This window comes from Streptomyces sp. 35G-GA-8 (assembly GCF_023534745.1).
GTDB lineage: Bacteria > Actinomycetota > Actinomycetes > Streptomycetales > Streptomycetaceae > Streptomyces.
In genome coordinates this window covers 1-56,276 of the sequence record NZ_JAMHJQ010000022.1, presented here as the reverse complement: position 1 = coordinate 56,276, position 56,276 = coordinate 1, and the positions used below count along the sequence as shown (strand labels likewise).

Below are 56,276 nucleotides of genomic sequence, written 5' to 3'. Positions count from 1 at the left end.
GGGCGCCATTCCCTTCGTCGCCGTCACGCTCTACGCGGCGCTCACCCAGGTCCCCCGGGAGCTGGAGGAGGCCGCGGCCCTCGACGGCGCGGGCGTCGCCGGGGTCTTCCGCTTCGTCACCTGGCCGGTCATCAAGCCGGTGTTCCAGATGGTGGCCACCCTGTCCGTCCTGTGGGACTTCAATATCTTCGGCCAGATCTTCCTGATCCGCGGCAACAAGCCGGAGCCGGAGTACTCCGTCCTCGGGATCTACTCGTTCGAGAAGGCCTTCGAGTCCAACTCGTTCAGCCAGGGTGCGGCCATCTCCCTCATCACGGTCCTGCTGCTCTCCGGTGTCGCCGTGTACTACCTGCGTCAGCTGCTCAAGATCGGAGAGGTCGAATGAGCGCCTCCACCGCCACCACCGGGGCCCGCCGCCCGGACACCGAGCGGGACACCGGGCCGGGCGGCCGGCAGGTCCTGCGCCAGGACCGCAAGAAGAACCGGCTCGTCTACAACATCGCGGGCCTGGCCGTGTTCGTCCTCATGGCCTTCCCGGTGTACTGGCTGATCATCAGCGCCCTGCGGCCGAACCACGAGATCCGCAGTTACGACCAGACCCTCTGGCCCTCGTCGATCTCCTGGGACAACTTCCAGCGGGCCATCGACCAGCCGAACTTCGGCACGGCCATCCAGTCCAGCCTGATCATCTGCGGAGTCGCGGTCATCGGCGGCATGCTGCTCGCCACCATCGCCGCCTTCGCCATCGGCCGCTTCCGTTTCCGCGGCCGCAAGTTCTTCATGATCGTGCTGCTCGTCGTGCAGCTGCTGCCGCCGACCGCGATGCTGATCCCCATCTACATCCAGCTCAACGACCTGGGCGGGCTGAACGAGTACTGGGGCGTCATCGTCATCTACCTGGTCTCGACGCTGCCCTTCGCGACCTGGATGATCCGCGGCTTCATCGTCAACATCCCGCCGGAGCTGGAGGAGTCCGCGATGGTGGACGGCTGCAGCCGGATGGGCGCCTTCTGGCGGGTGACCTTCCCGCTGCTCGCCCCCGGTCTCGCCGCGGCGGCGATCTTCTCCCTGATCACGGCGTGGAACGAGTACCTCCTCGCCTACGTCGTCCTCCAGGACAACGACAAGTACACGCTGAACGTGTGGCTGATGAACTTCACCACCTCGCGCGGTATCGACTACGGAGCCCTGATGGCCGCATCGACCCTGATCGCCATCCCGGTCGTGGCCTTCTTCCTCCTGGTGCAGAAGTACATGGCAACAGGCCTCACCTCCGGCGCAGTGAAGGGCTAGGACCGCCGATGACCACCCTCGTAAGCAGTACGGACACCCTCACCCGCGACGCACTCGCCGTGCTCCAGCCCGGATTCCTCGGCACCACCGCCCCCGACTGGCTGCTGCGGCGCCTCGGCGAGGGCCTGTCCTCCGTCGGGCTCTTCGGCCGCAACGTCGCCTCGCCCGAGCAGCTCGCGGCGCTCACCGAGCGGCTGCGTGCGGAACGGGACGACGTCCTCGTCGCGATCGACGAGGAGGGCGGCGATGTCACCCGTCTGGAGGTCAGGCACGGCTCCTCCTTCCCCGGCAACTACGCCCTGGGCGCCGTCGACGACGTGGACCTCACCCGGGCCGTCGCCCGCGAGCTGGGCCGGCGGCTCGCCGAGTGCGGGGTGAACCTCAACTGGGCCCCCTCGGCCGATGTGAACTCCAATCAGAACAACCCCGTCATCGGCGTACGGTCCTTCGGCGCCGACACGGCGCTGGTGGCCCGGCACACCGCCGCGTATGTGGAGGGTCTGCAGAGCGCCGGGGTCGCTGCCTGTACCAAGCACTTCCCCGGCCATGGCGACACCTCCGTCGACTCGCACCACGCGATGCCCCGTATCGACGTGGACCTGGCCACCGTGCACGCCCGCGACCTGCTGCCTTTCCGCGCGGCCATCGCGGCGGGTTCCAAATCGGTCATGAGTGCGCATATCCTGCTTCCCGCGCTCGACCCGGACCACCCGGCGACCCTCAGCCCGCAGATCCTCATCGGTCTGCTCCGTGAGGAGCTGGGCTTCCAGGGCCCGATCGTCACCGATGGCATAGAGATGCAGGCCATCGTCTCGACATACGGGATCGAGCGTGGCTCCGTCCTCGCGATCGCCGCGGGCGCCGACGCCATCTGCGTCGGCGGCGGCCTGGCGGACGAGGAGACCGTGCTGCGGCTGCGCGACGCGCTGGTGGCGGCGGTACGGAACGGCGAACTGCCCGAGGAGCGACTGGCCGACGCGGCCGCGCGGGTGCGCGGACTCGCCGACTGGACGCTGCGGGTCAGGGGGGCTTCGGAGCCGGGCGCGGATTCGCAGGAGGGGACCGCGCCCGGCACCGCGTCGGGCGTGTCCGGCGGCGGGACCGGCGTCGCGTCCCGCACGGAGATCGGCCTGGTCGCGGCCCGTCGCGCCGTGCGGGTGACCGGCGGCGCGGAGCCCCTCACGGAAGCGCCCTACGTCGCCGCGTTCACCCCCGTCGCGAACATCGCCGTCGGGGACGAGACCCCGTGGGGCGTCGCGGCGGAGCTGGGGCGGCTGCTGCCCGGTACGGAGACGGGCTCGTACAGCGGCGCCGAAGCGGCCGGTACGGACCCGGCCGCGCTGGCCGGCGATCTGCTCGCCGCGGCCGGCGACCGTACGATCGTCGCCGTCGTGCGCGACGCGCACCGCCACCGCTGGATGTCCGACGCGCTGGACGCCGTGCTGGCCGCCCGGCCGGAGACGATCGTGGTGGAGATGGGCGTGAACGAGGCGGCGCCCAGGGGAGCGCTGCACATCGCGACCCATGGTGCCGCGCGGGTCTGCGGACGGGCCGCCGCGGAGGTCATCACGGGCCGCCGGGAGTGAGCGCCCGGGAGTGACTGCCCGGGAGTGAGCGCCCGGGAAAGCCGCTGAAACGACGGTGCCGGGCCACCCCTTCGCGGGGGCGGCCCGGCACCGTCGTGTTGTCGCGGGTGACCCGGGGCTCAGATGCCCTGCCAGTCCGGCTTGGACGCGAACGTGGCGCGGAAATAGTCGGCGAGCTTCAGCCGGGACGCCGCCGCCTCGTCCACCACGACCGTCGCGTGCGGGTGGAGCTGGAGCGCCGAGGCCGGTACGAGCGCGGCGACCGGGCCCTCGACGGCCTGCGCGACCGCCTCCGCCTTGCCCTCGCCGGTGGCGAGCAGCACCAGATGGCGGGCCTCCAGGATGGTGCCGATGCCCTGCGTGATGACGTGGTGCGGCACCTCCTCCGGGCTGTCGAAGAAGCGCGCGTTGTCCTCGCGGGTCTGCCTGGTCAGCGTCTTGATGCGGGTGCGCGAGGCGAGCGAGGAGCAGGGCTCGTTGAAGCCGATGTGCCCGTCCGTACCGATGCCGAGCAGCTGGAGGTCCACCCCGCCGGCCTCGGTCAGCGCACGGTCGTACGCCTCGCACGCCGCCTGGACGTCCTCGGCGGCGCCGTCCGGTCCCATGAAGGCGCTCTCGCTCAGCCCCAGCGGCTCGACGACCTCGCGCAGGACCACCGAACGGTACGACTCGGGGTGGCCCGCGGGCAGCCCCACGTACTCGTCCAGCTGGGCTATCCGCGCGCGCGACGCGTCCACCTCGCCGGAGCGCACCTTGGCCGTCAGCGCCTGGTAGATGGGCAGGGGGGTCGAGCCGGTGGCCACACCGACCAGAGCGTCGGGCTTGCGGCGCAGCAGTCCGGCGATGCTGTCCGCGATGAGCTCGCCACCTGCCGCGGCGTTCTGGACGATGACAACTTCCACGCTGGACCCTGCCAATCTGGAAATGAGACTTTTGTGGTATAGACCAATTCTAGCAGAGGGTGCCGGATCGTCCCCCAACGTGGAGGAAAGGGCCGGATACGGGCGGGGGACGGGCGGGGAACGGTCCGGTGGCGGCCCGGTGGCGGGGGCACGGCGGGCCATGGTCGACTGGGAGTGCCGAGGGGCACGACCGACTTTGGAGGGCACCGGGCATGTCTGCCGCGTCGTCGGGCGAGTCGTGCGAGCGGGCCGGCGCCCTCATGTACGCCGAGGTCGCGGAGCAGCCGACCGTACTGCGGCGGATCCTGAGGGACGGCGCGCCCGGCGTCCGCGAAGTGGCGGCGGCCATCGCCGCGCGCGAGCCGCGCTTCGTCCTGCTCACCGCCCGCGGTACGTCCGACCACGCCGCGCTCTACGCGAAGTATCTGCTGGAGATCCTGTGCGGACTGCCCTGCGGACTGGCGTCCATGTCCACCACGACGGCGTACGGCGCGAAGCCCGACCTCACCGATGTGCTGGTCATCGGGGTCAGCCAGTGGGGCGGCTCACCCGACCTGGTGGGCTCCACCTGGGCCGCGCGGGAGGCCGGCGCGACGACGCTCGCGGTGACCAACAACCCCGACTCGGCGCTGACCGCCGTGGCGGAGTTCCATCTCGACGTCCTGGCGGGCCCGGAGCGTGCGCTGCCCGCCACCAAGTCGTACACCGCCTCGCTGCTCACGCTCTATCTCTTCGCCGAAGCGCTCGGCGGCCGTGACGGCGCGGCGGCCGGCCGTCTGCCGGACCTCGCGGACCGGGTGCTGGCGCGCACGGACGAGGTGCGGACGCTCGCCTCGCGCTACCGCTTCGCCGAGCGGATGGTGATCATCTCCCGGGGCTACGGCTATCCGACGGCGAAGGAGGCGGCGCTCAAGCTCATGGAGACCTGCTACATCCCCGCGCTCTCCTACTCCGGCGCGGATCTGCTGCACGGCCCGCTCGCGATGGTCGACAACATCTCGCCGGTGATCGCGATCGTCCCCGAGGGCAAGGGCGGTGAGGCCCTTCAGCCGGTCCTCACCCGGCTGCGGGCGCGGGGGGCCGATCTGTTCGTCGTGGGGTCCCGGCCGGAGGTCGAGGCGGCGTCCTCAGGGTTCGTACTGCCGACGGACGGGGTTCCCGAGGAGCTTCAGCCGATCCTTCAGATCATGCCGCTCCAGCTGCTGGCCCATGAGGTCGCCATCGCCAGGGGCCAGGATCCGGACGCGCCGCGGACGATGGCGAAGACGCCGGAGACCGGCTGACCGCGCTCCTGGATGGGTTCCGTACCCGCGGGCCGCGGCGCCGCGACGGGACCCTCAACCCGTCCGGCACCGCAGCCCGGAGTTGCTACGGCCGACGGGTGTGCGGTCCCGCACGGCCGTTGGGAGAGGTCCCGTCGCAGTCAGGGCAGAGAGCGCCGGTCCCTCGGTCCACCCTCCTGTGCGGGGAGGGCGGAGGCTCATACACCATTGTGGACTAGACCATTCTGGCTGTCCATGCGTGTACCGAGCCTATTTCCCCAAAACCCTCCAGTACAGACCACGGTTCGCCCGGGTTCACGCCGCGAGTACGCTCGCTTGTGTGCCCTCCATGAACGACCTCGTACGCCAGCACACCGCCCTCAGCGAGTCCGACCTCGAATGGCTCCATCTGCTGGTCTCGGAGTGGCAGCTGCTCTCCGACCTCTCCTTCGCGGATCTCGTGCTCTGGGTCCCCACCCGCGACGGCACGCGCTATGTGTCCGTCGCCCAGATGCGTCCCAACACCGGACCCACCTCCTACCAGGACGACATGGTCGGCCATCTCGTCCCGCGGGGCCGCCGGCCGCTGCTGGACGCGGCGCTCGACGAGGGGCGGATCGTCCGGGAGGGCGACCCCGAGTGGCGTGAGGAGGTGCCGGTACGGGTCGAGTCCATCCCCGTACGGCGCGACGGCCGCGTCCTCGGGGTCATCGCGCGCAACACCAATCTGCTCACGGTCCGCACCCCCAGCCGGCTGGAGCTCACCTATCTCCAGTCCGCCTCCGATCTGGCCCAGATGATCGCCGCAGGATCCTTTCCCTTCCCCGGCCAGCAGGTCGACATGGACGCCTCCCCGCGCGTCGGAGACGGGCTGATCCGGCTGGACGCGGACGGAGTCGTCCAGTACGCGAGCCCCAACGCCCTCTCCGCGTATCACCGGTTGGGACTCGCGTCCGACCTGGTGGGACACCATCTCGGCCGCACCACCGACGAACTGGCCCCCGCGCGCGGCCCGGTGGACGAGGCCATGGTCAAACTGGCCAGCGGCTACGCGCCCCGTGAGACCGAGGTGGAGGGCAGCGGCGGGGTCATCCAGCTGCGCGCCATCCCCCTCAAGCCCAAGGGCACCCGGATCGGCTCGCTGGTGCTGCTCCGCGATGTGACGGAACTACGGCGCCGCGAGCGCGAGTTGATCACCAAGGACGCCACCATCCGGGAGATCCACCACCGGGTGAAGAACAACCTCCAGACGGTCGCCGCGCTGCTCAGACTCCAGTCCAGGCGGATGGAGTCCGCGCAGGGCAGGGAAGCCCTCGACGAGGCCGTACGGCGCGTCGGATCGATCGCGATCGTCCACGAGACGCTGTCTCAGAATCTGGACGAGCGCGTCGAGTTCGACGAGATCGCCGACCGGGTGCTGGCGATGGTCGCCGAGATCTCGCCCGGCAAGGTCGTCTGCCGCCGTACGGGGAAGTTCGGCGTGCTCGACGCCGAAGTGGCCACGCCCCTCTCGATGGTGCTCACCGAAATTCTCCAGAACGCGCTGGAGCACGCCTTCGCGCCGGGGGAGGAGGGCCGGGTCGATGTCTCGGCGGTGCGCAGCGGCGACTCGCCCGGGGCCAAGCGCGGCGAGGGGGCCCGCTCGGACGCGCGCCTCATGATCACCGTCCAGGACGACGGGCGCGGGCTGCCCGAGGGGTTCGATCCGCAGCGCGCCGGGAATCTGGGGCTCCAGATCGTACGGACCCTGGTGGAAGGGGAGTTGGGCGGCGGGTTCGACATGGTGCCGGCGCCGGTGCGCGGTACGCGCGTCATGCTGGACATCCCGGTGGAGCCCCAGAAGTAACCGTCGCGGGGGAGGCGGGGGCATATTTTCGTACCGCCCGGCACAGCAGCGAGCCCCGGACCGTGGTGACGGTCCGGGGCTCGGCTCGAAGCTCACTTTGCGATGCGCATCGGGGGGTACTGCGCGCTGCGTTTCGGGGGCGGGGCTATGCGTACACGCTGTACGCTCCGCCGGCCAGGGCTTGTGGCGGGGTGCTTCAGGCGGTCGCGTTACGCGCCCGGTTACGAGCGGCGCGGCGCTTCATAGCGCGGCGCTCGTCCTCGCTGAGGCCACCCCAGACACCCGAGTCCTGGCCGGACTCAAGTGCCCACTGCAGGCACTGCTCCATGACGGGGCAGCGACGGCAGACGGCCTTGGCTTCCTCGATCTGCAGCAGCGCAGGACCGGTGTTGCCGATGGGGAAGAACAGCTCGGGGTCTTCCTCGCGGCAAACGGCGTTGTGACGCCAGTCCATGGCTGCTACCTCTCTTGGTATTACATGCAGATTGCTTGTGAATGTGAACGCTTTCACGAATCCCCCGACAAGGGAAGGGCCGACCGCCAGCAGAAACTGGTGGGGTCCTTGGTTTGAGGAGGGGTTCTGGCTCTCAGGGAGGCCGATGTTGCGGGCCGTCCCGAGCGCCATGTAGAGATTCGCAAACCTCGGCGGCGGATACAACCCCTTCTGGAAAGTTTTTTTTGATTCCTCGGTGTCGACTAGGTCACAGCCGTACTTCCATGGGGTGGATGCCAGCCTAAACGTTCGAGTGAAAGGACTTTGGCCCCTTCCACTCACACAATCACACGCAGTGCACGGCGTACGCCTGTGAACGTCACGCTCGTGCGCAGTCCAAGGTGGTCGCCGTCCATCTGGAAGGGGAGGGGTGCCTTGGAATGCAAGGTGAAGTCGGTCAGGTCATGAAGTGACACCGCATGGCGTCCGCGGGGGCCCCGATCAGGGGTAGAAGTGAGCAATTGGGTCGCATATCTCGCCACCGCGGGAGTCGACATTCTGGTCAACCCGAGGACATCGAGAGCCAGATCGAAAGAGGCCGCGGGAGACGCGTACACCGGACGATTGCCCAGGTAGGTCCAGGGGGCGGTGTTGCAGATTATGGAGAGAACAAGATCTTTCACCGGATCCTCACCGGGGCGTTCCAGTGTGATCAGCCCGCCTCGCCGATGCGGCTCCTCCAGGAACTGCCGTACCACCTGGCGCACATAGAGGGCGTGCGTCGAACGTTTCCCGCGCTCCCGTTGTTGTTCGACCCGCCCGATCACCCCCGCGTCGAAGCCGAAGCCGGCGCAGAAGGTGAACCAGCGCGGGGGCACGGACTCGTCCTCGGTTCCCGGTGTCCCGGCCGCCAGTCCCAGACCGACCGTACGTTCGCTCCGCAGAGCGAGCGCGTCCAGGATCGCGCCGGTCGCCTCGACCGCGTCATTGGGCAGTCCGAGCGCACGGGCGAAGACATTGGTCGAACCGCCGGGGACCACCGCGAGACGCGGCAGCCGCTCGGGATCGGGGCCGTTGTGCAGCAGTCCGTTGACGACCTCGTTGACGGTGCCGTCACCCCCGAGGGCGACGACCAACTCGATATCGTCCGAGTCGGCGGCGCGTCTTCCCAGGTCGCGGGCGTGTCCGCGGTACTCGGTGGTCACCGCTTCGAGCTTCATCTCGCTGGCGAGCGCGTGGATCAGTACGTCTCGTGTGCGGGCACTGGTGGTGGTTGCTGCCGGATTGACCACAAGAAGTGCGCGCATGCCGAGCAGATTACCGGCCGGGCGCCGGGGGCCCGCCCCCGGGAGCCCGCGGCGGCGGGGCCTGTCGGGGGGTGAGGGGCGGCCGGGTGGTTACCCTGCAAGGGTGAGCAGCAGCAGCGAGCAGACCTCCCCCGTGTCCTCCCCGCGCCCCACGCGCCTGACCGCGGCGGCCGGCGCCTGTGGGCTCGAAGCCCTGGCGCTGCTCGTCGGCGGTGTGTATCTGCTGGTGATGGGGTTGCTCGGGAAACCCGACAGCCCGGAGCAGGCGGAGATGGGCGGGGTCACCCTGATCGCGCTCGGTGTCATCCCGCTGATCGCCGCGCGCGGGCTGCTGCTGCGGCGCGCCTGGAGCCGGGGGCCCGCGCTGATCACCCAGATCATGGCGCTGCCCGTCGCCTATACGCTGCTGACCTCCACCGGCGGCATGATCCCGGCCGGAATCGCGCTCGCGGTGGTCGCGGTGACGGGGCTGGTCCTGCTGGTCAACCCGACCACCACGGAAGCCCTCGGCATCCGGGGCCCGGCGGACTCCCAGCGGTAGCGCCGGCCCGTAGCTCGTAGCCGCTTCCCGCCGGCCCGCGGGCAGGCAGTCCGTGGCCGGTGGCGGGTAGCCCTTGGCCGTGGAGCGAGACCCGGCGCGGCGGGCCCCCGCGCCCGCCCCTGCCGTTCCGCTCCTCCGTGCTGCCGCTCTACTCCTCGACCAACAGCCGCTCGCGCAGCTGCGCGAGCGTGCGGGCCAGCAGTCGCGAGACATGCATCTGCGAGATGCCGACCTCCTGCGCGATCTGCGACTGCGTCATATTGCCGAAGAAACGGAGCAGAAGAATCCGCTTCTCCCGTGGCGGCAGATCCTCCAGCAGCGGCTTCAGCGACTCGCGGTACTCGACGCCCTCCAGCGCCTCGTCCTCCGCGCCCAGTGTGTCCGCGACCGCCGGGGACTCGTCGTCCGTGTCCGGGACGTCCAGCGACAGTGTGGAGTACGCGTTGGCGGACTCCAGACCCTCCAGGACCTCTTCCTCCGAGATGCCCAGCCGCTCCGCCAGTTCATGGACCGTGGGCGAACGGCCGTGCTGCTGGGAGAGTTCGGCGGTGGCCGTCGTCAGGGCGAGCCGCAGTTCCTGGAGGCGGCGCGGCACCCGGACCGCCCAGCCCTTGTCCCGGAAGTGCCGCTTGATCTCCCCGACGACCGTCGGCGTCGCATAGGTCGAGAACTCGACACCACGCTCCGGATCGAACCGGTCGACGGACTTGATCAGACCGATGGTGGCGACCTGGGTCAGATCGTCCAGCGGCTCGCCGCGATTGCGGAACCGTCTCGCCAGATGCTCGACCAGCGGCAGATGCATCCGCACCAGCTGATTGCGGAGGTCCGCCTTCTCGGGCGAGCCGTCAGGCAGCTTGCGCAGCTCGATGAACATCGCCCGCGCCCCGCTGCGGTCATGTGGATCGTGGTGCTTGTCGTTGTGCTGCTCGCTCATAGTGGCCGCCCGCTCTGCCTGCGCCTGCTCCGCCGCGGCCGTCTGGCCGTCAAGTCCGTCCTCCGGGTGGGGTCGGGCCTGCTGCTCCGGGATGCCCGCGGGGGCGGGCACCGGCTCCGACGGAGCTTCGTGCCCTTCCCGCGGCTCCCGTGGGATGCGCCCCTCGTCACGCACCGGACCGTCCCCGTTCCTCACGCCGGCCCGGGTCCCGCGCCGCGCTGTTTGTAGAGGCTGATCGTGACCGTACGGTCCTCCGCGACCGTCGAGTCGACCTTGCCGGCCAGCGCGGAGAGCACTGTCCAGGCGAAGGTGTCGCGCTCCGGCGCGCGCCCGTCGGTGGTGGGCGCCGACACGGTCACTTCGAGCGCGTCCTCGATGAGCCGGAAGACGCAGCTGAGTACGGAGCCCGGTACGGCCTGCTGGAGCAGGATCGCGCAGGCCTCGTCCACCGCGATGCGGAGGTCCTCGATCTCGTCGAGGGTGAAGTCCAAGCGCGCCGCGAGGCCGGCTGTGGCCGTACGCAGCACGGACAGGTAGGCACCCGCAGCGGGCAGCCGGACTTCCACGAAGTCCTCGGTCCCGGGCTCGCCTGCGATCTGGGACACCCTCACCTCCAAGGTGGCACAAGCTCTTCTGGGCTCAGGGACAAGGGGTGTCCAGGAGCCTTGCGGTACGTAGTCGGTACGTAGCCGGTCGGTACGTAGCCGCTCTGGAGTGGCGACGCTATCGCGATCCATGGTGCTGTGTCGCCGGGACCCCCACCCAGCGACTGTCACCCATGGTAACCATATGAACACGGAAAGTGGCTAGAGGTTCCTGACGTTCAATTACGAAGAACCGGCGGAGGGTTGACGTACCCAGTCGTCAGACGATCGAACCGTCCACGTAGCACCACCGCCAGCTCTCCCCGGGCTCGAAACTCCGCATCACGGCATGACCCGTGTCCTTGAAGTGTTGTGTCGCGTGTTGGTAGGGCGAGGAGTCACAGCAGCCGATCTCGCCGCAGACGAGACAGATCCGCAGCTGTACGGGGTGGCTGCCGGCCGTGACGCACTCGCGGCAGGTGTCGGTGCGTGGCGCGGGCTCGGGGCGCGGCAGTTCCGCAACGTGGGGGCACTCGCTCATGATGACCAGGTTACGACGGGTGCAGAGGACGTGGAATGGACGTATTGCCGCTGATCGCGCTGGTGGCGGGGAGCGCGGCCATCGCAGGCGCGGCGCGCAGGACACCGGTGGCCGCGCCGCTGCTGTTGGTCGCCGTGGGGCTGGGCGCCTCGTATGTTCCGGGCGTACCGGACTACACACTGAATCCGCATATCGTGCTGCCGCTGGTGCTGCCGCCGCTGTTGTACACGGCCGCGGTGGACAGTTCGTATCTCGATCTGCGGGCGAACATCAGGCCGGTCGCGCTGCTCTCGGTGGGGTATGTCCTCTTCGCGACGGTCGCGGTGGGCTGGCTGGTGTTCCTGCTGGTGCCCGATCTCCCGTTGACCGCCGCGCTGGTGCTGGGCGCGGTGATCGCGCCCCCCGACGCGGTCGCGGCCACGGCCATCGCGCGCAAACTGGGGCTGCCGAACCGGATCACCACCATCCTCCAGGGCGAGTCCCTGGTGAACGACGCGACCGCCATCACCGCGTTCAAGGTGGCGCTGGCCGCCGCGGTCGGCGCGGGCGCGAGCTGGGCCGGCGGGATCGGGGAGTTCGCTCTGGCGTCGCTCGGCGGCATCGGGGTGGGGCTGGTCCTCATGGTGCCCCTGCACTGGCTGCGTACCCATCTGACCGAGGCGCTGCTCCAAAACACCCTCTCGCTGCTCATCCCGTTCCTCGCCTACGCGCTGGCCGAACACGTGGGCGCGTCCGGGGTGCTGGCCGTCGTCGTGGTGGCGCTGTATCTCGGACACCGTTCCTGGCAGGTGGACTTCGAGACCCGGCTCCAGGAAGCGGCGGTGTGGAAGATGATCGCGTTCGTCCTGGAGTCGGCGGTGTTCGCGCTGATCGGGCTCCAACTGCCCCATGTGCTCAAGGGGCTGGGGGAGTACGGGGTCGGGGAATCGCTGCTGTACGCGGTGGGCGTCTTCGTGGTGGTGGTGGCGATCAGATTCGTCTGGGTCTATCCGGCGACCTTCCTGCCGCGCGCGCTGTCCCGGAGGATCAGGGAACGCGAACCGGACACCAATTGGACCGCGCCGCTGATCGTCGGCTGGGCCGGGATGCGCGGAGTGGTGTCGCTGGCGATCGCGTTCTCGATCCCGCTGACGCTGGACGACGGACAGCCGTTCCCCGGGCGAAATCTCGTCCTGTTCCTGACGTTCACGACCGTGATCGGCACCCTGGTCGTGCAGGGCCTCACGCTGCCTCCGCTGATCCGGCTGCTGAAGATCCCGGGGCGCGACCGGCAGGCCGAGACCCTTGCCGAGGCGCAGGCGCAGAGCGAGGCCTCGGGGGCGGCGGAACGGCGGCTGGACGCCCTGCTGGCCGACGAGCGCAACGCGCTGCCACCACCGCTGGCCGAACGGCTCCGGCACGTCCTGGAGCGCCGCCGCAACGCCGTCTGGGAGCGGCTCGGGTCGGTCAACGAGGTGACCGGGGAGTCGGCGGACGACACCTACCGGCGGCTGTCGCGGGAGATGATCGAGGCGGAGCGCGCGGTGTTCGTGGAGCTGCGCGACCGGCGGCGGATCGACGACGAGATGATGCGGACGCTGCTGCGCAGACTGGACCTGGAGGAGGCGGCGGCCTATCGCGAGGAGGACTGAGACGGCTCCGGCCGCTCCGGACACGCCCTAGGACGGCTCGGCACCGGATGGCTCCGGTTGGCCCGTGATGACGGCGGCGACGGTCGTGCCCGGCCGAAGGGCGCCCTCCTCGGCCAGTGCGGTCAGGCCGTACAGCATTTTGGCGACATAGAGACGTTCCACCCGCAGCCCGTGCCGCTCCCCGAACTCCTCGGCGAACGCGTCGAGCGCGGGGGTGGTACGGGCGAAGCCGCCGAAGTGGAAGCGTCCGTCGAGCCGCCAGTCGCCGACAGGGCCGCCGAACGCCGCCTGTTGGAGCTCCCGTATCCCCCGCTCCAGGAAGTCGCCCCTGAGCACCGGGAATCCCAGGGCCCGCTGACCGCTCCCGAGCCCGGCGGCGAGCCCCGCGAGCGTCCCGCCGGTGCCGCAGGCCACGGCGACGATGTCGGCCACGCCGCGCAGCTCCCGGCCCAGCTCGGCGCAGCCTTGGGCCGCGAGCGCGTTGCTGCCGCCTTCCGGTACGACGTACACGCCCTCGCGCTCCAGTCCCGCCCGGCCGAGGACGGCTGCCACCATCTCGGGCTCTGTCTTGCGCCGGTAGGCCGCGCGGTCCACGAAACACAGCCGCATCCCGTCGGCGGCGCACCGGGCGAGCGACGGATTGAGCGGCTGTCCCGCCAGCTCCTCGCCCCGTACGACACCGACGGTGGTGAAGCCGAGGAGCCGGCCCGCGGCGGCGGTCGCCCGCAGATGGTTGGAGTACGCGCCACCGAAGGTCAGCAGGGTCCGCCGGCCGCTCGCGGCCGCGGCCCGCAGATTGGGCGCGAGTTTCCGCCACTTGTTGCCGGGCAGTTCGGGGTGGATCAGATCGTCACGTTTGAGCAGCAGCCGTACGCCGTGGCGCGCGAAGCGCTCGTCGTCGGCGGGCACCAGCGGCGAGGGCAGCCGGGGCCGCAGATCGGCGAGGTCGGGCGCGTGGTGGCTGGGCACCCCTTCATTGTGGCGCCACCCCGGGTGCGCGGTGTTCCCGGGCGTGAGGTGTTCCTGGGCGTGAGGTGTTCCCGGGCGTGCGGTGTCCCGGGCGTGAGGTGTCCGGGCGTGAGGTGTCCCGGATATGACAAATGTGCGCGCGTAATTCCCCGTTCTGGGTGATCCAGTCCCACTCATATGTGTAATGGCGATTGCACGCCACGTGATGGAACCATTCTTCTCGCAGATCGGTACATGATCGAAGGGGAGAGTTCATGTCGGTTGGTAACGAGGTTCTGGCAGCGCAGCCGCCGTCCCAGCAGAGTCTGGGGACGGCCGCCGCCCGGAACCTGGCGACCACCACCAAGTCGGTACCGCAGATGCAGGAGATCACCTCGCGGTGGCTGCTGCGGATGCTGCCTTGGGTGCAGATTCAGGGCGGTACGTACCGGGTGAACCGCAGGCTCAGCTACGCGGTCGGCGACGGACGTGTGACGTTCGTGCAGACGGGGGACCGGGTGACGGTCGTCCCCGCCGAGCTCGGCGAGCTGCCGGCGCTGCGCGCGTACGGCGACGACGGTGTGCTGTCCGAGCTGGCACGCCGCTGCGAGCAGCGGGAGTTCGCGGCGGGCCAGGTCCTGGTGGCCTCCGGCGACGCGGCGGACGAGGTCTTCCTCCTAGCGCACGGCCGGGTCGAGAAGGTGGGCTCGGGTCCCTACGGGGGCGACGCGGTGCTCGAAGTGCTCGCCGACGGGGCGTACTTCGGCGATCAGGCCCTGGTGGACGGGGAGGCCACCTGGAACTACACCGCGAAGGCGGCCACGGCCTGCACCGTGCTGGTGCTGAGCCGGCGGGACGTGCTCAGCCTCGCGGAGCGCGAGGAGTCGCTGCGGGACCATCTGGCCGCGGTGGTGTCCGTACCGCATCAGCGCACCAACAAGTACGGCGAGGCCGAGATCGATCTCTCCGCCGGTCATGTCGGCGAGAGCGTCGTGCCCCATACGTTCGTCGACTACGAGGTGGCGCCGCGCGAGTACGAACTGAGCGTCGCGCAGACCGTGCTGAAGGTGCACAGCCGGGTCGCCGACCTCTACAACCAGCCCATGAACCAGACCGAGCAGCAGTTGCGGCTCACGGTCGAGGCGTTGCGTGAACGCCAGGAGCATGAGCTGATCAACAACCGTGAGTTCGGTCTGCTCAACAACTGCGACTACGGACAGCGGCTCCAGCCGCACGACGGCGGGCCGAGCCCGGACGACATGGACGAGCTGCTCTCGCGCCGCCGCGGCTCGAAGATGTTCCTCGCGCATCCGCGGGCCATCGCCGCGTTCGGACGTGAGTGCAACAAGCGGGGGCTCTATCCGGCCAGTGTGGAGGTGGCGGGCGAGCATGTGCCCGCCTGGCGCGGGGTGCCGATCTTCCCGTGCAACAAGATCCCGGTCTCGGACGCCCGGACGACGTCGATCATCTGTATGCGTACGGGCGAGTCCGAGCAGGGTGTGATCGGCCTCCAGCAGAGCGGGATCCCGGACGAGATCGAGCCGGGCCTGTCGGTCCGCTTCATGGGCATCGACGAGCAGGCGATCATCTCGTACCTGGTCACGGCGTACTACTCGGCGGCCATTCTGGTGCCGGACGCCGTCGGTGTGCTGGAGAACGTGGAAGTGGGCCGCTGGGGGTGAGGTGACCGGCCCGGGCGGGCGGGCCGGCCGTGCTTGTCCGTACGGCCGCCCCTCCGGGCACCCGGGCACCGGCATCCGGTGCCCGTCAGCCGGTCTCCACCGCAGAGGAAGTGACCGTGACCATGACCAGCACGGATACCGCCCCCGGGGGCCACGAGGCCGTGGCACTTCTGGAGCGCACCCGCACCACCGTCCATCCCGAACTCCGCTCCAGCGTCGAGTCGTTGCCCGGCTCCCTGCGCCGGGTCGCGATGTACCACTTCGGCTGGGAGCACGCCGACGGCACCCCGGCCTCGGGCCGGACGGGCAAGGCGATCAGACCCGCGCTCGTCCTCGCCGCGGCGCGCTCGCTCGGCGGGGACCCGCACCACGCCGTACGGGCCGCCGTCGCCGTCGAGCTGGCCCACAACTTCACACTGCTCCACGACGACGTGATCGACGAGGACCCGACCCGGCGGAATCGCGCCACCGCCTGGACGGTCTTCGGCATCCCCGACGCCATCATCGCGGGCGACGCCATGATGGCCCTCGCGCTGCGACTGCTCGCCGAGGACCCGCACCCGGCGTCGGCCGCCGCCTCGGCCAAGCTCACGGCCTGTGTCATCGAGCTGTGCGCGGGCCAGCAGGCGGACTGCTCCTTCGAGCGGCGCGATCCGCACGAGGTCTCGCTGGACGAGTGCGTCGCCATGGCGACGGCCAAGACCGGTGCCCTGCTGGGCGCCTCCTGCGCCCTCGGCGCGCTGTACGCGGGCGCGCGGGAGGAGCAGGTCGCCGCGCTGGACGCCTTCGGCAGGGAGGCGGGGCTCGCGTTCCAGCTGATCGACGACCTGATCGGGATCTGGGGCGATCCCGACCGTACGGGCAAGCCGGCCGGCGCCGATCTGGCCGCCCACAAGAAGTCCCTGCCGGTGGTCGCGGCCCTGGCCTCGGGCACCCCGGCGGCCGCGGAACTGGCCGAGTTGTACCGGGGGCCGATGGACGCCGAGGCCGTGGTGCGCGCGGCCGCCGCCGTCGAACGGGCGGGCGGGCGCGACTGGGCGCAGCTCCAGGCGGCCGAGCGGATGTCCCGGGCCGTGCACGAACTGTCCCGGGCGGTCCCCGACATGTCGGCGGCCGACGATCTGCTGGCCCTGGCGGAGTTCGTGACGCGCCGTACCCGCTGAGGCGGGCGCCCGGCCCCGCGCCGGCCAACTCTAGGATCGCCTCGCCGTGTTGACGTGACCGCGGTGACGGTATGGGCGATCCGGAGGAGGACCAGGAGATGGGCCAGGAGATTGGCCGGGATTTGGGCCAGGAGTTGGGCCGGAAGGCGGGCCGGATAACTGGCCGGAGAACGGGCCGGAAGACGGCTGTGGCGATCAGACGGGCGGGGGAGAGCGACCGGCCGGCGTTGGTACGGCTGCTCGAAGAGGCCTTCGACGACGACCCGGTGAGCTGCTGGGTCTTCCCCGAGAAGGCCCACCGTCACCGGGTGCACGGTCTTTTTCTCGGTGTCTTCGCCGATGTCGCGCTCGCCGACGGATGGGTGGACATCCTGGAGGACGAGACGGCCATGGCGCTGTGGCTCTCGGTGCCGGCGGGCCTGCCGGACGAGGAGGACGACACCCCCGCTCGGATGCGGGCGACAGCCGATCCGGACAACGAGCGGGCCGAACTGGTCGGCCGGCTGACGGGCGCGATCCATCCGCACGACCGCGCGCACGCGTATCTGCTGATGATCGCGGTGTCCCCGGAGCACCAGGGCCGGGGAGTCGGCCGGGCGCTGATCGAATCCGTGCTGGAGCGCTGCGACCGCGAGGGACTTCCGGCCTATCTGGAGGCGAGCAGCGAGCGGAGCCGGCGGCTGTATGAACGGCTCGGGTTCTCCTTCATGGGCAGCACGGTCGATCTGCCGGACGGACCGCACATGTGGCCCATGTGGCGTGAACCGCGGGGAACGGTGTGCTCGTGAGGAAGTATGACCGGAAGGAGTGACCCACGCTGCGGTGGAAGATCCGGTACCGCTACAGTCCGCGCCATGACAGCGGAGTCGACGGATTCATGGGCGGGTTGGTACCGGGACCGCCTGGGCGCGGAAGCGATCACCCTGAGCGTGGGTGGGCAGCAAGTGCGCACTCAGATCAGGGGAGTCGCGTACGAAGGGGCGGATTTCGCCGACCTGGAAGCGGTGGGGGCGGGCGAGCTCCTGTCGTCCTGCGTCATGGAATGGGACATACCGATGCCCGTCAGTTCGCCCGACGCGGTCCAACAGGCCACGCTCAGCTGTCTGCTGACGCTCGGTGAGCGGGCGGCCGAGGGACCGGTCGGCCGGGCGGAGCTGAGCCTGACGCTGCACTGCGGCGGGGCGGCCTACGCGTCGGGGATCGCCGGGGGCGGCTTCGAGGAGGCGCTGGGCCGGATCAGGCGCCAGCTGCCGAGCGGTACGGAACTGGGCGACCGGCCGCTGGTGGGGGCGTCCTGACGGGCTGACACTCTCACTAAGAGCTGACACTCTCACTCACGCACCCTCACCCACGCACCTTTACCCACGCACCTTTACTCACGCACCTTTACTCACACACTGTTACTCACGCGCTCGGTACCGGGGCTGGGGCAGGCCCTCATCCGGTATCGGGGCGTCGTCGTGGAGAACGAACTCCTCCTCGATGTCCGCCGGTTGGAATCCGGCCACCATCAGACCGTCGAGCAGCGCGTCCAGCCGGGCGCGCGCAGCCGGTCTGCCGACACCGCGGGCGCGCTGTGTCACGGAGCGCTCCTGGACCCCGCGGGCCGGCACCCGGCGCGCGGCGCGCGAGACATGCGCGCTGTGCCGTTCGGCGACCGCCGCCAGGCGATGGGTGTCGTACGGGATCGGCAGCCGCAGCGTGACATGGTGCTCGAAGTGGCAGTACGAGGGCAGCGACGCGGCCTCGGCGTCGGTCCCCGGCACGCCCTCGTTCCAGGGCGCCGCCACCAGCCTGGTCCGTACGACGGGGAAGCCGGCCTCCGCGAGCCGCTCCGCACACCGCTCGGCGGCGCGGCGCTGTTCGTCGAGTGTGCCCGTGCCGGGCAGGGTGAGCGTCGGCAGGGACGGGGTACGGCCCCGATCCAGGACGACGAGCGTGACGGCGAGGCCCCGGGCGGCGGCCCAGTCGTGGAGACACGCGACCTGGTCCGGGCGGTCGGCCCGTACGGTCAGGAGTGTCTTGAAATCGCCCTCGATGGCCCGGCCGAGTTCGGGCGAAGCGCCGGTCTCCGTACTGAAGTCCACCGCGTGACGTTACCAAGGGGAACACGGAAAGGGGCGCCCCTTGGTCGTTCGGGGCGCCCCTTCGTCACGCAAGGGAGGTCAGGCGTGTGTTCTCCGTGCGGGAGGTCAGGAGACCTTGGCCATCGCGGCGGCGAGGCCGTTCGCCCACAGGGCGTTGACCCGGGCGCGCTCGGCGGCGTTCGGCTGGGCGTTCTGGCAGGAGGTGCCGGGGCCGCCGCCGGACATCAGCTCGCTGCACGGGCCGGAGTAGTTGTCGGGGAGGCCGAGGACGTGACCGGTCTCGTGGGCGGTGACGCGGGTGGAGTTGTACTGCTGGTTCTGCCGGTAGTCCAGGAAGATGTAGCCGCGGCCGTGACCGTCGGTGCTCGCGTACGAGCCACGCGGGTCATTGCCCTCGCGGTACGTGAAGTCCGCGGCGCTGCCCGCCTGGAGCTTCACATTGGAGACGGCGCTGTTCCATATCGAGGTGGAGCTGGCTATCTGACCGGCGAACGAGGGCGCGCTCGACGCGTTGTAGATCACGGTGACGGCCTGCGCGCCGGGGTTGGCGGCACGCTTCTCGGCGACCGACTTCAGGACGGCGTCGAAGAACGCCTTGGTGCCCGCGGCCTCGGCCTTCGAGCCCTCGTAGGCGGCGTACGAGGAGGTGGCGGCCTCGCCGACCGGGGCCGGGGCGGCGGTGGCGGTGGGCGCGACACCGAGTGTGGCGAAGGCCAGACCGATACCGGCGATGGCGGAGATGGCGGTCTTGGGGTGTCTCATGTGGGGGGCTCCTACTCGTCCGTTGAACGGATTCGGTACCGCAGAGTCTCGGGGGAGACCGCCCTTGTGCGGATGATGTCAAAGACCGATAACACGAGCGCATCACCCTGGCCGTAAATCTTCGAATGCGCCTCCAATTACAGGGATTTGGACATCTGGTGTGGTGCGGGGAGGCCGCTCTACTCTCGGGGCATGGAGCTGGAGGTGAGACATCTGCGGGCCCTGTGCGCCATTGCCGATGCCGGCAGTCTGCACAAGGCGGCACGACAGCTGGGGATGAGCCAGCCATCCCTGACCACGCAATTGCGGCGCATCGAGAACGCGTTGGGCGCGGAGCTGTTCTCCCGGGAACGCACCGGCTGCCGGCCCACCCCGCTGGGCCGCTCGGTACTGAGCCGGGCCCGCCCGCTCGTCTCCGGGATGGCCGCGCTCGTCGCCGAGGCACGGGTGGTCGCCGGCCTGGCCGACGGGCCGAGGCTGCGGATCGGCTCCACCGCGAGCCGCGCGCTGGTGGGGTGGCTGCGACGGCTCAGAAACCGGCTGCCGGGTACGGACATCTCGCTCCATATGGACGTCTCCGCCAACGTGTTGCTGCGGATGCTCGCCGCGGGCCAGCTCGACGTGGCCTTCGTACATGAGGTGGAGGGGTGCCCGCTGCTCGTTCCCGAGGGGCTGGAGCGGCGGGTACTGGTGGAACGGGAACCGCAGTTCATCTCCATGGCCCGGGACCATCCGGCGGCCGGCAGCCCGGTGGTGGAACTCGCGGACCTCGCCGAGGACCGCTGGATGGTCGACCCCACGGTGGACGGCGAATGGGACGGGCTGCGCCGGGTATTGGGCGCGGCCGGGCTCGACCCGCCGGTACTGCACGGGGACTACCTCACGGCGGCCTCGCTGATCGCGGTCGGCGAGGCGGTCGCCCCCTGCCAGCCGACATCGGGCCCGCGCGACGACATGGCGATCCGGCCGCTGAGGGACGATCCGCTGGCGGTACGGCTGCTGCTGTTCTCGCGGCCGGACGGGTTGGGGGCGGGCGCGGAGCGGGCGGGCGCGGAGCGCTCCAGCGGCGACGCGGTGTTCGCGGACCTGGAGGCGTCGTACCGCGAGGCGGCGCTGCGCGCGGTCGACTACCGCAGATGGCTGGCCGCCCACAAAAGCCCACTGCTGCACGCGCGGGCGGCCTGACGCGGGGCTGCTCCGACGGGACGCGGGCTGCTCCGACGGGGCGGCCGGGAGGAAAACCGGTTGATCGGAACGGGCCCGAGTAAGTAGGCAGGGGGCTGTGCCCGCGCCTGTATCCATGCCCGTATCCGTATCCGTATCCGGCGGGCCGTCCCCCCGAGGAGTGACGATGGCTCACCGTATGACCGTGCCCGCCCTGTTCCCGCCGCCCGAATACGCGCACACGGCGATCGTCGAAACGGACCGCCGCCTTGCCTTCCTCGCCGGCTCCGTACCGCTCGACGCCGACGGCACGCTCGTCGGCCCCGGCGACCTTGAGGCCCAGACGAAGCAGGTTCTCGCCAATCTGGAGACCGCCCTGCGCGCGATCGATTGCGGTCTGTCCGACGTCGTGGCCACCACGGTGTATGTGGCCGCGACGGAACCGGCCGATCTCAGCCGGGTCTGGGAGGTGGTCCGCGAAGGCGGCCTCGCGCTGGGCCCGCACACCTCCACGCTGCTCGGGGTCACCTGCCTGGGATACACGGGACAGCTGGTGGAGATCACGGCGGTGGCCGAGGTCCCCTGACGCCGGGCTTGCGCGACGCCGGGCTTGCGCGCGGAGCGAACGGAGGGGCAGCCGGCGTCGGCCGGCGGGACAGTGGACGGCATGTCACCCATGTCACCCCTGCCGGCCATGTCGGCCGGGCCACTCGCGCCGACCCCGGCGACCCCGCCACGATCCGGCCGCGTAGCCGTCCTCTCCGACATCCATGGCGTCCTCCCGGCTCTGGAGGCCGTGCTCGCCGAGCCGGAAGTCTCCGCCGCCGAACGCGTCGTGATCACCGGCGACATCGCGGCGGGCCCCCAGCCGGCCGAGGTACTGGACCTGCTGACGGACCTCGGCGACCGGGCCGTACTGATCGGCGGCAACGCCGACCGCGAACTGGTCGAACTGCGCGCGGGGATGAGCTCCGCGCCGCCCGACGCCATCACCGCGTGGGCGGCCGGCCGGTTGCGCGACGACCAGATCGCGCTGCTGGCCGGTCTCCCGCGCACCCGATGCCTGGCCGTGGCAGGGCTGGGCGACGTCCTGTTCTGCCACGCGACCCCGCGCGACGACGAAGAGGTCGTCCTCGTCGACTCCCGGCTCGCCCGCTGGAGCGAGGTCTTCGAAGCGCTCGGCGAGCAGATCCGTACGGTCGTCTGCGGACACACCCACATGCCCTTCGCGCGCCTCGCCCACGGCCGCCAGGTCATCAACCCGGGCAGCGTCGGCATGCCCTACGGCCGCCCCGGCGCACACTGGGCGCTCCTCGGCCCCGGTGTCGAACTGCGCGTCACCCACTACGACATCGACGCCGCGATCGCCCGGCTCACGGCGGAATCCGGCTACCCGGACATCGAGGAGTGGGCGGACTACTACCTCCACGCCCGCGCGACCGACACCGAAGCGCTCACGACCTTCGGCCCCCGCGACGGCCGCACGACGGCCGTTGTCGGTCCCGTCTGAGATGCTGCCCCCATAGGCGCGCGGCGAACGGACGGCAGGAGGAGCCGATGGGCTTTACGGACGAGATCTGGCACGTCGTCTCACGCCACGACGCACAGCCGGTAGGAGACATCGCCATCGATGAGGCGGACTTCCCCTGGCTCAGCGGCCACTTCACCCCTGGCCCCGGATTCGCCGCGGTGAAGCCCCTGTTCGACCGCGAGCTGTCCCTGCTGGACCGCGTGAACGAAGACCCCCACGCCTGGGAGGCGGCGTGCGACGACGTCGTACGAGCGGTGGCCCTGGTGTCCCCGGACGGCCCGGTACCGGAATTCCTCCTGCACATCCGCGACGCCCGTGCCTGGTTCCGCTGGAGCGACACCCCGTTCGAAGCCTGAGCGAACGCTGCGTCCGAGTCCCGGTGTCAGTTCGGTTTCCGAGGGGTAGTCGGGGTGGGCCGGGGGGTGTGGATGCGGGTGGGGGCCGCCCCTTGGGTTGNGGAGCGACACCCCGTTCGAAGCCTGAGCGAACGCTGCGTCCGAGTCCCGGTGTCAGTTCGGTTTCCGAGGGGTAGTCGGGGTGGGCCGGGGGGTGTGGATGCGGGTGGGGGCCGCCCCTTGGGTTGGAGTTTCGCGGTTGCGGGTCGGGCGTCAAGGGCGCTCCTTCGTCGCGTCGGCAAGCCGATGGGCTGCGCCCACCCTTGACCCCCAACCCTCCACCGCAAGTGCTGCTTTGAGGGGGGCGGCCCGGGGGAGGGGTCCCCGGGAAGCTCCCTTTCCGTCGGGGTCTGTTGCCGACCGCAGGTCGGTGGGTGGGGCGCAGCAGTGGAATGGGGCGGCCCGGCACCGGCTAAGCGGACTGGCGTGGGTGGGTGGTTGGGACTCATGCCCCGCTGGTGGGGGTGTGTGGGTGGTGGGGTGGGTGTGACTGGTGAGCCGCTGATTGGGCGGGTCAGAGGAGGTGATGTGTCGTGGGGACGACTTAACTGGACTTAGGACGCATCACCGGCGGCGCAGGCCTGGCCGTGGCCGTGCTGACCTCCAGTCAGGCTTTGCCTAGCGCCTGCGTGAGCTGGTCACGCAGGGCACGCGCGGCATCGGGTGACAAGAGCGCGGTCACGTCAGCGTCGTCGTAGAGCGCGAGCCGAATGTGATCGTGGTGGCCTGTGGTGGCAACGTCGATAGCGATCGTCGGTGTGCCCTCGGCCCGGTAGTTGGCGGCTTTGTCGTCGCCGTCGAGCGCGAGAATGTCATCACCGCTGACGCTGGACCAGATACTCATGGGCTCATCCTGCCGCGCGAGGGTTCGCCCGGTGCTGATTGCTGGCAGGCCGGTTGAGCGGGCGTCAGGAGCGGCGGTAGCTGTCAACACGAACATGTGGCTAGACCGTTGTGGTGTCCTCGGTGCCCGGCCGAACCTCAGGGGGAGAGCGTCGTGATCACATCACAGTCCTCGCGGCCGCACGCACCGGACGCCGCTCCCTGACGCGCAAATGTTGCCGGTCGCGGCGCTAGGCATGTGCCTCAACCTCCCCGGCCATGACCTGGGGAGGGTTGGGAAGGAGAGACGCGAGGTTGTCCCGCACGAAGTCCGACGCCCTCTTGATCGACTCATCGGCACCGGCTTGGTCCCGGAAGACGCTGGTCGACAAGACCACTCCGTTCCCGGGATTGATCCAGTAGAAGGCCACGAAGCCAGGGATCTGGCGAATGAGGGGAATGAATCCCTCGTTCACGAGGCGGCCCACCTGGGCAGGATCGGTTACCCCTTCGTACCGGCGGACTGCTGCGTACATGGCGCTCCTTGCGGTTCGGCGGGGATCCTTTGCTGAGACGCCATACCCGCACGGCAGATATCCGCCTCGCGAGGCGTTGGGCAGTCACCGGAAAGGCCGCCTCCAGCGACACCAACGGCCCCACCCGGTGCGCGTGGAGGCGCGGGTCGTACCGGGCACTGTGTCGCGCTCAGCGGGTGTGGCCAACCAGCCTGCCGGTTGCACAGGAAGGCCCGGCGGTCGTTATCGCCGGGCCTTCGTGCATGGCGCCTGACCTGCATGTATGCCGTGAGCTCGGCATGCGCATGGCTGAAGGCGGGTTATGCCTTCTTGGTCTCCCAGAAGATCTTGTCGATCTGGGCGATGTAGTCCAGGGCCTTCTGGCCCGTGGCCGGGTCCTTCGAGCCCTTCGCGGTCGACAGCGCCTTCAGGGTGTCGTTGACCAGCTGGTGCAGCTCCGGGTACTTCTCGAAGTGCGGGGGCTTGAAGTAGTCGCTCCAGAGCACCGAGACGTGGTGCTTCGCGAGCTCGGCGCGCTGCTCCTTGATGACCGTCGCGCGCGCCTGGAAGTGGGCGTCGTCGTTGCCCTGCATCTTCTCCTGGACGGCCTTGACCGATTCGGCCTCGATGCGGGCCTGGGCCGGGTCGTACACGCCGCAGGGGAGGTCGCAGTGGGCGCTGACCTTCACCTTGGGGGCAAACAGGCGGGAAAGCATGGCTGTCCTTCCTCGTGATCGTCTTCTCAGGTGGGACATTACTCCGTGAGAAGCCTGTTTTCGCGGGTGCCCCCTAGGGCTTAGGACAAAAGTCCGGGGTCAGTATGGGACGCGTGGCGGAACGTACCGTGGGACCGGGAGGTGCCGAATGGCGGAGCACGGGCGGGAGCCGAGGGTGTCGTTGGGGATCGCTGAAGTGATGGGTCCCTCCATGTATCCGACGCTCAGGCACGGCGATCAGCTCCTCGTGCACTATCGCGCTCCCCTCAAGCCGGGCGATGTGGCGGTGCTGAAGCATCCGCTGCAACAGGACTTGCTGATCGTGAAGCGGCTGGTGGAGCTGCGCGACGGCGGGTGGTGGGTGCTCGGGGACAATCCGGGGGCCGAGGGGGACAGCCGGGTGTTCGGCGCGGTTCCCGAGGAGCTGCTGCTGGGGCGGGTCCGGGCGCGGTACCGGCCGCTGGGGGATCAGCGGTCGGCGCGCGCCGTGGTGTCCTGGCTGGTGTCCGCGGTGCGGCCGGTGCTGGCCGAGCGCTCGGTCTCCAGGCGTTTGCGGGCCCGGTAGGCGGCGACGTTGGCGCGGGTCGCGCAGCGGTCCGAGCAGTAGCGGCGCGAGCGGTTGGTGGACGTGTCCAGATAGGCGTTGCGGCACGGCGCCGCCTGGCACAGACCGAGCCGGTCGACGCCGTACTCCGTCAGATGGAACGCCAGCCCCATCGCCGCCGTCGCCGCGAAGCCCGCGGTCGCGTTGGAGGGGTGGTCCGCGAGATGCATGTGCCAGCGTGGATGGCCCTCGTCGTCCAGGAAGTCATGGCCGGAGATCTGCGGGCTGACCGGGAATTCGAGCAGCAGTGAGTTGAGCAGGTCCACCGCCTGGGTGGCCTCGCCCTCGTCGGCGGCGGTGAAGACGGCGCGCAGCCGGGCCCTTACCGACCGGAAGCGGGTGACATCCGCGTCGGTGGCGCGGCGGGCCGCCTGGGAGCTGGGGCCGAAGAGGGCGCGGACGGCCTCGACCGAGGTCAGGGTGTCCGTACCGCGGGCCGGTTCCTCGGTGTTGACCAGTCGCACGGCGGAGTCCGAGTAAGAGGCCAGTTCCACTTGTAGTCCTTACGGAAGCGGTCTAAGGTCTGGAGGGAAATCGGTGTAATAGCTGGTTGTGCTTCTAGGGTATTACAGAGGAGATGTTCCATGACGGAGACGGGAACCGCGCGTACGGGATCCCCCGGTACGGGGACCCACGAGTCGGCGGGGACCGACTGGCGCGGCTGGCAGGAGAGCTGGGACCGCCAGCAGGAGTGGTACATGCCCGACCGCGAGGAGCGCTTCCGGGTCATGCTGGACATGGTCGAGGCCGCGGTGGGCCCCGAACCGAGGGTGCTCGACCTCGCCTGCGGTACGGGCAGCATCACGGACAGGCTGCTCCGCCGGTTCCCGGGAGCGACCAGCACCGGCGTCGACCTCGACCCCGCGCTCCTCGCCATCGCCCGGGGCTACTTCGCCGGCGACGGACGCGTGAGCTTCGTGACCGCCGACCTGAAGGACCCGGGCTGGACGGCGCTCCTGCCGGATACCTCGTACGACGCCGTACTCACCGCGACCGCCCTCCACTGGCTGCGCGCCGAACCGCTCGCGGCGCTGTACGGGCAGCTCGGGGGCCTGGTCAGGGACGGCGGCGTCTTCATGAACGCCGACCATATGACGGACGGGTCCACCCCCAGGATCAACGCGATCGAGCGCGCCCACCGGCACGCCGGAATGGACCGCGCCAAGGCCGCGGGCGCCGTCGACTGGGCGGACTGGTGGGAGCTGGCCGGCCGGGACCCGGTCCTCGCGGAACCGACGGCCGAGCGGTTCAGGATCTACGGCGAACACGCGGAAGGCGATACTCCATCCGTGGACTGGCACGCGCGGAAGCTGCGCGACGCGGGCTTCGACGAGGTGCGGGCGGTCTGGTCCTCACCGTCCGACTCCCTCGTCCTCGCGCTCAAGTAGCGGCGAACCGAGGGCGAACCGAGGGCGGGTCACGGGTGAGGGCGGTACGGACGGACCCGTACCGCCCTCACCCGTTCCGCGCCACCTTCTACAGCACCTTCGACAGGAACGACTTCGTCCGGTCGTGCTGAGGGTTCGTCAGCACATCGCGCGGATGGCCCGATTCGACGACCACACCGTCGTCCATGAAGACCAGCGCGTCGCCGACCTCGCGCGCGAAACCCATCTCATGGGTGACCACGATCATCGTCATGCCGTCCTGCGCCAGATCGCGCATCACATCGAGCACATCGCCCACCAGCTCCGGGTCGAGCGCCGACGTGGGCTCGTCGAAGAGCATCAGCTTGGGCTCCATCGCCAGCGCGCGGGCGATTGCCACCCGCTGCTGCTGGCCGCCGGAGAGCTGCGACGGATAGCTGCCCGCCTTGTCGGAGAGCCCGACCCGGTCCAGCAGCCGCTCGGCACGGGCGCGGGCCACGGCCTTCGCCTCGCCGCGCACCTGGATCGGCGCCTCCATGATGTTCTCGACCGCCGTCATGTGCGGAAAGAGATTGAAGCGCTGGAAGACCATGCCGATGTCCCGGCGCTTCCTGGCGACCTCGCTGTCCTTGAGCTCGTACAGCTTGTCGCCCTTCTGGCGGTAGCCGACCAGCTCGCCGTCGACCGACAGCCGGCCCGCGTTGATCTTCTCCAGATGGTTGATGCACCGCAGGAAGGTCGACTTGCCGGAGCCGGACGGGCCGATCAGACAGAAGACCTCGCGCGGGGCGACCTCCAGATCGATGCCCTTGAGGATATGGGCGGCGCCGAAGGACTTGTGTACGCCCTCGGCCTTCACCATCTGGGTCATGCCATGCCTCCCTTGGGCCGGCCGAGGGACAGCAGGTTGACGCGGACGCGCTGGAACGGGGTCATCGGCAGGCTGCGGCTCGAACCACGCGCGTAGTACCGCTCCAGGTAGTACTGGCCGATGCTGAGTATCGAGGTCAGGATCATGTACCAGGCCGCGGCCAGGAACAGCATCTCCACCGTGGCACCCGAGGTCTGCGACACGTTCTGGGTCGAGCGCAGCAGCTCGGTGTACTGGACCGCCACCGCCAGCGACGAGGTCTTCAGCATATTGATGACCTCGTTGCCCGTCGGCGGCACGATCACGCGCATCGCCTGGGGCACCACGATCCGGCGCAGCGTCTTGGCGTGGCTCATGCCCAGCGCGTGCGCCGCCTCGGTCTGGCCCTCGTCGACCGACTGGAGGCCCGCCCGGCAGATCTCCGCCATGTACGCCGCCTCATTGAGCCCGAGGCCCAGCAGCGCGCACAGGAACGGGGTCATGAACGAGGACCACTCGTCCTTGTAGATCGGCCCGAGGTTGATGTACTCGAAGACGATGCCCAGGTTGAACCAGACGAGCAGCTGTACGTAGACCGGTGTGCCGCGGAAGAACCAGATGTAGAACCACGCGATGGCGGACGTCACAGGGTTCTTGGAGAGCCGCATCACCGCCAGGACGATGCCGAGCACCACTCCGAGGATCATCGCGAGCACCGTGATGATCACGGTGTTCTTGACGCCGGTCAGTATCTGGCCGTCGAAGAAGTAGTCCGGGATGGCGCCCCAGTTCACATCCCCCTGGGCGAACGCGTACACGAGCGCGACCAGTACGCCGATCGCGACGACCGCGGACACGTACCGCCCGTAGTGCCGCACCGGAATCGCCTTGATGGATTCCGGTGCGGTGGACGACTCGGCCCGTGGGCCTTCCTTGGGGTCGTCCGACTTGTCGATGTCAACCGTCACGGATGATGCCTCTGCCTTTCAGAGCCTTCGGAGCGGGCGCGGACTCAGGAGCCGCCGTTGAGCTTGGCTTCCTTGACCGCGCCGTCCTCGACACCCCACTTGGCGATGATCTTGTCGTACTCGCCGTTCTTGATGATCGCCTCCAGCGCGGACTGGAGCGCCTTCGTCAGCGGGTTGTTCTTGGCGACGGCGATACCGTACGGAGCGGCCTCGACCTGCTCGCCGACCAGCTGGAAGTCATTGCCGCCGCCCGAGGTCTTCACCGCGTACGCCGCGACCGGGAAGTCACTGGAACCGGCGTCCGCGCCGCCGCCGCGCAGCCGGGTCTGCGCCTCCAGGTCATTGTCGAAGGCCTCCAGCGTGATCGCGCCCTTGCCGCCGTCCGTGCACTTCTTGCTCTCGGCCTTGGCCAGATCGTGCGAGACGGTGCCGCGCTGGACGACCATCTTCTTGCCGCAGAGGTCGGACCAGGTGGTGATTCCCTTGTCGTCACCCTTCTTGGTGTAGATCGAGACACCGGCGGTGAAGTAGTCGACGAAGTCGACGCCCTCGCCGACCTTCTTGCCGGTGTCGCCGTCCACACCGTTCTGCCGGTCCTTGGTGTCCGTCATGGCCGACATGGCGATGTCGTACCGCTTCGAGCGCAGACCGGTCAGCAGGGTGTCGAAGGTGCCGTTCTCGAACTCGAACGTCACACCGAGCTGCTTGCCCAGCGCGTCGGCGAGATCCGGGTCGATGCCGACGGTCTTGCCCGACTTGTCCTTGAATTCGACCGGCGGGTACGCGATGTCCGAGCCGACCTTGATGACGCCCTTGTCCTGGATCGCCTTCGGCAGCTCCTTGAAGAGCGGGGCCTCGGCCGCGGCGGAGGAGTCGCCGTCCTTCTTGGCGCTCTCGGTCTGGTCGCCGCAGGCGGTCAGCAGCAGGGTGCCCGCGACCGCGAGCGCGCCGACCGCGGCGATCCTGGACTTCACGGCGGTCGTCCGGCGGGTGGTGCTTGCGGTCATGATCGGGTTCCTCCGGCGGATGAGGGAGCTGCCAAATGGCCGAGCACGCGTCTTCGAGTGTCGCGACCGAGTGTGATTAGGGCATCTTGCCATTCGGACTGGCCCATTCAGGGGAGCAGGCATGTCAAAATCGGGTAACGGGAGACCCCCTGACCCCGGCATGGCGGTACATCAGGACCGGACCATCTGCTGGAATACCTTCTTCCGGCCGGACAATCTCCGGTCCGTCTCCTTTTTAGGGCGTGATTCATGCCGGTTACCGGAAGTGTCCGAATACTCGGCTATGAGTCATCTCACCGCGGATATATGGACTCGTGGACGACACGGTCCGTCCGGTAAGAAGAACGATTACACCCCTCATCCGGGGCTCGGGGCGCGTGTGCGGCGCGCCCGCGCGTACGTATCACCTTCCGGGCCGAGCGGACCAACCGCCGGCGCGGTCGCGCACGCGGTGCCCACCCACCCCTCCTCAACCAGGAGCGGCAACCCTCAACTGATGAAGACTTAAGGGGTCATCCACATGGCAGCGGAGATTTTCAATCCTCGCAGCGACAGCGCCACCGACAACCAGCACGGCACGGCTCCTGACGAGCCCTTCGATCCGGCCTTCGCGCTGCACCGCGGCGGCAAGATGGCCATCCAGGCCACCGTCCCGGTGCGTGACAAGGACGATCTGTCCCTCGCGTACACCCCCGGCGTCGCGAAGGTGTGCAGCGCGATCGCCGAACGGCCCGAGCTGGTGCACGACTACACCTGGAAGTCACAGGTCGTCGCCGTCGTGACGGACGGTACGGCGGTGCTCGGACTCGGCGACATCGGACCGGAGGCCTCGCTCCCCGTGATGGAGGGCAAGGCGATCCTGTTCAAGCAGTTCGGCGGGGTCGACGCGGTGCCGCTGGCGCTCGCCACCACCGACACGGACGAGATCATCGACACCGTCGTGCGGCTCGCGCCGTCCTTCGGCGGCGTCAACCTGGAAGACATCTCGGCGCCGCGCTGCTTCGAGATCGAGCGCAGGCTCCAGGAGCGGCTGGACATCCCCGTCTTCCACGACGACCAGCACGGCACGGCCGTCGTGACGCTCGCCGCCCTGGGCAACGCGGCGAAGCTGACGAAGCGTGAGCTCGGCGACCTGCGCGCCGTCATCTCCGGCGCGGGGGCGGCCGGGGTCGCCATCGCCAAGTTCCTGCTGGAGGCGGGCATCGGCGATGTCGCCGTCGCCGACCGCAGGGGCCTCGTCAGCCGCGACCGCGACGACCTCACCGACGTCAAGCGCGAACTGGCCGAGATCACCAACCGCGCCGGGCTCTCCGGCTCGCTGGAGTCCGCCCTCTCCGGCGCGGACGTCTTCATCGGCGTCTCCGGCGGTACGGTCCCGGAGCCGGCGGTCGCGTCGATGGCGCCGGGCGCGTTCGTCTTCGCGATGGCCAACCCGAACCCGGAGGTCCACCCCGACATCGCGCACCAGTACGCGTCCGTCGTGGCCACGGGGCGCTCCGACTACCCGAACCAGATCAACAACGTGCTCGCCTTCCCGGGCATCTTCGCGGGCGCGCTCCAGGTCCGTGCGTCGCGGATCACGGAGGGCATGAAGATCGCGGCGGCGAACGCGTTGGCCGACGTGGTCGGCGAGGAGCTGGCGGCGGACTATGTGATCCCGTCGCCGTTCGACGAGCGGGTGGCACCGGCGGTGACGGCGGCGGTGGCGTCGGCGGCGCGGTCGGAGGGCGTGGCCCGTCGCTAACCGTCCGGTCGGGGCGGGTTCGTTGTCGGCTGGGGCCGGTGGTGGTGTGCGGGTTGTCGCCGGGGTGCGCTCCGGGCTCGCATCCGGGACTGCATGCTGTGCTTTCCCGGGGGACACCCCCGGACCCCCGTACGTCGCGCCGCTGGCCTGTCGTTGGTTCGGGCGTTCGCGCGCCACAAATCACGCTCTACGTCCCGGACACGACCCCTGCGCGCCCCCCTTCACCGCCCGTCACCGACTGGCCCGGCCGTGCGCGAGGGTGGGAGGGGGAGGCGGCGGCACACTCCCGCACCAGCCCACCCACCCCAGCCGAGTCGGCGCGTAGTTGGGACCCACCGGGGGAGGGGGTCGGGGTCGTAGGAGGTGCGTGTCCGGACACTAAAGCGTGATTTGTGGCGCGCGGACGCCCGAACCATCGTCTGGGCAGGGTCGCGCCGTAAATCATGCCGTCCGGACATGTACCTCCGGAGGCCCCGGCCCCCGGCCGACGACGACGAGACCGCAACCCGCACCCGCACCCGCACCCCGCACCCCCGCCGGAGGCGAACCCCGGCGCAACCCACGGGCCTCCCCTGGTTCACGCCCGCCTGTTGTGATGCCCTGTGACAGCAACCGACACAGGAGGCGCTTGTGAACCTGCTCGTCAATGGTGACGCCGAGCGTGGGCCCGGAGGGAGCGCCGAGCCCGTGTCCGCCGTGCACGGATGGGTCGTACGGGAAGGCGCGCCCGCGCTCATCGGGTACGACGTCGGGAACGGCTACCCCACCCCCGCCGACCCGGGCCCCGCCCCCGCGCACCGTGGCAGCCGGTTCTTCTCCGGTGGCAACAGCCCGCGCACCGCGCTCGTCCAGGACGTCACGCTGCCCGCCACCGGGGCCGTCGGCCGCGCCGCCGTGGATGCCGGACGCGTGCGGTACGCCGTGTCCGGGTGGCTCGGCGGGTATGCCACGCAGGAGGACGGCGCCAGGCTGTCGGTCGAGTTCCGCGACGGCAGGGGCACACCCGTCGCGCTGTCCGTGCTCGGCCCGGTCACGGCGGCCGAACGCGGCGGCCGTACCGCGCTGGTCGAACGCACCGCCGAGGCCGCCGTGCCGCCCGGCGCGCGCTCCGCGCGGGTGCTGCTCGTCTTCACCCGGGCCGGCTCCGGGGTCTCCAACGACGGTTACGCCGACGCGATATCGCTGACTCTGAAGGTCTCGGGGGGACGGGCATGAAACTGAACCGACGCGATCTGCTCAAGGCCGCCGGTGCCGCCGGAGCGCTCAATGTGGTCTGGCCGCTGAGCGCCGGCCTCTCGCCCGCGCAGGCGCGCGAGGCCGCCGAGGCGCTCGGCTCGTCGTACGACGCCGCGCCGTTCACGCTCGGCGTCGGCTCCGGCGATCCGGGGCCCACGGGCGTCGTGCTGTGGACCCGCCTCGCGCCGGAGCCGTTCGCCGAGCCCGGCGAACAGCCGCTGCCGGAGGTCGTCGAGGTGCGCTGGGTCGTGGCCGAGGACCGGGCGCTGCGCCGGGTCGTCGCCCAAGGCACGGCGCCCGCGTCCGCGACGCTCGGGCACAGCGTGCACGTACCGGTCCATGGCCTGCGTCCGGGCCGCGAGTACTGGTACGCGTTCACCGCGCTGGGCCGTACCAGCAGGCTGGGCAGGACCAGGACCGCGCCCTCGGGCCGGGTACGCAGTGCCCGCTTCGCCACGGCCAACTGCCAGAACTACCCGCAGGGTTACTACGCGGCGCTGCGCGGCATCGCCCGCGAGCGGCTGGACTTCGTCATCCATCTCGGCGACTACATCTACGAGTACGGGCCCGAGGGCGGCGATGTCGTCCGCGACAACAACGGCCCGACGATCTACACGCTCGCCGACTACCGCAAGCGCCACGCGCTCTACAAGGGCGATCCCTCGCTGCGGGAGGCGCACGCCGCCCACCCCTGGTTCCTGACCTGGGACGACCACGAGGTCGCCAACGACTACAGCGGTACGGGCGGCGGGGCGCCGTTCCTCCAGCGCCGGGCCGCCGCCTACCAGGCGTGGTACGAGCATCTGCCGCACCGCGACGCCGGTGACTCCGCCCTGCCCGACCCGGACATCCACCGGGTACGCCGCTGGGGCGATCTGCTGGAGCTGGCCGTGCTGGATCTGCGCCAGTACCGCTCCGCGCAGAACCTCCCGGACGGCACGATCCTCGGCGCCGACCAGAAGGCATGGCTCAAGCGGACCGTCGACCGCGCACCCGACTCCTGGCATATCTGGGCCAACTCGATCATGCTCAGCCAGCTGCGCGGCAGGCCCGGCGGTTCGTATATGTTCACCGACCAGTGGGACGGCTTCCTCGGCGAGCGCAAGGAAGTGCTCGAACATGTCCGTACGAGCGGCCTTGAAGACCTCATCGTGCTCACGGGTGACTGGCACTCGGCGTTCGTCGACGACATCAGGCCGGACTACGACAACACGGAATCGCCCGTCATCGGTACGGAGTTCACGGCGCACTCGGTGACCTCCAGCGCGTACGACCCGGGCTGGAACGCGACCAACGGGCCGCTCATGGGCCAGGCCAATCCGCACCTCCAGTACTTCGAGGGGAACCGTTACGGCTACGACGTGTACGAGGTGACACCGGAGCGCTTCACCACCCATATGCGGGTGATCGAGGACCGCCGGGATCCGGTCTCGCCCGTCTCCACGCTGACCACCTTCCATGTGGACCGGGGAACGGCGGGCGCGTACGAGGACCCGGCGACCAGGAACTCGCCCGCGCAGTACCGCAGGGACTGATCCGGGGCGCGGGACGCGTGTCACACGCGCGTACGGTTCCTCCGCGTCCCGCTCCCGCCCTATCGTCAAGGTCATGTTCGCCGCCTACGCAGCACGTATTGACCGCGACCACCCCCTCAACGGCCTTGAGCTGGGCGAACGCCCCGCGCCCGAGGTGCGCCCCGGCTGGACCACCGTCAGGGTGAAGGCCGCCTCGCTCAACCACCACGATCTGTGGTCGCTGCGCGGGGTCGGCCTGCCCGAGGGCAAGCTGCCGATGATCCTCGGCTGCGACGCCGCCGGCCTCGACCCGGACGGCAACGAGGTCGTGGTGCATTCGGTGATCGGCGGGGGCGATCACGGCACCGAGCCCCGGTCGATCCTCACGGAGCACTACCAGGGCACGTTCGCCGAGCAGGTCACCGTGCCCATCGGCAACGTCCTGCCCAAGCCGCCGCAGCTCACCTTCGAGCAGGCCGCCTGTCTGCCGACCGCCTGGCTGACCGCGTACCGCATGCTCTTCACCAACGCCGGTGTGCGGCCCGGGGATTCGGTCCTCGTCCAGGGCGCGGGCGGCGGGGTCGCCACGGCGGCCATCGTGCTCGGCAGCGCCGCGGGACTGCGGGTGTACGCGACCAGCCGCGACGAGGCCAAGCGGGCGCGCGCGGTCGAACTGGGCGCGCTGGAGGCCTACGAGCCCGGCGCGCGGCTGCCGCACCGGGTGGACGCCGTCATCGAGACGGTGGGCGCCGCGACCTGGTCGCACTCCATCAAGTGCCTCCGGCGCGGCGGCACGCTGGTGATCTCGGGCGCGACGAGCGGTGACCGACCCGCGCACGCCGAGCTGACCCGGATCTTCTTCCTGGAGCTGAGGGTCGTCGGCTCCACGATGGGGTCCAGGGACGAACTGGAGGACCTGCTCGCCTTCTGCGCGGTGAAGGGCGTACGGCCGGTGATCGACGAGGTGCTGCCGCTGGAGCGGGCGCGGGAGGGCTTCGAGCGGATGGCGGCGGGCGAGCTGTTCGGCAAGGTCGTCCTCACTCCCTGAGGTTGTCAACTTCTATTGACATCACCTTCCTGTCAACGTACGTTGACGTCATGACCGAAGCAACGGATCTCGCCGAGCGGGCGGGCGACCGCGACCCCCGGGTCGGGCTGAGGGCGGTCGCCGCGCTGCGGCGGCTGCTCGAACAGCTCGAAGCCGTACAGGTGCGCAGCGCCCGCAATCAGGGCTGGTCGTGGCAGGAGATCGCGGACGAGCTGGGCGTCAGCCGGCAGGCCGCGCACAAGAAGCACGGGAGGCAGTGATGTTCGAACGGTTCACCAAGGGCGCCCGGGGTGTGGTCACCGGGGCCGTCGGACACTCCGAGCGCATGGGCGCGGACACGGTCACCGACGAGCACCTTCTGCTGGCGCTGCTCGACCAGCGGGGCACGCGCGCGTCCTTCGCGCTGGCCGCGCTCGGCGTCACGGACCGGCGGGAGTCCCTGGAGGGCGCGTTCGCGGAGGCGCGCAGGCGGGGCGGCCTGACGAAGGCGGACGCGGACGCGCTGGCCGGGATCGGGATCGACGTCGGGGAGATCATCTCGAAGGTCGAGGAAGCCCACGGGGAAGGCGCGATGCGGCTCGGCGGTAAGCCGAAGCGGTGGTGGTCGGGGCACCGGGGGTTCACCCCGGCGGCGAAGGCCACGCTGGAGAAGTCGCTGCGGATCGCGCTCGGCCGCGGCGACCGGCACATCGGCGACGAACACCTCCTGCTCGCGCTGACGGCCCGGCCGGGGCTCGTGTCGGAGGTCCTGGCGGACCACGGGGCGACATACGAGACGGTGGAACGCGCGATGTTCGGCGGCCTGTCCGAGGCGAGCTGACCGGCCCGTCGGTGACGGACGGTGAAGGGGGGCGCGCAGGGGTCGTGTCCGGGACGTAGAGCGTGATGTGTGGCGCGCGAACGCCCGAACCAACGACAGGCCAGGGTCGCGCCGTACGGGGGTCCGGGGGTGTCCCCCGGGAAAGCACAGCATGCAGTCCCGGACGCGAGCCCGGAGCGCACCCCGGCGACAACCCGCACAACCACCACCGGCCCCAGCCGAAACGCACCCGGACAACGGCCCCAGCCGAAACGCACGCTAACCGTTGCGCGTGCGCAACACCTCGCCGATCCGCGTCGCCGCCGCCGCCAAGTGGCCCCGCGCCTCAGCCACTTGCGCTTCCGTCACCCCGTTGTCCCGCGCCGCGTCGCGGATGTCGTCACGGAAGCGGTCCAGCAGCCGGTCCAGGTCGCGTGCCGGGTCGCCCGTCCGCGGGGCGTCCTCCGCCCAGACCGGATCGGGCTCCGCCTCCGGGGCAGGGGCAGGGGCGGGCGCCGGTTTGCGGGTGGACCATGCCGTACCGGCCAGGCCGCTCAGCTGGTCGGCCAGCTCCGACATGCCTTCGCGCAGGCCGCTCGGCCAGTCGCCCCGTACGAAGTGGTCCTGCACCTGGTCCTGGACCTGCTTCGCGATGCGCTGCACCGTCTCGCGGGTCTGCTCCGCGTCCTCGCGGGCCCGGCGCGACTCGTCCTTCGCCCGGCGGGCCTGCTCCTTCCACTCCTGCTTGGCGCGCTTGAGCTCTTCCTTGGCCGCGCGCCAGGAGTCGTGGTCCCCGAAGGCCGACTCCCAGTCCTTCCGCGGGCCGCCCGTGCGGGTCTCGGAGGCCGCCGCGCGCATCTCGCTGCGCAGTTGGCCCGCCGCGCCCCGTACGTCGTCACGTATCTCCGCGGCCAGCTCGGCCACGGACTCGCGGATCTCCAGCTCCAGATCGGCCAGCTCGCCGCCTCGTCCCGCCAGTTCGGCGCGGCCCGCGTCGGTGATCGAGTAGACCTTGCGGCCGCCCTCGGTGGCGTGCGTGACAAGGCCCTCGGCCTCCAGCTTGGCCAGCCGGGGGTAGACCGTGCCGGCGGACGGCGCGTACAGGCCCTGGAAGCGTTCCTCCAGGAGGCGGATCACCTCGTAGCCGTGGCGCGGCGCCTCGTCGAGAAGCTTGAGCAGATAGAGGCGGAGGCGGCCGTGGGCGAAGACCGGAGGCATGGTCAGAACTCCTTCGTGTCGGTCGGCGCCGTGCCGGCCGGGGAGGGGGCGGCCGGGGCGGGGGAGTCGTACGGGCCGTCCTCGACCGGCGGCCTGCGCAGCAGCGCGATCGAGCCGGACACCGTGGTCGCCTTGAGCGTGCCCGTGCCCGCCCCCAGCGTGCCGGTGATCTTGTGCGCGCCCCAGTGGCCGCTGACCCGCAGATCGTCGAAGGCGTTGGAGACGGCGCCGCTCGCCGTGTTCACCTCGACCCGCGCGTCCGTGGGGTGCGGCAGCCGGATCGCGATCTCGCCCGAGACCGAGGTCAGCCTGATGTCGGTGGGCGCGCCCGCCGGGTCGAGGTCCACGACCATGTCGCCGCTGACCGAGTCGGCCCGTACGGACGATCCCGCGCCCTCGACGACCGTCAGATCGCCCGAGACGGAGTGGAAGCGGAGGCCGCCGGTGACCGCCTGGGCCTCCACATTGCCGGAGACCGTGTCGGCGCGTACCTCGCCGGACAGCCCCACGAGCGTGGTGTCGCCGCTGACGCCCCGGACGTCCGTACGCCCCCGTACCCCCGAGACCACGGCTCCCGCGCCGACCACCCCGACCTCGACCTCGGTCCCGGCGGGGACCGCGACGGAGACGACCGCGCTGCGGTGCCTGCCCTTGGGGTCGAGCCACTTGAGGAAGTCCTTCCAGGGCAGGTCCTCGTACGCGACCGTGAGCGTGGAACCGCTTCGGGTCACGATCAGCGGCGGGCCCTCGATCCGGGAGATCTCCAGATGGGCGCCGCCCTGTTCGTTCAGTACGGCCTCGTCCGTGCCGACGACGTTCACGGTCCCGTTGACCACCCGCACATTGAGCGAGGTCACCGGGTCGTCGAAGGTGAGCTTTCTCGGCTCGGCGACTTCCCACGTCGACTCTGCCATGGTGCTGACCTCCTGAGGCCCGGCTTAACGCAACATATCGCGTCTCTTGATGGACACGATATATCGCGGATATCGGAAGTCAAGGCCGGGTGGCCGAACCCGCCGGGCCCCCGGCGGTCGCAGCGCCCACATCGGGGCAAAGTGCCCTAGCGTAAGGCTATGAACGCGACTTCCGTGGGGGCTCTGCTGCTCTGCCGGGCCGAGCCGGCGGTGGTACGGCCCGCCGCCCATCTGCTCCGCGAACGGCTGCTGCTCACCCCGGCCGGTGCGGGCTGGACCGTGCTCGTTCCCGAGGGCAAGCCCTGGCTGCACGGCGGCGAACCGGTCGACCGGGTGGTCGTGAGCTGGGCCACCGCGCTCGCCGTCGGCTCCAACTGGCCGGTTCTCGCCCTGTGGTGGGACGCGGGCCGGGCCGGCTACACCCTGGCGGCCGGCTTCCGGCGCACCGTCGGCTATGTCTGGCTCGCGGACGGCACGCCCGCCGGGGAGGACGAGGCGATGCGTACGTTCGCGGCCCGCCTCGGCCTCGATCCCGTACTGGATCTCCAGGCACTGGATCCGCTCACCCACGAGGACCAGGAGGCCGACTCCAGGACCAGGCTCCGGACGCTGGCCGCGTTCCTCACCCGTACCGGCCTCAGCCTTCCGGCCGGTCTCACCCCGGGCGAACCGGCCGACCGGCTGCGTGAGGTCGCGCGTATCCAGCCGGGCGCCGAGCAGCTCGAATGGGCCGGCTGGCGCGACACCGTACGGGCCGAGCTCGACGTGGTGGAGGACGGGCCGCTGGGCCCCTGGCTGCGCGGCCCCAAGGCCCGGCTGCTCGCCACCGCCCAACTCGCGACGGGCGTACCGCTGGTCCTCTGGGCGGCCCGCCGCCGGAGCGCGGGCTGGGCCTTCGCGGGCACGCTGCTCGTCACGCACGGCGTGCTGGGACTCGCGTACGACAGGTTCCGCGCCCAGGAATGAGACCGGGGACGTACGGGGCCGGGTAAGCCGCCGGTTAAGCCGGGTGAAGGGGCGAAAGGGGCGCCGTACGGGCTATTCGTCGTCCTCGTCCTCGTCGTCGAGCCGCGCCAGCCATGTCGCGAGACGTTCGACCGGAACTTCGAAATCGGGATTGAGGTCGACGAACGTACGCAGCTGTTCGGCCAGCCACTCGAAAGTGACCTCCTCCTCGCCGCGCCGTTTCTCCAGTTCCTCGATCCCACGGTCGGTGAAGTACATGGAATCAGCCTAATGCCTGGTGAGAGGGGTGGGGAGAGCGGGAGCGAGGTCCCCTGCGCCGCCGAGAACCGACCGGGTGCGCGGCGCCGTCCTTTCCCATGACCCTCGCGCCGGCTCTCTACTGCCGTTAACCTGCGGGGAATTGGGGGAACGGGGGAAGTCATGGGTGATGACGAGGCCAATGTCACGCGCATCGAAATGCCGGACGGCACGCCCGTATGGGCCCGGATCTCCGGGGCCGAGGAACTGCGCCGGCCATCGGGGGGCCTGACGTACGCGGACACCGGGTTCGCGGATCAGGTACAGGCGCGGGTGGAGAGTCTGCAATCCGTCGTGACCAGCGTCGCACGGTCTCTGGCCGGGCCTCTACGCGCGGTGCGTCCCGACGAGGTGAGTGTCGAGTTCGGCATCGAACTCACCGCCAAGTCGGGCAAGGTCGTCGGACTGCTCGCCGACGGTGAGGCCAAGGGGGGCATCAAAGTCACCCTGACCTGGAACGACGGCGGTCCGCCCGCCGATCTCGCCGCGCCACGGCCGGCGGTGCCGCCCCAGACGGCGCCACCGCCACGGCCCACCGCGCCGCCGGCCGTCCCGTCCGCCGCGCCGCCCGCTGTTCCGCCCGCCGGGGGCACGCCCGGCGCATCCACCGGCGCACCGGCGCATCCGGGCGGTCCCACGCCCCCGGCCGGGAGCGGAGCATGATCGACGGGCTCGGCCGGGGTGTGCCCGGAGCCTTCGGCGACGGCGGACTCGCCCTCCGCGACCTCGTCATGGCCGCCACCGTGCGCATCCATGCTCCGGGGGGCGGGTATGACCCTGATGGGCCAAGCGGAAGCTTCCTGGGGAGCGGCTTCTTCATCGCCCCGAGCTGGGTTCTCACATGTGCGCATGTGGCGTTGCAGGGGGAGGGGCGGGACGTGACCGTGGTCTTCGAAACCGGTCCCCGAAGCGGCGAGACGGCGGTCGCGGGGGCCGTCGTCGCGGCGCTTCCCGAGGCGCCCCCGGGCGGTGCGGGTCCCGGCGCGGGCTGGCCGGCGCCCGATCTCGCGCTCGTCCGGCTCAGCAGGCCCGTCGACCACGCCTGTGTGTATGTCAGCGAGCGCCCCGCGAAGTTCTTCGGCGGCGAGCAGGTGCTCTACTCGGGCTGGACCGAGGTGGGCGGCCGGCTGAAGCGGCTCAGCGGGCAGTGCGCCGTGCAGGGCACCGTCGGCGGCTGGGCGGACTCCGACGAGCAGATGCGGCTCGGCGGGGATGTGCTGCCGCCCGGGGTCTCCGGCGGGCCCGCCGTCGATCTGCACCGAGGCGAGGTGGTCGGGGTGCTGAAGTCACAGCTGCTCGGCGCCATGGGCGGGACCTCCATCGCCATCGACCGGCTGCGTTCGCTGCCGGTGCCCGCCGCGATGGCCGGGTCGGAGTCGGACGACGACTACCAGGCGGTGTTCCACGCCCATGACCGCTACCACGCCGACCGCCACATCAGCCGGGTGGGCACCGGCCGTACGTGGACCGATGTGCAGAGTTCGCTCGCCACGGGAGCCGACCGCGCGCTCTCCCCCCAGCAGCGCGTGACGCTGCTCGGCAGGCTCGCCGAGCTGCCGCCGCCGGTCTCCACCCACAGCCTGCTCGATCTGCTCTTCCGGCTGCCCAATGTGCACTCCGTGGACCGCTATCCGGCGCCGCGCAGCTGGCGCGACGGGCTCGGCGCGCTCTACGAGACCCGGGGCGGGGAGGCCGCGCTCGAACTCGTCCTGCGCTACTGCATGAGCGTCATCTCCGCCGAGCGCCCCTATGTCACGCACACCACCGCGGCGGCCGAGGAAGAGCTCTGGGGCTGGGTGAAGCGGATCGCCGACGAACGGCTCTCGCGGGAGTTCCGCAACGAGATCACCCGGCTGTGGTCGGCGGGACGCCACCGTACGGACCGGGAGCAGCGGCGCGCCTCCCCGGCCTACGGGGAGCGGCCCCGGGAGGGTGAGCGCCCCTTCGTCCTGCTGGAGCTCGAGCCGCGTGGCTGGGAGCGGGACAGCTACGACTGGCGGGTGGGTGTCGCCCGGCACAGCGGCGAGGTGGTGCCGGTCGCCGAGGACAGCAGAGGCACCCCCGGCCACTCCCTGCACACGCGTCTCACCGCCGCGCTCGCCGAGGCGTTCCGCCGCTGCGACGAGCCGGACAGCCCCGCCATGCTCCAGGTCGCCGTCGTACAGGCGCTGCTCGGCCTTGAGGTGGACAGCTGGCAGCTGTCGCCCGACGAGCCGCCGCTCGGGGTCACGCGTCCGGTGGTCGTGCGCTGTTCGGACCAGGAGCCACCGCTCTCGGAGGACGAGGTCCGGGAGCGCAGGGCGCGCTGGAACCGTACGTGGAGCGCGGCGATGCAGGCCGAGATCATCGACTGCGAGGACGGATTGCGGGTACCCGTTCCTACGGAGGAGGAGCTGCGCTCTCTGGCGTACGAGACGGTGCCCGTGCTCTGCCGTTACGGCGACCGGCCCGACGGCGAGACCGCCGCCGGACTGACCCGGGTGGTGCGCGGCGGCTTCCATGTCGCCCTGCTGCGGCGCGGCATGGACCGTCCCGACGTGGTCTGCGCGGACTTCCACCGGCGCGCGGTGGCCACGGTCGCGGAGGCGGGCACGGCCGACCGGCTGCCGTGGAAGATCCAGGAACTGAGACGGGGAGTGCGCGCGGGTCGTACGGAGATGTTCTGGTCGGACGGCGTGGCGCTCTTCTACGACGATCCGCACCACCCGCTGCCCGGATCCGGCCAGTTGCTGGAGGCACCGTGAACCGCCCCGGCCATCGGCCTCTTACGGGGTCGGCGGCGGATCGCTACCGTGTGGCACGTTCGGCGGTTGCTGCCCCTGGCGGACGAGTGATGACGAGGAACACGCAATGAGTGAACCCAGCGAGTGGCTCATCTATCGAGGCGCCGGCGAACCGCACGGAGGCATCACCCAACTGCCTCCGCCGCCTCCCTGGCGGGACTTCGCGGGACGCGGCGACAACTCCCCGGACGACGAGGGCGGTACGGGCGACGGCAGGGACGGCGACGGCTCGGCCGACCGGCGGCTCGGCGGCTACCGGCACGAGGCGGAGCTGCACCGGCCGGGCGCCGAGGAGCTCGAAATGATCAACGCGGCGCTCTACCTGAGGCGTCCGCTGCTGGTCACCGGAAGCCCGGGTGCGGGCAAGAGCACCCTCGCCCACTCCGTCGCGCACGAACTGGGGCTCGGCCGGGTGCTGCGCTGGCCCATCGTCAGCAGGTCCGCCCTCCAGGACGGGCTGTACCACTACGACGCGATCGCCCGGCTCCAGGATGTGCAGCTGGCCGCGCACAGCTCCGCGGGACCGAACGGCGCGGACGGCGCGGACGGAACGGACCGCCACGACCCGTCGGCGGACATCGGCAGCTATATCCGGCTCGGCCCGCTGGGCACCGCGCTGCTGCCCTCGGAGCAGCCCCGCGTACTGCTCATCGACGAGCTGGACAAGAGCGACATCGATCTGCCGAACGATCTCCTGAATGTGCTGGAAGAAGGGGAGTTCGGCATTCCGGAGCTGGAGCGGATCGCCGACCGGCTGCCCGACGGCGAGGCCGAGGTCCTTACCGACGACGGCAAGAAGGTGCGGATCAAGGGCGGCCGGGTGCAGTGCCGTGCCTTCCCGTTCGTCGTCCTCACCAGCAACGGCGAACGGGACTTCCCGGCGCCCCTGATGCGCCGCTGTATCCATCTGGAGCTGGGCCGCCCCGACCACCAGCGGCTCGCCACGTTCGTACGGGCACATCTCGGCGACGAGGCCGCCCGCGCCGGCGACGATCTGATCAGCCACTTCCTGGAGCGCTCGCGCAGCGAACTCATCTCCACCGACCAGTTGCTGAACGCCATCTATCTCACCGACGCCGCCGCCCCGGCGGGTCGCGACCGCCTCGCCGACCTGCTCATCCAGCGACTCGACCGGCCGAGGTGATGTGCTGATGACGGGCGGTGCGGCGGACCGTACGACGGAGGGCCCGGCCGGCCGGCGGGCGGCGCCCGACGGCGCTCTGCTGACCGCGCTCGTCGCCCGGCTGCGCGAGGCCGGTCTCGACCCCGACGCCGAACAGCTCTGTGACGCCATCTGGCTGGCGGAACAGACCGGACGCGGCCGGACGCGGCAGGGACCCGGCGAGGACGGCGAGGAGACGGCGGACAGCGGCGAACGGCCGGCCGTCACCGGCGCGACGGCCGTCGCGCCGGCGGCCCTCACCGACTCCGTCCAGGAGGCCGAGCCGGAGGACGGACCGGGGCCGAGGCCGGATCCCGGCGAGGAGGACGACCGGCGGATCTCCCTCTATCCCGTACCGAGCCACGGCGGACGGCGTGCCCGGCACGGGCGCGGGGCCACCGCGCTCACCCTCGGGGTGCCCGCCGCCCCCGCGCTGCCCGCACCCCTCGAACTCCAGCGCGCGTTGAGGCCACTTCAGCGCTACCGGCCCGCCGCCCCGCCGTTGCGCCGTACCCTTGACGAGGTGGCGACAGTGGAACTGAGCGCTCGGGCCGGCGGGCTGATCATCCCGGTATTCCGCGGGGTCTCGCGGGCGGACGCGCTGCTCCAGTTCGTCATGGACGCCTCGTCGTCGATGCGGGTCTGGGAGCGGCTCTTCACCGAACTCCAGCAGATATTCGGCCAGTTGGGCGCCTTCCGTGATGTGCAGGTGCGCTATCTGCACCAAGGGCCCGACGGCGCGCCCGCCGTCAGCAGAAGCCCCGACCCGGCCGCCGCGCCGCTCAGCTCCGCCGACCGGCTGAGCGATCCGACCGGACGCCGCGTCACCGTCGTCGTCAGCGACTGCGCGGGCCCGCTCTGGCACAGCGGACGCGCCCACCGGCTGCTGCACCAGCTCGCCCGCCAGGCGCCCACCGCCGTACTGCAACCGCTGCCGCAGCGCATGTGGAACCGCACCCGGCTGCCCGTCACCTACGGCGTGCTGTCCCGGGGCGAGGGACCGGGCGGCGCGGCCGTCCTGAAGGTCGGCGGCGACGCCGCCACGGCGCCCGCCGCGCGGCCGGGAGCCCTCGCGATCCCCGTACTGCCGCCGGTCGCGGGCGCGCTCGACGCCTGGGCACGGCTGCTGTCGGGGACCGGCGCGGGCCGGATCTCCGGCGCGGTCGGCTGGGTGCGCGCCGACCATCCCGCGTCGCCCGTGCCGCGCCGGGGCGACCGGATGTCCTCGCTCCAGCTGGTCAGCCGGTTCCGCTCGGCCGCCTCGCCGGCCGCCGGACAACTGGCCGTCTATCTCGCCGCGGCCCCGCTCTATCTGCCGGTGATGCAGCTGGTGCAGCGCACGATGCTGCCCGACTCGGGACCGTCCGAGCTGGCCGAGGTGCTGCTCAGCGGGCTGCTCTCGCGAAGCAAGGGCGACGGCGGGGACGACGGTCAGTGGTACGAGTTCGCGCCGGGCGTCCAGGACGCGCTGCTCGGACCGCTGGGCCGGGACGAGGCGCTGCTCGTGCTGAAGCACTGCTCGGAGTACATCGAGCAGAGATTCGGCAGGGGCGGCCCCAACTTCCCGGCCCTGGCCGTGGCCCAGCTGGGCGACAGCAGCCCCGGCCCGTTCCTCCCGCGCGGCGCTCTCGACGACGGCGCGTTCCGCGGCGAGGGCGAGACGGAGATCGAGCCGGACGGCGAGAACGGCGAAGCGGGGGAGAACGGCGGGCCGGAGGGCGGCGCCCGACGCGCGCCGGACCCCTTCGCCGAGGTCGCGGCCCGGGTGCTGGAGCGGTTCATGCCGCTGCCGGACCAGTTCGCGCCCTACGGCGGCGGCCAGGTCCTCGACCCGCCCACCAACGACGCGGTGGAGAGCGCCCGCGGGCTGCTGCGCCAGTTCGATTCGGACAGCATGGTGCAGTATCTGATAGACGCCGTACAGCTGCTGCGCGGCGCCACCGAACGCGAGGAGCCGGCGTCCGGCTCCGACCCCGAGCTGTGGGCGGAGTTCGCCCGCTGTCTGCTGCGGCTGTGGGAGGTCCAGGGCGGCGGCGGACTGCTGCGCGAGGCCGAGCGTGCCGCCGAGAAGGCCGCAGCGCATCCCCGGGCGGTACGTGAACGGGCCGTGCTCGCCAAGGTGTTGCACGCCGCGGCCGACGACCGGCGGCGGCGCGGCGACCGGCGCGCCGCGCTGGAGCTGCTGCGCCGCGCCGACCGCGAGTACACCGTCGCCTGCGCCGCGCCGGGACTGGAGCCGGGCGAGGCGCTGCGGCTGACCCTGGAGCGGGTGCGCGCCCTGGAGGCGCAGTGGCGGCTGGGCGGCGACAGCGCGCTGCTCCAGGGCGCGATCGGCATGCTGGAGGCGTTCGCCGACGTCTGGCCCGATCAGGAGAACCGGCCGCCGGGGCTGCCGCTGGCCCATGGACGGACGCTGCTGCGGCTGTCCGGTGCGACCGGCGACCCCGAACAGGCCCAGGTGTACGCGGGCCAGGCGGCGCGCTCGCTGCGCAGGGCGCTCGCCCCCGGCGGCCACACCGTCGGCACGCAGGCCCGGATCCTGCTCGATCTGGTGGACGCGCTGCTGCGGTCGGGCGACGGCCTGGACGAGGCGGGGACGCTCGTCGACCAGTCGCTGGTGACCGTACGGGACGAGCGGCTGCTCGCCTCGCTCAGGACCAGGGCGGGCCGGGTGCGGGCCGCCCGCTACGAACGCTCCGGCGACCCGGGCGATCTGGAGGAGGCCGCGGAGTACTTCGCCCGTGCCTCGCGCGGAGTCCCCCGGGACTCCCGGGCCCACGCGGATCTGCTCGCCGAGTGGGGCACGACCCTGCTGAGGCGCGCGGAACTGCCGGACGGCAGCCGGTACATCGGCGCGGCGGTACGGGTCCTGCGCGACTGCCGTACGGAAACGGTGCCCGGCGTCCGCCAGGCCGACCGGCTGCTGATGCTGGGCAAGGCCCTGATGCTGCGTCATCGGCTGGGCGGCGACCGGGTGGATCTGCGGGAGGCCGAGCATCTCTTCGGGCTCGCCGCGCAGGAGGCGCGCGATCCGCTGACCGCCGCGCGCTGCTGGCTGGAACTGGGCCGCTCCCACTTCGACGCACACCGGATCCTGCACCGGCCGGCCCGGCTCGACGAGGCGGCCGAGGCGTTCCGGGGCGCGGCGGACTCGGCCAGGACGGCGGAAGCGGAGCTGGACAATCCGCGACGGCGGCTGGAAGCCGTGGTCCTGCGCGCCGAGGCCAATCACTGGCGGGGAATGACCTACGAGGAAGCCGGCAGGCCCCGGGCCGCGCGCGAGGCATATCGCGCGGCGCGTACGGAGTGGGGCAAGCTGCCGGACGGCGGCGGCGACCGGGCGCGTGCGACTTCGGACAGGCTGGCCGAACTGGAGCGGTGAGGAACGGGCTCGTACGGGGTACGGGAAGGGGTACGACCGATACGACGCACGCGCACGGCAACGGGGAGGCGTGATGGACGACTTGACGCGGACGACACACACGAAGCGGCCGGTGGACGGCGGAACTCCGGACGGTCCCGGCGCCCTGCCGGATCTGCTGGCGCTCGACCTTGAGGCGCTGCGCACCCTCGACCACCCGGTCCTCGCCGAGGTGGTGGCGGATCTGCGCGGCCGGGCCGAGCAGCCGCGCGAGATGCTGTGGGGGTTCAACAGCGCGTTCTGACGCGGCGGATGCCCGCCCCGGACCTCGCACCCGTTTTTGGCCCGGGGCCTCCGTCGAACAGGACAACTTGTCGCGCCACGCGTTTGCCTCCCCGCCGGTTCCGGGAACCAGGCCCTCGGCCGGGCAGCCCGGGGCTGTCCCGGATGCCGTAGACCACCGGGAGTTCGGAGTGTCCAGACAGGCCATGCCGCGCGGGCCGACGCCCGTACCGGCACCGGAGGTCCAGAGGTCCGCCGTGCCCACGCCGGCCTCCGTTCCCTTTCCCTTCGGGCAGTTCATCGTCAAGGTGCACGGCCGCTGCAACCTCGCCTGCCGCTACTGCTATCTCTACGAGGGGCCCGATCGCACCTGGCGCGAGCGCCCGGCCGCCGCCGCGCCCGCCGTCCTGGACCGCGCGGCGTCCCGGATCGCCGAGCACGCTGCCACGCACGCGCTGCGCGACCTCTCGCTCGTCCTGCACGGCGGTGAACCACTGCTCGCGGGCGCCGGCCGGCTGGCCGCCTTCGCCGGACTCGTACGCGAACGGGTACCGCGCGGCTGCACCGTCCACGCCATCGTGCAGACCAACGCGACCCTGCTCACCGAGGACCGGATCGCCACCCTCGCCCGGCACGGGATACGCGTCGGCATCAGCCTCGACGGCGGTCTGGCCGCCCACAACACCCTGCGCGTCGACCACGCGGGCCGCCCCTCCTGGCCCGCCGCCTCGCGCGGCGCCCGGCTGCTCGCCGAGCACCACCCCGAGGCGTACGCGGGCATCCTCACGGTCGTCGACCCGCGCACCGACCCCGCCGAGGTGTACGCGTCGCTGCTGGCGCTGCGCCCGCCCGCCCTCGATCTGCTGCTGCCGCACGGCAACTGGTCCGCCCCGCCGCCCGGACTCGCCGGCACCGCCGAGGCATCCGACCGTCCCACCCCGTACGGCGACTGGCTGAGCACGGTCTTCGACCGCTGGTGGTCGGCCGGGCGCAGGGAGACCCGGATCCGGCTCTTCGAGGAATGTCTCGCCCTGCTGCTCGGCCTGCCCGGCGCCACCGAGTCCCTGGGACTCGACCCCGTCAACGCCATCGTGATCGAGACCGACGGCGCCATCGAACAGGTCGACTCCCTGAAGTCCGCCTACGACACGGCCGCCGCCACCGGACTCGACATCTTCCGGCACACCCTCGACGACGCCACCCGCCACCCCGCGGTCGCCGCCCGCCAGTCCGGCGCCGCGTCCCTCGCCGCCGGCTGCCGCGCCTGCCCGCTGCTCACCGTCTGCGGCGGCGGCCACTACGCCCACCGCTACCGCGCGGGACACGGCTTCACCAACCCCTCCGTCTACTGCGCGGACCTCCAGCGGCTGATCCGCCATGTGGCGGCCAGACTCACCGAAGCGACGACTCCCCGGGCGGCGAGTCAGGGAGGTGGCGGGTGAGCCCCGTCGTACCGGACGCGCTGTTGCGTGAACTCGGCCGTACCGAGGGCGGTTCCGAAGCCCTCGGGCTGCTCGTGCGCGACCAGTACACCCGGCGGCTGGTACTGCTGCGGGCCCTGCTCGACGCGGGGTCCGCCGCACCCGCCGCGGTCTGCCCGCCCGGCCGGCTGGAGCGGCTGCGCCAGGACTGGGCGCTGCTGGAGGCCGCCGAGCGCGCGGACAGGGCCGCCACCCGCTCCGTTCTGCTCCATCCACTGGCAGGCCCCTGGGCACAACGTTGTCTGCGTGGTCTCACCGCTGCCGCGCCGACCCCCGAACTCGCCGCCGATCTGGACCACTTCAGCGCCCTCGCCGCGGCGGCGGCGATCCGCGCGGCCCTGCCCTTCGAGGCACGGCTCGTCGCCTCCGACGGGCTGCTCGTCCTGCCCACCCTGGGCGCGCTGCGCACCGCTCCGGGAGCACGCGTGGTGGTCGTCGCCCTGGCCGAGGAAGGGGTGACACTACGGCAGGAGGATTCCGGAGCCGTCACCGTACGGCTCGGGGAAGAGGGCGCGCACTCCGACGACCCGCGCTGGCTGCCCATCCTCACGCTCCCCGCCGTAGCGCCGGGCATCGCGCGCGTACCGCTCGACGACCTCGATCCGTACCGCACGGCCGGCAGCGGACTGCAACGGTTCGGGCTCTCCTCCGTCGCCGGGCCCGACGACGGCGAACGCGCGGCGTGGCGTGAGCTGTGGGCGGGGGTGGAGCCCATGCTCCGGGTCGGCGGCGCCCACCGCACCGCCGAGGCGGCGGCCCTGCTGCGCTGTCTGGTCCCGCTCTCCCCGCCACCCGGCTCCCCGTCCACCGGGCAGGGCGCCGCGCAGTGCAGCGGCACCCGCCGCGAGGCGTTCGGCGCGATCCTCAGCAGCAGGCCGGCCACCGCCGCCCACTTCGCGGCGACCCTCGTCCACGAACTCCAGCACACCAAACTCGCCGCGCTCGCGGCCCTCACCCCGCTGCACCACGAGGACGCGACGCCACGTCACTTCGCGCCCTGGCGCCCCGACGCCAGGCCCTTCGACGGGCTGCTCCAGGGCGCGTACTCGCATATCGCGCTCGCCGACTTCTGGCAGCGCTGCGCCCTCGGCACGGACCGCTCCTCCGCCCGCGATCTGGCCTGGTCCGAGCACGCCCGCTGTCAGGAGCAGGTCGGCGCGGTCCTGCCGGTGCTGGCGGCCTCCGGGGCGCTGACCCCGGCGGGCCGGGTACTCGTCAACGAGATGATCTCCATGTACCACCGGCTGGCCGACATACCTCCGCCGCCGGGACACCTGGCCCGAGCGGTGGCATATGTGCGTACCGCGCGCATGATCTGGCGCCAGCGAAACGCGAGTTGACGCCACGCGTACGAGGATGGATCGCGCAGGCTCCGGGGTATGTTAGAAGGGCTTATGACGAAGCAGGGAGACGGTCGAATGCCCGGAGCACGTAAGCCAGTTGGAGCAATCGGGACGCAGGCTGTCACCATCAGTTTCGCCGGTTTCAACCGGGCCTGGGCGGTCTGGATCGGCGACCGGCTCCAGCTGCGCGGGCTCACGGTCGTCTACCAGCGGTGGGACCCGCCGGTGGAGACATCGCTGGAGGAGGCCCTGGAGGATCTGCTGCTGGCGCCGGGGCCCATCCTCATGGTCCTCAGCGACTGGTACTTCCAGCTCGGCCCCCGCAGCCACGACGAGTGGAACCGCGCCCTGCGCCAGGTGGTGGCCGCCCGGCCCGACCGGTTCGCCGCCGTCACCGTCACCACCTCCACACTGCCCAGTGCCACCGCCGTCCTCGCCGCCGCCGATCTGACCACCGTCGGTGAATCGGAGGCCGAGCGGCGCGTCCTGGTCCGCCTCGGACTGCCCACCGACCACCTCCCCGAGCTCGGGGAGGCCCGGCGCGGCCCGCGCTTTCCCGCCGACACCCCCGATGTGTGGGGTGGAGTCCCCCGCCGCAACACGCGCTTCACCGGCCGCGAGACGCTGCTCGACAGCGCCTACCAGGCGCTCCAGGCGGCCGGCCGCGGCGCCGGCGTGGTCACACTGCACGGCATGTCGGGCGTGGGCAAGACCCAGCTGGCCGCCGAGTACGTGTACCGCTTCGGTGCCGAGTACGACGTGGTGTGGTGGGTCTCCGCCGACAAGCGGGTCAGCTGCCGGCAGAAACTCGCCGAACTCGCCCCGGCGCTCGGCCTGTCCACCGGTGTGGAGTACGGCGAGCGGCTGCGCGCCGTACTGGACGCGCTGCGCCGCGGCGAGCCGTTCAAGCGCTGGCTGCTGGTCCTGGACGGGGCCGACGAACCCGAGCAGATCTGGGATCTGGTCCCCACCGGCCCCGGCCATGTGCTGATCACGGCGCGCAACCCGGAATGGCGCGAGCACAACAGCGCCCTGATGGAGGTGCCGGTCTACGAACGCGAGGAGTCGGTCGCCTTCATCCGCCGCCGTGCCTCGCGGCTGACCCATGTGGAGGCGGACCAGCTCGCGGAGGCGCTCGAAGACCTGCCGCTGCTGCTCGACCAGACCGCCGGGTGGCTCAATGACTCGGACATGTCCGTCGACGAGTACATCGAGCTGCTGGAGGACGGCATCGACCAGGACGTCGTGCGGGTCTCCGCCGACTTCCCGCTCGCCTTCCAGACCGGCTGGTCGATACTGCTCAACAAGCTCCGCGAGACCGTCCCCGAGTCCGTCGATCTGCTGCGGCTGTGCACCTTCTTCGCGCCGGGCGCCATCCCCGTACGGCTGGTACGCGACCTACCCGCGAACACGCTCCCGGAGAAGCTGCGCGGACTGGTCGACGATCCGGTGCGCTGGGCGCGGGCGATCAACAAGCTGCGGCAGTACGCCGTCGTCCGCGCGGCCGGGGTCGGCGAGCGCGAGGTCCACGACTCGGTGCACGACGCCGGTCTGCCCGGGGTGGCGGGCGACACCCTCTATATGCACCGTATGGTCCACCAGATCGTCCATCAGGACATGCCCGAGCAGGACCACAAGGACTTCATCGAGGTGGTGCGCCGGGCGCTGGTGGCGGCCGACCCGGGCCGGCCGACCGACACCCGGCTGTGGCCCCGGTACGCGGAGATCACCCCGCATCTCAAGTGGGCCGATGTGCTGAAGAGCACCGATCCCGCGATGCACACCCTGGTCCTCAATTGTCTGCGCTACATGTATCTCTCCGGGGAGTACCGGGCGGGCATCAACCTCGGGCGGCGCACGCTGGCCGCATGGCGGCGGCTCCTCGGCGAGACGCACCCGAGGATCTGGGACGTCAGCTACCACTACGCCAACCTGATGCGCGCGGTGGGCGACTACGCGGGCACCGAGGCCATCGAACGCGCCGCGGTCGAGTATCTGCTCGCCGAACGCGGGCCCAAGGACCTGGAGCATCTGCGCGCCTCCGCGGGGCTGGCCGCCGATCTGCGCGGCCTCGGCCGGTACGAGGAGGCCCTTGAGATCTCCGGCCGGATCCTGGACTACTACCGGGAACTCCTCGGCGAACAGGACTCCCGTACCCTCAACGCCCAGAACAATCTGGCCGTCTCGCTCCGGCTGCTCGGCCGGTACGAGGAATCCCTCGATCTCAACCGGCGCACGCTGGACATGCGCCGGCAGACGCTCCGCCTGCGGCACAACTGGACCCTCTTCTCCGAGATCAACTACGCCACCGACCTGCGCCTGCTCGGCCGCTACAACGAGGCCGAATCGCTCCAGTCGCAGAGCGTGCGCGTCCACCGGATCGTGCTGGGCCGGGACAACCCCCAGACGCTGCGCGCCGAGCACAATCTCGCCCTCTGCCTGTACCGCACGGGCGAACGCGCCAAGGCCGCCGTCCTGTTCACCCAGGTCCTGGAGAACTGCGAGCGGGTGCTCGGTGAACACGACCCGCTCACCATCATGTTCGCGGCGGGCCAGAGCTGCTTCGCCCGCGAGCACGGCGACATCGACCAGGCCATGGAGATAAGCGACAAGGTCGTCCACGGCTATCTGGCGATGCTCGGGGAAGGGCATCCGTTCGTCGCGGGAGCCCGCGCCAACCATGGCCTGATCCTGCGCAACCTGGGGGAGCGGGAGCAGGCGCAGGCACTGATCGAGGACTCCCTCGTCGATCTGACCCAGGCCGTCGGCGAGCGCCATCCCTGGGCCCTGGGGTGCGCCATCAACGCCTCGGCGCTGCGCAATCTGGTGGGCGACCCGGAGGGCGCCGCCGCGCTGACCGCCGACACCGTCGCCCGCGCCACCGAGACGCTGGGCAGAACCCATCCGCTGACGCTCTCGGCCAGGATCGCGTACGCGGCGGACCTGCGGGCCCTGCGGGAGGGGCCCCGGGCGAAGAAGACCGAGGGGGAGGCGCTGGACGATCTGGCGGCCACCCTCGGCGCGCAGCATGTCCACACCGTCGCGGCCCGGTCCCGTAACCGCCCCTACTGGGACTTCGAGCCGCCGACCGTCTGACGCCGGAGGGCCCGGCCGCGCGTGGATCGCGGGGCCGGGCCCTCCGGTCGGTACGACGGGTCCGTCAGGCGTCGAAGACCTCGTTGACCAGCTGCTGCTGCTCCGCCTGGTGGCGCTTGGCCGAGCCGACCGCCGGGGACGAGGAGTGCGGACGCGAGATACGGCGCAGCCGCTCGGCGCCCGGCACATCCGCGCCGACCGCCAGGTCCAGGTGGTCGATCAGATTGAGCGCGATGAACGGCCAGGCACCCTGGTTCGCCGGCTCCTCCTGGGCCCACAGGTATGTCTCGGCGTTCGGGAACTTGGCGATCTCGGCCTGCAGTTCGGCACCCGGCAGCGGGTACAGGCGCTCCAGGCGCAGGATCGCGGTGTCCGTCACGCCACGCTTCTGCCGCTCGGCGTCGAGGTCGTAGTAGACCTTGCCGGCGGTGAAGACGACCTTGCGCACGGCGCTCGGGTCCACGCTCGGGTCGCCGATCACCGGGCGGAAGCCGCCGGTGGTGAACTCCTCGGCCTTGGACGCCGCGGCCTTCAGACGCAGCATCGACTTCGGGGTGAAGACGACGAGCGGCTTGTGGTGCGGGTTGTGGACCTGCCAGCGCAGCAGGTGGAAGTAGTTCGACGGCAGGGTCGGCATGGCGACCGTCATGTTGTTCTGCGCGCACATCTGGAGGAAGCGCTCCGGGCGGGCGGACGAGTGGTCCGGGCCCTGGCCCTCGTAGCCGTGCGGCAGCAGCAGCGTGACGCCGGAGGTCTGGCCCCACTTCTGCTCGGCCGACGAGACGAACTCGTCCACGACGGTCTGCGCGCCGTTGACGAAGTCACCGAACTGCGCCTCCCACATGACCAGCGCGTCCGGCCTGGCCAGCGAGTAGCCGTACTCGAAGCCCATCGCCGCGTACTCGCTGAGCAGCGAGTCGTAGACGTTGTAGCGGGCCTGCTCGTCGGTGAGGTACTGGAGCGGCGTGTAGTCCTCGCCCGTGCCCTGGTCGACCAGGACCGCGTGGCGCTGGCCGAACGTACCGCGGCGGGTGTCCTGGCCGGAGAGCCGGACCGGCGTGCCCTCCATCAGCAGCGAGCCGATGGCGAGGGTCTCGCCCATGCCCCAGTCGATCGTGCCGTCCTCCACCGAGGCGGCCCGGCGCTGCATCTGCGGCATCAGGCGCGGGTGGACGGTGACCGTGTCGGGGATGTTGACCTGCGACTCGGCGATCCGCTTCACGACCTCCTGGGAGACCGCGGTGGTCACGGACACCGGGAACTCCGCCTGGGCGTCCGGGACCTGGGCCGTGGCCCGGTGCGAGGTGGCCTCGCGGACCTCCGCGAAGACCTTCTCCAGCTGGCCCTGGAAGTCCTGGAGCGCCTGCTCCGCCTCTTCCAGCGTGATGTCGCCGCGGCCGATCAGCGACTCGGTGTAGAGCTTGCGCACCGAGCGCTTCTTGTCGATGAGCCGGACCATCTGCGGGTTGGTGAACTGCGGGTTGTCGCCCTCGTTGTGACCGCGGCGGCGGTAGCAGATGAGGTCGATCACGACGTCCTTGTTGAACGTCTGGCGGAACTCGAAGGCGAGCCGTCCGACACGGACCACGGCCTCCGGGTCGTCGCCGTTCACATGGATGATCGGCGCCTCGATCATGCGGGCCACGTCGGTCGCGTACATGGAGGACCGCGACGCCTCGGGGGCGGCGGTGAAGCCGACCTGGTTGTTGATCACGATGTGGACCGTGCCGCCGGTGCGGTAGCCGCGCAGCTGCGACATGTTGAGCGTCTCGGCGACCACACCCTGGCCCGCGAAGGCCGCGTCGCCGTGCAGCGCGAGCGGCAGGACCGTGAAGTCCGTACCGCCCTTGTTGATGATGTCCTGCTTGGCGCGGACGACGCCCTCCAGGACCGGGTCCACCGCCTCCAGGTGCGAGGGGTTGGCGGTCAGCGAGACCTTGATCTGCTCGCCGTCCAGACCGGTGAAGGTGCCCTCGGCGCCCAGGTGGTACTTCACATCGCCGGAGCCGTGCATCGACTTCGGGTCGAGGTTGCCCTCGAACTCCCGGAAGATCTGGGCGTACGACTTGCCCACGATGTTCGCGAGGACGTTCAGCCGGCCGCGGTGGGCCATGCCGATGACGACCTCGTCGAGCCGCGACTCGGCGGCGGAGTCGATGACCGCGTCGAGCAGCGGGATGACGGACTCGCCGCCCTCCAGCGAGAACCGCTTCTGGCCGACGTACTTCGTCTGCAGGAAGGTCTCGAACGCCTCGGCGGCGTTGAGCCTGCGCAGGATCCGCAGCTGCTCCTCGCGCTCCGGCTTGGCGTGCGCCCCGCGCTCGATACGGTCCTGGATCCACTTGCGCTGCTTCGGGTCCTGGATGTGCATGAACTCGATGCCGGTGGTGCGGCAGTACGAGTCGCGCAGCACGCCCAGGATGTCGCGCAGCTTCATCATGGACTTGCCGGCGAAGCCGCCGACCGCGAACTCCCGCTCCAGGTCCCACAGCGTGAGCCCGTGCTCGGTGATGTCCAGGTCGGGGTGCTTGCGCTGGAGGTAGTCCAACGGGTCGGTGTCGGCCATGACATGGCCCCGGACCCGGTAGGAGTGGATCAGCTCGAAGACCCGGGCGGGCTTGGTGACGTCCTCGTCGTGCGAGGCGTCGATGTCCTTGAGCCAGCGCACCGGCTCGTACGGGATGCGCAGCGACTTGAAGATCTCGTCGTAGAAGTCGTTCTCGCCGAGGAGCAGTTGGCTGACGATCCGCAGGAACTCGCCCGAGGCGGCGCCCTGGATGACCCGGTGGTCATAGGTCGAGGTCAGCGTCATGACCTTGGAGATGCCCAGCTTGTTCAGGGTGTCCTGCGAGGTGCCCTGGAACTCCGCCGGGTAGTCCATCGAACCGACGCCCATGATGACCGACTGACCGGGCATCAGACGCGGCACGGAGTGGACCGTGCCGAGGCCGCCCGGGTTGGTCAGGGAGACGGTGACGCCCGTGAAGTCGTCCATCGTCAGCTTGTTGTTCCTGGCGCGGCGGACGATGTCCTCGTACGCCTGCCAGAAGTCGAAGAAGTTGAGGGTCTCGGCCTTCTTGATGCCCGCCACGACCAGCTGGCGGTCGCCGTTCGGCTTCACCAGGTCGATGGCCAGACCGAAGTTGATGTGCTCCGGCTTGACCAGGGTCGGCTTGCCGTCCCGCTCGGCGTAGGAGTGGTTCATCGAGGGCATGGCCTTGATGGCCTGCACCATCGCGTACCCGATGAGGTGCGTGAAGGAGATCTTGCCGCCACGCGCGCGCTTCAGGTGGTTGTTGATGACGATGCGGTTGTCGAAGAGCAGCTTCACCGGGACCGCGCGCACGGACGTGGCCGTGGGCAGCTCCAGCGAGGCGTTCATGTTCTTCGCGACGGCGGCGGACGGGCCGCGCAGCGTCACATACTCGGGGCCCTCGGGCGCCGCGGTGGCCTCGCCGCCGTTCGCGGCGGGCTTGGCCTTCGCCGGGGCGGGGGCGGCCGGGGCGGCGGCCACCACGGGCTTCGCCGGGGCAGCGGGCCGCGCGGGCGCCGGGGCGGCGACAGCGGGCTTGGCCGGCGCGACGGGGG

Annotated in this window: 52 protein-coding genes (1 of these 52 running past the window's edge); 32 read left to right on the top strand and 20 right to left on the bottom strand. The window is 70.8% G+C overall.

What is annotated here, in order from left to right:
• The 3 genes in view from M1203_RS35185 to M1203_RS35175 are tightly spaced (at most 8 nt apart) and all read left to right on the top strand, a layout consistent with a single transcriptional unit that may run on beyond the window.
• A protein-coding gene (locus tag M1203_RS35185) for a carbohydrate ABC transporter permease (protein ID WP_249953918.1) crosses the window boundary here: on the top strand, nt 1-385 show its final stretch. 611 nt of this gene lie to the left of the window's left edge; the window shows 385 of its 996 coding nt (coding positions 612-996); its start codon lies beyond the left edge, outside the window; the stop codon is at nt 383-385.
• On the top strand, nt 382-1,293 hold the full coding sequence (locus M1203_RS35180; RefSeq protein WP_249953917.1) for a carbohydrate ABC transporter permease: 912 nt from the start codon (nt 382-384) through the stop codon (nt 1,291-1,293). The genes M1203_RS35185 and M1203_RS35180 overlap by 4 nt, the downstream gene beginning before the upstream one ends.
• 8 nt (nt 1,294-1,301) lie before the next feature.
• Nucleotides 1,302-2,879: a glycoside hydrolase family 3 protein gene (locus M1203_RS35175; RefSeq protein ID WP_249953916.1), complete on the top strand. Its 1,578-nt coding sequence runs from the start codon at nt 1,302-1,304 to the stop codon at nt 2,877-2,879.
• 119 nt (nt 2,880-2,998) lie between these two features.
• On the opposite strand, the gene nagB is transcribed toward M1203_RS35175, so the two are convergent.
• Nucleotides 2,999-3,781 carry a glucosamine-6-phosphate deaminase gene (gene nagB / locus M1203_RS35170; protein WP_249953915.1) on the bottom strand — a complete coding sequence of 261 codons (783 nt, stop codon included), beginning with the start codon at nt 3,779-3,781 and terminating at the stop codon, nt 2,999-3,001.
• Nucleotides 3,782-3,993: 212 nt separating this feature from the next.
• Between nagB and M1203_RS35165 the strand changes: the two genes are divergently transcribed.
• Nucleotides 3,994-5,064 carry an SIS domain-containing protein gene (locus M1203_RS35165; protein WP_249953914.1) on the top strand — a complete coding sequence of 357 codons (1,071 nt, stop codon included), beginning with the start codon at nt 3,994-3,996 and terminating at the stop codon, nt 5,062-5,064.
• Between the two features lie 328 nt (nt 5,065-5,392).
• Entirely contained in the window at nt 5,393-6,889 is a 1,497-nt protein-coding gene (locus M1203_RS35160) for a PAS domain-containing sensor histidine kinase (RefSeq protein ID WP_249953967.1), read from the top strand.
• Nucleotides 6,890-7,085: 196 nt separating this feature from the next.
• On the opposite strand, the gene M1203_RS35155 is transcribed toward M1203_RS35160, so the two are convergent.
• Both M1203_RS35155 and M1203_RS35150 read right to left on the bottom strand, forming a co-directional pair.
• Nucleotides 7,086-7,343: a WhiB family transcriptional regulator gene (locus tag M1203_RS35155; protein ID WP_004937597.1), complete on the bottom strand. Its 258-nt coding sequence runs from the start codon at nt 7,341-7,343 to the stop codon at nt 7,086-7,088.
• A gap of 317 nt (nt 7,344-7,660) precedes the next feature.
• On the bottom strand, nt 7,661-8,629 hold the full coding sequence (locus M1203_RS35150) for a diacylglycerol kinase family protein (RefSeq protein ID WP_249953913.1): 969 nt from the start codon (nt 8,627-8,629) through the stop codon (nt 7,661-7,663).
• Nucleotides 8,630-8,732: 103 nt separating this feature from the next.
• Between M1203_RS35150 and M1203_RS35145 the strand changes: the two genes are divergently transcribed.
• Entirely contained in the window at nt 8,733-9,170 is a 438-nt protein-coding gene (locus M1203_RS35145) for a hypothetical protein (protein ID WP_308404951.1), read from the top strand.
• Between the two features lie 148 nt (nt 9,171-9,318).
• On the opposite strand, the gene M1203_RS35140 is transcribed toward M1203_RS35145, so the two are convergent.
• The 3 genes from M1203_RS35140 to M1203_RS35130 all read right to left on the bottom strand — a co-directional run bounded on the left by M1203_RS35140 (nt 9,319) and on the right by M1203_RS35130 (nt 11,232).
• Nucleotides 9,319-10,263 (bottom strand): RNA polymerase sigma factor SigF, encoded by a 945-nt coding sequence (locus M1203_RS35140; RefSeq protein ID WP_249953965.1) that lies wholly within the window; start codon nt 10,261-10,263, stop codon nt 9,319-9,321.
• Nucleotides 10,264-10,298: 35 nt separating this feature from the next.
• A complete protein-coding gene (locus tag M1203_RS35135; RefSeq protein WP_249953912.1) occupies nt 10,299-10,712 on the bottom strand; it encodes an anti-sigma regulatory factor in 414 nt (137 codons plus the stop codon).
• A gap of 259 nt (nt 10,713-10,971) precedes the next feature.
• Nucleotides 10,972-11,232, bottom strand: a complete 261-nt coding sequence (locus M1203_RS35130; protein WP_249953911.1) for a UBP-type zinc finger domain-containing protein — start codon at nt 11,230-11,232, stop codon at nt 10,972-10,974.
• A 35-nt stretch (nt 11,233-11,267) separates the two neighbouring features.
• On the opposite strand from M1203_RS35130, the gene M1203_RS35125 reads away from it, so the two are divergent.
• Complete coding sequence (locus M1203_RS35125; protein ID WP_249953910.1) at nt 11,268-12,863, top strand: Na+/H+ antiporter; 1,596 nt, start codon at nt 11,268-11,270, stop codon at nt 12,861-12,863.
• 27 nt (nt 12,864-12,890) lie between these two features.
• Here M1203_RS35125 and M1203_RS35120 read toward each other — a convergent pair whose 3' ends face one another.
• Nucleotides 12,891-13,832 (bottom strand): 1-aminocyclopropane-1-carboxylate deaminase/D-cysteine desulfhydrase, encoded by a 942-nt coding sequence (locus M1203_RS35120; RefSeq protein WP_249953909.1) that lies wholly within the window; start codon nt 13,830-13,832, stop codon nt 12,891-12,893.
• Between the two features lie 254 nt (nt 13,833-14,086).
• On the opposite strand from M1203_RS35120, the gene M1203_RS35115 reads away from it, so the two are divergent.
• From M1203_RS35115 to M1203_RS35100, 4 genes are all read left to right on the top strand, one after another.
• Entirely contained in the window at nt 14,087-15,493 is a 1,407-nt protein-coding gene (locus M1203_RS35115) for a family 2B encapsulin nanocompartment shell protein (RefSeq protein WP_249953908.1), read from the top strand.
• A 122-nt stretch (nt 15,494-15,615) separates the two neighbouring features.
• A complete protein-coding gene (locus tag M1203_RS35110; RefSeq protein ID WP_249953907.1) occupies nt 15,616-16,656 on the top strand; it encodes a family 2 encapsulin nanocompartment cargo protein polyprenyl transferase in 1,041 nt (346 codons plus the stop codon).
• Nucleotides 16,657-16,844: 188 nt separating this feature from the next.
• Nucleotides 16,845-17,444, top strand: a complete 600-nt coding sequence (locus M1203_RS35105) for a GNAT family N-acetyltransferase (protein WP_249953964.1) — start codon at nt 16,845-16,847, stop codon at nt 17,442-17,444.
• Between the two features lie 66 nt (nt 17,445-17,510).
• Complete coding sequence (locus M1203_RS35100; RefSeq protein WP_249953906.1) at nt 17,511-17,954, top strand: DUF6304 family protein; 444 nt, start codon at nt 17,511-17,513, stop codon at nt 17,952-17,954.
• 102 nt (nt 17,955-18,056) lie between these two features.
• Here the strand turns inward: M1203_RS35100 and M1203_RS35095 are convergent, their stop codons facing one another.
• Both M1203_RS35095 and snpA read right to left on the bottom strand, forming a co-directional pair.
• Nucleotides 18,057-18,743, bottom strand: a complete 687-nt coding sequence (locus M1203_RS35095) for a hypothetical protein (RefSeq protein WP_249953905.1) — start codon at nt 18,741-18,743, stop codon at nt 18,057-18,059.
• A 105-nt stretch (nt 18,744-18,848) separates the two neighbouring features.
• Nucleotides 18,849-19,505: a snapalysin gene (snpA, locus tag M1203_RS35090; protein ID WP_249953904.1), complete on the bottom strand. Its 657-nt coding sequence runs from the start codon at nt 19,503-19,505 to the stop codon at nt 18,849-18,851.
• Between the two features lie 192 nt (nt 19,506-19,697).
• Here snpA and M1203_RS35085 point away from each other — a divergent pair, with 192 nt between their 5' ends.
• The 4 genes from M1203_RS35085 (at nt 19,698) to M1203_RS35070 (ending at nt 22,556) form a co-directional block, all read left to right on the top strand.
• On the top strand, nt 19,698-20,690 hold the full coding sequence (locus M1203_RS35085) for a LysR family transcriptional regulator (RefSeq protein WP_249953903.1): 993 nt from the start codon (nt 19,698-19,700) through the stop codon (nt 20,688-20,690).
• Nucleotides 20,691-20,856: 166 nt separating this feature from the next.
• Nucleotides 20,857-21,255: a RidA family protein gene (locus tag M1203_RS35080; protein WP_249953902.1), complete on the top strand. Its 399-nt coding sequence runs from the start codon at nt 20,857-20,859 to the stop codon at nt 21,253-21,255.
• A 108-nt stretch (nt 21,256-21,363) separates the two neighbouring features.
• Nucleotides 21,364-22,179, top strand: a complete 816-nt coding sequence (locus tag M1203_RS35075) for a metallophosphoesterase (RefSeq protein WP_249953963.1) — start codon at nt 21,364-21,366, stop codon at nt 22,177-22,179.
• Between the two features lie 47 nt (nt 22,180-22,226).
• On the top strand, nt 22,227-22,556 hold the full coding sequence (locus tag M1203_RS35070) for a hypothetical protein (protein WP_249953901.1): 330 nt from the start codon (nt 22,227-22,229) through the stop codon (nt 22,554-22,556).
• 646 nt (nt 22,557-23,202) lie between these two features.
• Here M1203_RS35070 and M1203_RS35065 read toward each other — a convergent pair.
• The 3 genes from M1203_RS35065 to sodN all read right to left on the bottom strand — a co-directional run bounded on the left by M1203_RS35065 (nt 23,203) and on the right by sodN (nt 24,648).
• Nucleotides 23,203-23,439 carry a hypothetical protein gene (locus M1203_RS35065; protein ID WP_249953900.1) on the bottom strand — a complete coding sequence of 79 codons (237 nt, stop codon included), beginning with the start codon at nt 23,437-23,439 and terminating at the stop codon, nt 23,203-23,205.
• A gap of 229 nt (nt 23,440-23,668) precedes the next feature.
• Complete coding sequence (locus M1203_RS35060; RefSeq protein WP_249953899.1) at nt 23,669-23,953, bottom strand: hypothetical protein; 285 nt, start codon at nt 23,951-23,953, stop codon at nt 23,669-23,671.
• A 299-nt stretch (nt 23,954-24,252) separates the two neighbouring features.
• Nucleotides 24,253-24,648 (bottom strand): superoxide dismutase, Ni, encoded by a 396-nt coding sequence (sodN, locus tag M1203_RS35055; RefSeq protein ID WP_030352782.1) that lies wholly within the window; start codon nt 24,646-24,648, stop codon nt 24,253-24,255.
• A gap of 148 nt (nt 24,649-24,796) precedes the next feature.
• On the opposite strand from sodN, the gene sodX reads away from it, so the two are divergent.
• Nucleotides 24,797-25,213, top strand: coding sequence for a nickel-type superoxide dismutase maturation protease (sodX, locus tag M1203_RS35050; RefSeq protein WP_249953898.1), 417 nt, complete (start codon nt 24,797-24,799; stop codon nt 25,211-25,213).
• Here sodX and M1203_RS35045 read toward each other — a convergent pair.
• The gene (locus M1203_RS35045) at nt 25,117-25,746 is read right to left on the bottom strand and encodes a CGNR zinc finger domain-containing protein (protein ID WP_249953897.1); all 630 of its coding nucleotides are present in this window, start codon (nt 25,744-25,746) and stop codon (nt 25,117-25,119) included. The two genes, sodX and M1203_RS35045, sit on opposite strands and share 97 nt — an antisense overlap.
• Before the next feature lie 90 nt (nt 25,747-25,836).
• On the opposite strand from M1203_RS35045, the gene M1203_RS35040 reads away from it, so the two are divergent.
• Nucleotides 25,837-26,640, top strand: a complete 804-nt coding sequence (locus tag M1203_RS35040; RefSeq protein ID WP_249953896.1) for a trans-aconitate 2-methyltransferase — start codon at nt 25,837-25,839, stop codon at nt 26,638-26,640.
• Between the two features lie 88 nt (nt 26,641-26,728).
• On the opposite strand, the gene M1203_RS35035 is transcribed toward M1203_RS35040, so the two are convergent.
• The 3 genes from M1203_RS35035 to M1203_RS35025 are packed head-to-tail and all read right to left on the bottom strand — an operon-like array spanning nt 26,729 to nt 29,444.
• Entirely contained in the window at nt 26,729-27,481 is a 753-nt protein-coding gene (locus M1203_RS35035) for an amino acid ABC transporter ATP-binding protein (protein ID WP_106979208.1), read from the bottom strand.
• Nucleotides 27,482-27,486: 5 nt separating this feature from the next.
• Nucleotides 27,487-28,437, bottom strand: a complete 951-nt coding sequence (locus M1203_RS35030) for an amino acid ABC transporter permease (RefSeq protein WP_249953895.1) — start codon at nt 28,435-28,437, stop codon at nt 27,487-27,489.
• Between the two features lie 44 nt (nt 28,438-28,481).
• Complete coding sequence (locus tag M1203_RS35025) at nt 28,482-29,444, bottom strand: ABC transporter substrate-binding protein (protein WP_249953894.1); 963 nt, start codon at nt 29,442-29,444, stop codon at nt 28,482-28,484.
• Nucleotides 29,445-29,964: 520 nt separating this feature from the next.
• Here M1203_RS35025 and M1203_RS35020 point away from each other — a divergent pair.
• The 6 genes from M1203_RS35020 (at nt 29,965) to M1203_RS34995 (ending at nt 35,806) form a co-directional block, all read left to right on the top strand.
• Nucleotides 29,965-31,188, top strand: a complete 1,224-nt coding sequence (locus tag M1203_RS35020) for an NADP-dependent malic enzyme (RefSeq protein ID WP_249953893.1) — start codon at nt 29,965-29,967, stop codon at nt 31,186-31,188.
• A gap of 630 nt (nt 31,189-31,818) precedes the next feature.
• On the top strand, nt 31,819-32,403 hold the full coding sequence (locus M1203_RS35015; protein WP_249953892.1) for a phosphoesterase: 585 nt from the start codon (nt 31,819-31,821) through the stop codon (nt 32,401-32,403).
• On the top strand, nt 32,400-33,959 hold the full coding sequence (locus M1203_RS35010; protein WP_249953891.1) for an alkaline phosphatase: 1,560 nt from the start codon (nt 32,400-32,402) through the stop codon (nt 33,957-33,959). Before M1203_RS35015 ends, M1203_RS35010 begins: the two co-directional genes overlap by 4 nt.
• 73 nt (nt 33,960-34,032) lie before the next feature.
• Nucleotides 34,033-34,986 carry a zinc-binding dehydrogenase gene (locus tag M1203_RS35005; protein WP_249953890.1) on the top strand — a complete coding sequence of 318 codons (954 nt, stop codon included), beginning with the start codon at nt 34,033-34,035 and terminating at the stop codon, nt 34,984-34,986.
• A 50-nt stretch (nt 34,987-35,036) separates the two neighbouring features.
• The gene (locus tag M1203_RS35000; RefSeq protein WP_030355647.1) at nt 35,037-35,246 is read left to right on the top strand and encodes an HTH domain-containing protein; all 210 of its coding nucleotides are present in this window, start codon (nt 35,037-35,039) and stop codon (nt 35,244-35,246) included.
• The gene (locus M1203_RS34995) at nt 35,246-35,806 is read left to right on the top strand and encodes a Clp protease N-terminal domain-containing protein (protein ID WP_249953889.1); all 561 of its coding nucleotides are present in this window, start codon (nt 35,246-35,248) and stop codon (nt 35,804-35,806) included. Before M1203_RS35000 ends, M1203_RS34995 begins: the two co-directional genes overlap by 1 nt.
• 258 nt (nt 35,807-36,064) lie before the next feature.
• On the opposite strand, the gene M1203_RS34990 is transcribed toward M1203_RS34995, so the two are convergent.
• On the bottom strand, nt 36,065-37,003 hold the full coding sequence (locus tag M1203_RS34990; protein ID WP_249953888.1) for a PadR family transcriptional regulator: 939 nt from the start codon (nt 37,001-37,003) through the stop codon (nt 36,065-36,067).
• Nucleotides 37,004-37,005: 2 nt separating this feature from the next.
• Nucleotides 37,006-37,917, bottom strand: coding sequence for a DUF4097 family beta strand repeat-containing protein (locus M1203_RS34985; RefSeq protein WP_249953887.1), 912 nt, complete (start codon nt 37,915-37,917; stop codon nt 37,006-37,008).
• A gap of 159 nt (nt 37,918-38,076) precedes the next feature.
• Between M1203_RS34985 and M1203_RS34980 the strand changes: the two genes are divergently transcribed.
• A complete protein-coding gene (locus M1203_RS34980; protein ID WP_249953886.1) occupies nt 38,077-38,883 on the top strand; it encodes a hypothetical protein in 807 nt (268 codons plus the stop codon).
• A 72-nt stretch (nt 38,884-38,955) separates the two neighbouring features.
• Here M1203_RS34980 and M1203_RS34975 read toward each other — a convergent pair whose 3' ends face one another.
• A complete protein-coding gene (locus M1203_RS34975) occupies nt 38,956-39,141 on the bottom strand; it encodes a DUF6104 family protein (RefSeq protein ID WP_007266501.1) in 186 nt (61 codons plus the stop codon).
• Between the two features lie 162 nt (nt 39,142-39,303).
• Between M1203_RS34975 and M1203_RS34970 the strand changes: the two genes are divergently transcribed.
• The 8 genes from M1203_RS34970 to fxsT all read left to right on the top strand — a co-directional run bounded on the left by M1203_RS34970 (nt 39,304) and on the right by fxsT (nt 52,688).
• Nucleotides 39,304-39,843: a CU044_2847 family protein gene (locus M1203_RS34970; RefSeq protein ID WP_249953885.1), complete on the top strand. Its 540-nt coding sequence runs from the start codon at nt 39,304-39,306 to the stop codon at nt 39,841-39,843.
• Nucleotides 39,840-41,924: a trypsin-like peptidase domain-containing protein gene (locus tag M1203_RS34965; RefSeq protein ID WP_249953884.1), complete on the top strand. Its 2,085-nt coding sequence runs from the start codon at nt 39,840-39,842 to the stop codon at nt 41,922-41,924. Before M1203_RS34970 ends, M1203_RS34965 begins: the two co-directional genes overlap by 4 nt.
• A 106-nt stretch (nt 41,925-42,030) precedes the next feature.
• Nucleotides 42,031-43,107, top strand: coding sequence for a MoxR family ATPase (locus M1203_RS34960; RefSeq protein ID WP_249953883.1), 1,077 nt, complete (start codon nt 42,031-42,033; stop codon nt 43,105-43,107).
• Nucleotides 43,108-43,114: 7 nt separating this feature from the next.
• Complete coding sequence (locus tag M1203_RS34955) at nt 43,115-46,507, top strand: SAV_2336 N-terminal domain-related protein (RefSeq protein WP_249953882.1); 3,393 nt, start codon at nt 43,115-43,117, stop codon at nt 46,505-46,507.
• Between the two features lie 73 nt (nt 46,508-46,580).
• The gene (gene fxsA, locus M1203_RS34950; RefSeq protein WP_249953881.1) at nt 46,581-46,790 is read left to right on the top strand and encodes an FxSxx-COOH cyclophane-containing RiPP peptide; all 210 of its coding nucleotides are present in this window, start codon (nt 46,581-46,583) and stop codon (nt 46,788-46,790) included.
• Nucleotides 46,791-46,974: 184 nt separating this feature from the next.
• Nucleotides 46,975-48,210, top strand: coding sequence for an FxsB family cyclophane-forming radical SAM/SPASM peptide maturase (locus M1203_RS34945; RefSeq protein WP_283959381.1), 1,236 nt, complete (start codon nt 46,975-46,977; stop codon nt 48,208-48,210).
• Nucleotides 48,207-49,589 (top strand): HEXXH motif-containing putative peptide modification protein, encoded by a 1,383-nt coding sequence (locus M1203_RS34940; protein ID WP_249953879.1) that lies wholly within the window; start codon nt 48,207-48,209, stop codon nt 49,587-49,589. The genes M1203_RS34945 and M1203_RS34940 overlap by 4 nt, the downstream gene beginning before the upstream one ends.
• Before the next feature lie 78 nt (nt 49,590-49,667).
• Nucleotides 49,668-52,688, top strand: a complete 3,021-nt coding sequence (fxsT, locus tag M1203_RS34935) for an FxSxx-COOH system tetratricopeptide repeat protein (protein WP_249953878.1) — start codon at nt 49,668-49,670, stop codon at nt 52,686-52,688.
• A gap of 64 nt (nt 52,689-52,752) precedes the next feature.
• Here fxsT and M1203_RS34930 read toward each other — a convergent pair.
• Nucleotides 52,753-56,276, bottom strand: a 3,524-nt coding sequence (locus M1203_RS34930; protein WP_249953877.1) for a multifunctional oxoglutarate decarboxylase/oxoglutarate dehydrogenase thiamine pyrophosphate-binding subunit/dihydrolipoyllysine-residue succinyltransferase subunit, incomplete at its 5' end; no start/stop codon positions are given.

What these genes read in the sequence shown, in the direction of transcription:
- snpA (WP_249953904.1), bottom strand. Translation starts at nt 19,505, where the DNA reads ATGAGACACCCCAAGACCGCCATCTCCGCCATCGCCGGTATCGGTCTG.
- M1203_RS35125 (WP_249953910.1), top strand. Translation starts at nt 11,268, where the DNA reads ATGGACGTATTGCCGCTGATCGCGCTGGTGGCGGGGAGCGCGGCCATC.
- M1203_RS35115 (WP_249953908.1), top strand. Translation starts at nt 14,087, where the DNA reads ATGTCGGTTGGTAACGAGGTTCTGGCAGCGCAGCCGCCGTCCCAGCAG.
- M1203_RS35065 (WP_249953900.1), bottom strand. Translation starts at nt 23,439, where the DNA reads ATGAGTATCTGGTCCAGCGTCAGCGGTGATGACATTCTCGCGCTCGAC.
- M1203_RS35165 (WP_249953914.1), top strand. Translation starts at nt 3,994, where the DNA reads ATGTCTGCCGCGTCGTCGGGCGAGTCGTGCGAGCGGGCCGGCGCCCTC.
- fxsT (WP_249953878.1), top strand. Translation starts at nt 49,668, where the DNA reads ATGCCCGGAGCACGTAAGCCAGTTGGAGCAATCGGGACGCAGGCTGTC.
- M1203_RS35025 (WP_249953894.1), bottom strand. Translation starts at nt 29,444, where the DNA reads ATGACCGCAAGCACCACCCGCCGGACGACCGCCGTGAAGTCCAGGATC.
- M1203_RS34970 (WP_249953885.1), top strand. Translation starts at nt 39,304, where the DNA reads ATGGGTGATGACGAGGCCAATGTCACGCGCATCGAAATGCCGGACGGC.
- M1203_RS35060 (WP_249953899.1), bottom strand. Translation starts at nt 23,953, where the DNA reads ATGTACGCAGCAGTCCGCCGGTACGAAGGGGTAACCGATCCTGCCCAG.
- M1203_RS35075 (WP_249953963.1), top strand. Translation starts at nt 21,364, where the DNA reads ATGTCGGCCGGGCCACTCGCGCCGACCCCGGCGACCCCGCCACGATCC.
- M1203_RS35020 (WP_249953893.1), top strand. Translation starts at nt 29,965, where the DNA reads ATGGCAGCGGAGATTTTCAATCCTCGCAGCGACAGCGCCACCGACAAC.
- M1203_RS35110 (WP_249953907.1), top strand. Translation starts at nt 15,616, where the DNA reads ATGACCAGCACGGATACCGCCCCCGGGGGCCACGAGGCCGTGGCACTT.
- M1203_RS35035 (WP_106979208.1), bottom strand. Translation starts at nt 27,481, where the DNA reads ATGGTGAAGGCCGAGGGCGTACACAAGTCCTTCGGCGCCGCCCATATC.
- sodN (WP_030352782.1), bottom strand. Translation starts at nt 24,648, where the DNA reads ATGCTTTCCCGCCTGTTTGCCCCCAAGGTGAAGGTCAGCGCCCACTGC.
- sodX (WP_249953898.1), top strand. Translation starts at nt 24,797, where the DNA reads ATGGCGGAGCACGGGCGGGAGCCGAGGGTGTCGTTGGGGATCGCTGAA.
- M1203_RS35150 (WP_249953913.1), bottom strand. Translation starts at nt 8,629, where the DNA reads ATGCGCGCACTTCTTGTGGTCAATCCGGCAGCAACCACCACCAGTGCC.
- M1203_RS35010 (WP_249953891.1), top strand. Translation starts at nt 32,400, where the DNA reads ATGAAACTGAACCGACGCGATCTGCTCAAGGCCGCCGGTGCCGCCGGA.
- M1203_RS35130 (WP_249953911.1), bottom strand. Translation starts at nt 11,232, where the DNA reads ATGAGCGAGTGCCCCCACGTTGCGGAACTGCCGCGCCCCGAGCCCGCG.
- M1203_RS35005 (WP_249953890.1), top strand. Translation starts at nt 34,033, where the DNA reads ATGTTCGCCGCCTACGCAGCACGTATTGACCGCGACCACCCCCTCAAC.
- M1203_RS35080 (WP_249953902.1), top strand. Translation starts at nt 20,857, where the DNA reads ATGGCTCACCGTATGACCGTGCCCGCCCTGTTCCCGCCGCCCGAATAC.
- M1203_RS35040 (WP_249953896.1), top strand. Translation starts at nt 25,837, where the DNA reads ATGACGGAGACGGGAACCGCGCGTACGGGATCCCCCGGTACGGGGACC.
- M1203_RS35175 (WP_249953916.1), top strand. Translation starts at nt 1,302, where the DNA reads ATGACCACCCTCGTAAGCAGTACGGACACCCTCACCCGCGACGCACTC.
- M1203_RS34960 (WP_249953883.1), top strand. Translation starts at nt 42,031, where the DNA reads ATGAGTGAACCCAGCGAGTGGCTCATCTATCGAGGCGCCGGCGAACCG.
- M1203_RS35180 (WP_249953917.1), top strand. Translation starts at nt 382, where the DNA reads ATGAGCGCCTCCACCGCCACCACCGGGGCCCGCCGCCCGGACACCGAG.
- fxsA (WP_249953881.1), top strand. Translation starts at nt 46,581, where the DNA reads ATGGACGACTTGACGCGGACGACACACACGAAGCGGCCGGTGGACGGC.
- M1203_RS34955 (WP_249953882.1), top strand. Translation starts at nt 43,115, where the DNA reads ATGACGGGCGGTGCGGCGGACCGTACGACGGAGGGCCCGGCCGGCCGG.
- M1203_RS35085 (WP_249953903.1), top strand. Translation starts at nt 19,698, where the DNA reads ATGGAGCTGGAGGTGAGACATCTGCGGGCCCTGTGCGCCATTGCCGAT.
- M1203_RS34980 (WP_249953886.1), top strand. Translation starts at nt 38,077, where the DNA reads ATGAACGCGACTTCCGTGGGGGCTCTGCTGCTCTGCCGGGCCGAGCCG.
- M1203_RS35160 (WP_249953967.1), top strand. Translation starts at nt 5,393, where the DNA reads ATGAACGACCTCGTACGCCAGCACACCGCCCTCAGCGAGTCCGACCTC.
- M1203_RS34945 (WP_283959381.1), top strand. Translation starts at nt 46,975, where the DNA reads ATGCCGCGCGGGCCGACGCCCGTACCGGCACCGGAGGTCCAGAGGTCC.
- M1203_RS34975 (WP_007266501.1), bottom strand. Translation starts at nt 39,141, where the DNA reads ATGTACTTCACCGACCGTGGGATCGAGGAACTGGAGAAACGGCGCGGC.
- M1203_RS35070 (WP_249953901.1), top strand. Translation starts at nt 22,227, where the DNA reads ATGGGCTTTACGGACGAGATCTGGCACGTCGTCTCACGCCACGACGCA.
- M1203_RS34985 (WP_249953887.1), bottom strand. Translation starts at nt 37,917, where the DNA reads ATGGCAGAGTCGACGTGGGAAGTCGCCGAGCCGAGAAAGCTCACCTTC.
- M1203_RS34995 (WP_249953889.1), top strand. Translation starts at nt 35,246, where the DNA reads ATGTTCGAACGGTTCACCAAGGGCGCCCGGGGTGTGGTCACCGGGGCC.
- M1203_RS35000 (WP_030355647.1), top strand. Translation starts at nt 35,037, where the DNA reads ATGACCGAAGCAACGGATCTCGCCGAGCGGGCGGGCGACCGCGACCCC.
- M1203_RS35155 (WP_004937597.1), bottom strand. Translation starts at nt 7,343, where the DNA reads ATGGACTGGCGTCACAACGCCGTTTGCCGCGAGGAAGACCCCGAGCTG.
- M1203_RS35100 (WP_249953906.1), top strand. Translation starts at nt 17,511, where the DNA reads ATGACAGCGGAGTCGACGGATTCATGGGCGGGTTGGTACCGGGACCGC.
- M1203_RS34965 (WP_249953884.1), top strand. Translation starts at nt 39,840, where the DNA reads ATGATCGACGGGCTCGGCCGGGGTGTGCCCGGAGCCTTCGGCGACGGC.
- M1203_RS34990 (WP_249953888.1), bottom strand. Translation starts at nt 37,003, where the DNA reads ATGCCTCCGGTCTTCGCCCACGGCCGCCTCCGCCTCTATCTGCTCAAG.